The following is a 57671-nucleotide window of genomic DNA, read 5'->3' as shown; positions in this document are numbered from 1 at the left end:
GTTTTTCCCAAATGGGTGCGTATTTTTTGTTATAGCTTTGCACTTCTTGATTGTATTCACCTAGTTGGGAATAGGCATTAAGCGGATAGCCCAAAAAGATATACCAAAAACCCCAAATAATCACACCCAAAAAGCATGCAGCCCAGCCTACAGGGACATTATTTGTCTGCTCGCCAATACCGTCCCAACTTTCACCCACAGCTTCACCCACAGCCTTGCTATCTCTAATCTTTTTAAGATACACTCCCATCACAACAATGGTAAGTATCAAGATAACAAAAGCACCTAGTAACCCTAGCGTAGTTATATTATCTGACCAATTCATCTTAGTTCCCCTTTATTGAATTTTGTTTTCGTGGCTCAACTAATTCATCATCAAGATTATCATCTAATGCCAACTTAGCATATTTCTCATAGTCTTTAACCCCCTTGCGCTGCGAGGAGTAAAGATGATAGACATATCCATACAAAAACGCCACAAGCAAGAGCGTAACGATAAGATATATCTCCTTTTGATAGGCTGTGATGATTTTTAAGAGTTCGGCAGTCATTTTATTGCGCCTGCGATGGAGTTGCGCCCACACGCCGTGATTGCCCTAGACTATTCATATAAGCAATAAGTGCTACAATCTGCTTAACCTCACCTTTTTCAAATGCTTCTTTGACATCTTGGCTTACCATATCATCAACAACAACTTTTGCTTCTTGCATAAAGATTTCCTTTGCTTTAGCAAGCGAGCTTAAATCGCCTTTTTTATAAGATTCTGCGCCAATTTGCACGCCATTTTCAGTATCATAAGGCACACCAAATACCACCTTTTGCGTATAGGCTTCTGCAAATGCGGTTTCAAAATCAGTATTTTTTGTATAAAGATGCTCATAGGCTGGCATAATCGAGCCAGGCACACGCGATTTTGGGTCTCTCATATGTCCATCGTGCCAATCCACAGATTTTAATCTATCTCCTACCCTGTGTAAATCAGGTCCTGTACGCTTTGAACCCCATAAAAATGGTCTATCATAAGCATATTCGCCACTTAGGCTGTATGCGCCATATCTGTCTGTTTCTGCTTTAAACGGACGGATAAGCTGTGAGTGGCAGTTGTAGCAGCCCTCTGCGATATACACTTGTCGTCCCGCAGTCTCAAGCAGTGAATAAGGCTTTAAACCTTCAATAGGTTGAGCTTTCTTCGCAAAACCGGGCAAAACCTCCACAAGTCCAGCAATAGAGAAAACTAACAAAAAAGCAACCGTGAAAAAGAATGGATTTTTTTCTAAAAAACTAAACATCTCAATCCTCCTTAATTATGCTGCCATTGGTGTAGCATTTTGGGGTTCTTTTTCAAGCACCCTGCCTGATGTAATCGTCATAAGGACATTATAAATAAGGATTATAAAACCTATGAGATACATTAAGCCCCCAATTGCACGGATAATATGATATGGAATAATGCGCTCAACGATATGAATAAAGCTATACACTAAGCTACCATTGCTATCAACATCTCTCCACATCATACCTTGCGTAATACCTGAAATCCACATGCTCGAGAAGTAAAGGATAATACCTGTTGTCATAATCCAAAATTGTGCGTCTACAAGTTTTTTAGAGTAAAGCTCTCTTTTAAAGATACGAGGCACCATATGCAAACAAGCAGCAATAATCATAAATCCAACCCAGCCAAGTGCCGCATCATGCACATGCCCGATAATCCAATCCGTGAAGTGCGCTAACCCATTTACAGAGCGAATAGATTGAATAGGTCCTTCAAGCGTGGTAAGCATATACCAAGTTGAAGCAAGAATTAAGAATTTAATCATAGGAGATTCTTTGATTTGATGCCACTGTCCGCGCATGGTAAGGAGCATATTAATCGCTGTCCCCCAAGAAGGTAAAATTAAGATAACAGAGAATACAGAGCCAAGCGTCTGAATCCAGTCGGGCGTAGTTGAGTAAATAAGGTGATGCCCACCCGCCCAGATATAAATAAACATAAGTCCCCAGAATGAAAATAGAGTAAGTTTGTATGAAAATATAGGCTGTCCTGATTCTTTAGGAAGGAAGTAATAGATTAACCCGATAATACCTGCTGTAAATACGAATGCAACGGCATTATGCCCCCACCACCATTGCACCATCGCATCGTTTGTTCCGCCATAAAATGAAATTGAATGCAGCACGCTCCCTATGCCAGCAACGAAATAAGTTGGAACGGAGAGATTATTGAAAATATACAGAGCAGAAATCCCCACAAATGTGGCGATAAAATACCATAACGAAATATAAATTGTCTGCTCACGCCTTACGCCCATACTCCCAAAGAGGCTCACACCCCACAATACCCACACTACTACCACTGCAATATCAAGTGGCCAAATGAGTTCGGAGTATTCTTTAGATTGCGTAAAGCCCCCTAGAAGCGAGATAACCGCCAAAGCCATAAGCGCAATATAAATCCAAAAGTGCGCCAAGCCCACAGCACGCAAGAAAGGGTGTTCTTTATAAGTAATCTTAAGCACCCTTTGCCCTAAATAATACCACGAAGCCCAAATCCCACTCAGTGTGAATCCATAAATAATTCCATTTGTGTGAAGAGGTCGAAGCCGTCCAAAAGTCCCATACTCCGAAGCTAGATAGTTTAAGTCTGGAAATGCCATTTGAAAGGCGATGACTACACCAACGAGCAGCCCCACAAATCCAAATGCCATTGCAGAAAAAACAAATAACTTAGCAATTGAGTAATCATACTCGAGCGTGTTTGTCTGCATACATTCTCCTTCGTTTTGTTTTGAAATGCACGAGTTAGATTTTAATGCCTTTGAAGTTATAGCTACCTTAAAAAGTTAATAAAAAAACAACAAAGCTTTTTTAGAGTGTGAAAAAATGAGCTATTTTCATTGCAAAATCATTGTAAAGTGCCTTGATGTGCTCTTGCACCTCTTTGTCATTTGCGCTCTTATGCGTATTTTGTGTAGATTCTGTATAAGTGCAAAATTCCGCCCAAAACAGCGCGCGCAACTTTTGCGGGATATGATTATTCCTGCATAGTGCCTTGAATGCCTTTGACATCGGCTTTTGTGCTACGATTTGATACAAATTTATAGAATCTACTGCCACAAACACATAATCATCATTGCGCGCAAAAATAATATAATGAATTTTACACGCAAAATTGCTCTTACATATCTCTTTTCGTTGCGCCGCACTTAGCACATAGCCGCATTTTTTAGCTATTTTATCACACTGCATAAGTAACAAATGCTCGCTTTCACCCCTTAAAGCATATACACCAAAATATGCCGTATTTATTTGAGGGCTTTGGCGTGTGATGTTTTGGCGCGTGCCTTTAGGATTTTGCTGCGTGCTTTGGGCGTATTTTTGCGCCAGAGATGACAGATGTAAAATTTTAGGCGCTAGATTCTGTAATAATGCATTTCTATCCTCTCGCAAATACTGAATGCTTTGTGCGATGCCCGGGGCAAATTCCCTCAACAGTGGCGCGCAAAAATGATGACGAAAATAATTGCGCTTAAAAGATATATTTTGATTGCTTGTATCCTCAAAATAGCGTAATTTGCGCCTTTTACAGAATCTATACAATTCATCTTTGCTTATAGATTCTAAAGGGCGCACGATAGGATAATGTGTGCGCTGCTCATCAAATCCTAGCAGATTGCTAAGCCCGCTACCACGCGTAAATTGCATCATAATCCATTCAAAATAATCATTGAGCTGATGGGCTAATATGAGGCATTTGTAGCCCTGTGCGCTTATAATTTCATCAAAAAACTTAAAGCGAAATGACCGCGCATTATGCTCAAAATTAGAGGCAAAATGCGGCGCATAAGCAATGAAGCATTCTTTATTGTGCGCGGCTGCTAAATCTTTGGCGTATTGCACTTCCTCGTTTGCTTGAATGCGCGTGCCATAATGCACAATGGCTATGTCAAAATGAATCTTAAGCTCTGTGAGGATAAAAAATAACGCTACAGAATCTACGCCGCCAGAAAACCCTAGCAAATGTTTTGAGTGCGATAAAAGCTGCGTGGCAGGAGAGAGCTTAGCATAAAGTTCTAGCGACATTTTTAACCTTAAATTTTTTTAGGATTATAAGGCGTAAATCTTAAAATATCGCCTAGAGTTTATTTTGAAGTATTTGCTGCAAATATTCCTTAATAAATTAACCTCTGCTAATTTGTATTAATTATTTTTCATTTACAATCCGCGCCACTTGTAAATTTCACATAAAGGATTGCAAATGTTTAAGTCATTGTATTTGCGAATGCGGATTACGCATATTATCGGTATGGTCGTGCTGGTGGGGAATGCGATTTTTTTTACGCAGGATTTGCTTAGCCAAATCGTGCAGTATGCCCTTGCGGCGGCGTTATTTTTCCACGATTTAGACGAGAAGGTGTGGGGTGTGAATCTCACGCGCATTATCACGCGCGAGCTAGAGGCTATGACGCTAGATTCTAAGCTGAAAGTGGATACTTCATTTAGCCTTGAAAATGGGAAAATTCTGCGGCTAATCGAAATTTTTAAAGAAAAAATAAAAAACATCGCCCATATTATCAAGCAAAAAACACACAGCAATTACGAGACGATTAAGGGTTTGGAGCGCATTTCACATTTTCTTGAATCTTGCTCTAGCGATATGAGCAGGGTCGCCCACTCGACAAATGCCCAGACACGCGCGATTGAAAGCCTTTTGCTTGACTTTATCGCTCAAGTGGAGCGCACGCAAAAAAGCGGCAAAAATATGCTAGAAATTGTTAGCGAGCTAAGCGCGCTTTTAAATAGCATTCAGGCGATAATTAGCCGCATTTCAGGGCAAAATGAGCAGCTAAGTGCGTGTTTCACTTCGCTTGAAAATAACACAAATCAAATCACAAATATTGTCATTGCGGTGCGAAAAATTGCTGAGCAAACAAATCTTTTGGCGTTAAATGCCGCTATTGAGGCAGCGCGCGCTGGCGAGCATGGGCGAGGCTTTGCTGTCGTGGCTGATGAAATAAAAAAACTAGCCGAATCTACGCAAGATGAGCTAAAAGAAATTAGCAATAATGTCAAAATGATGAGTGAGAGTGTGCTTCATTCGCGCAATTCTTTGAATCTAAGTGGTGAGAATATCGCGAGTTTAATGCGCGAAAATGAGAGTGCTAATGGTAAAATTGCGAGGTTTGAGAGCATTTTTGATGATAGTTTTACTAGCATTCAAAATATCGCACAAAATTCGCAAAAAGTTAAAGAAAATCTAACTATCATCGTAGATGACATTCAACAAATCGTAACTTTTTCGAATAATAATTTAAATCATTCAAAGAATATTTCCGCCATTTCGCAAGATATAAAGCAGGATTTTAGCAAGCTTGAAAATGAGATTTCAAGTCTAGGCAAGGTTGGATTTTAAGACTAGATTCTATATCGCAGCCTTGTGTAGCCGTAATTATAAAATAAAATTATATTTATATCTTTAAAGTTGCTCCCATGCAATGCCTTGCGCGTAATGCGCCGCCAAATACGCATTTGCCTCCACAAATACGCCACTCCCCACAAATCCCCTTGCCAAAGGGCTAGGGTGGGGAGCAGTGATAATTTTATGCTTGCTAGCATCAATAAGAGCAGCTTTTTTCTTAGCATAATTCCCCCACAGCATAAATACGATATGTTCCTTATGCGCAGATAATGCCTTAATCACGCCATCGGTGAAAGTTTCCCAACCAAAATGCTTGTGTGAAGCAGGCGATTGCGCGCGCACGCTCAAAATAGCATTAAGCAGCAGCACACCCTGCCGCGCCCAACTGCTTAAATCTCCATGTTGTGGGGGAGTAATATGCAGGCTTTGGGCAAGCTCTTTATAAATATTTTGCAAAGATGGAGGGATAGGCACGCCATGAGGCACACTAAAGCTTAAGCCCATAGCTTGTGGGATATGTCGCCCTTGAACAAACGCGCTGCCATGATAAGGGTCCTGCCCCAAAATCACTACTTTTACAGAATCTACAGGCGTAAGCCAAAAGGCAGCAAAAGTATCGCTCCCTTTGGGATAAATAACCTCTTTCTTATGCAGGGCATTTATATAATGAGCCTTAATGTCTGCAAAATACGCGCTTGTAAGCTCATCTTTAAGCAGCACTTTCCAGTCATTGGGCATTTTTATCGTTTGAAGATTAATACTCATTCAATGATTTTAGGCACGATAAAAAAGTTGTCTTCAGCCTGTGGCGCGTGGGCTAGCACATCTTTCCCCACACAAGAGCCTACCACTACATCAGCGCGAAGCGGCGTGCCAAGCGCATAATCACTTGTATCTTTTTTATCTAATCTATCTGTGATAGAGGCGATATTTTCCACAAATCCTAGTATTTCACTTAGCTGCTCTTGCGTAGCTACGCGCTTTGTCTCATCAATATGCAGCATACTTAATCGCTCAAGTTTGTTTAAGAGTGTGTCATCAATACGCATTATCTCTCCTTGTAATTTATGCTTTTTATAGAATCTAGCCTAAAATATGGACTTTGCCCATTTGGGTAAAACCGCACGGCTTTTTATAAAAAAGCAACCAGCGCGGAGATTATAGAATCTAAGAGCGCGTGAGAATGTCCCAACGCGGTTTTAGCTTGCCATCTACCTCATCAGTGGCGCACATTCCCATAATATTATAGCCCGCATCGACATAATGCACCTCACCTGTTACACCGCTTGATAGCTCGCTTAAAAGATACATAGCAGAGTTGCCCACTTGCTCAATGCTCACATTCTCGCGCAATGGTGCATTTGCCTCATTCCATTTAAGCATAATATTAAAATCACTAATGCCACTAGCCGCGAGCGTTTTAATAGGACCTGCGGATATGGCATTCACGCGTATGCCCTTTTTACCCAAATCATAAGCCAGATATCGCACGCTAGATTCTAAAGCCGCCTTTGCTACGCCCATAATATTATAATTAGTAACATATTTCACGCTGCCAAGGTAAGTGAGTGTGAGGATTGAAGCATTTTTATTAAGCAGCGGCAGCACAGCGCGTGAAAGCTCAATAAGCGAATATACAGAAATTTCCATTGCAGTATTAAAGGCTTCTTTACTCGTTTGGACAAAGTCCCCTTCAAGCGCGTCTTTTGGAGCAAACGCCACAGAATGCACCACAAAATCAAGTGAGCCAAAATCTGCTTTTAGCGCGTTTGTGAGATGTTCAAAATGCTCTTTTTTACTCACATCAAGTTCATACACATACTTTTCCGCGCCAAGTTCTTGCGCAATAGGACGCACACGCTTCTCCAAAGCCTCATTAAGAAATGTAAAGGCTAAAGACGCGCCCTGCTCCTTGCACGCTTTGGCAATGCCATAGGCTATGGAGCGGTTATTTGCCACGCCTACGATTAAGCCCTTTTTTCCTGCTAAAATCCCTGCCATGCAAACTCCTTGTAAAATAATGCGCCATTATATCTAAGCTTCATTTATGCCCGCTTTAATAATCTCCACAAAGCTTTGTAGCTCCAAGCTTGCCGAGCCTACAAGCACGCCGCTTACAAATTTAAGCGATAGAATCTCGCGCGCATTTACCTCATTCACGCTGCCGCCATAAATTAAAGGTGCATCAGTGAGCTGTGTGAGCGTTTCCATAGTAGATTCTATCTGCTCTATCTTTGCGCTCACACCAGTGCCAATCGCCCAAATAGGCTCATACGCAACAATAAGCTTAGGATAAGTAGTATTAATACCTTTTAATTGCGCGCTTAAAAAATCTTTCAAATGCTGCTCACCCTTTTGTCGCGTGCCTAAATCCTCTCCAATGCAGTAAAATATCTCAAATCCCGCCTCTGCATAGAATCTAAACTTTTGCGCGATGAATTCATCACTTTCGCCAAAAAGTGTGCGCCGCTCGCTATGCCCAATAATTAGGCGATTAATGCCAAACTCTTGCAATTGCAATAAGCCTATTTCGCCTGTGAAACTGCCATTTGGAGCAAAATAAGCATTCTGTGCGCCAATGTGAAAATGGGTAAATTTATCATCAAGCAGCGCGCTATTTGAGGGGAAAATATCAATTTGTGGCAAATCTGCGTGCATAGAGTGCAATATAGAATCTAGTTTTTTTGCATAATCTAACACTTGCGCGCGCGTGAGATTTGCTTTAAAATTAGCCGCGATAATACTCATTGCAAGTCCTTTCTTAAGTGGAATAAAAGTGAGATTCTATCCTAAAAGTCGCAATCATTCAAATTTATTATTTTAAGTTAGAATCTTAAGCAGAGCGCAAGGCTTTATCCCTAGCAAGCGAGTTATTATGAATACTTTAAGCATTATTGATACTTTTGGATTTTTTTTTCGTAGCTTTTACGCGCTGCCACCGCTTAAAAACGCGCAGGGCTTCCCTACAGGGCTACTCGTAGGATTCTGTAATTTACTACAATCACTCTATAAAGACCCTTCCTGCACTTATGTGATATTTGCTTTAGAGGGCGGGGGCGAGAATAAAAGGCGCGAGATTTATGAAGCCTATAAGCGCAACCGCCAATCTCCTCCGCAAGAGCTTATCATGCAGCTGCCTGTGGCGATTGAGTGGATTGAGAAAATGGATTTTTTAAATATCAGCGTAGAGGGCTATGAGGCTGATGATGTAATTGCTTCTATCAATAAACTCGCAAATGCGCAAAATATCGCAGTTAGAATTATAAGCCATGATAAAGACCTCTATCAACTTATCGATGGCGATACTTACATTTATGACCCCATTGGTAAAAAGGACATTAGAGAGGCTGAATGCCTCTACAAATACGGCGTTTATCCTAAGCAATTTGTGGATTATCAAGCGCTAGTGGGCGATGCGAGTGATAATGTTACAGGCGTGAAAGGCATAGGCGCTAAAAGCGCGCAAAAACTCATACAGCACTTTGGAAATATAGAATCTTTATACGCGCGCGCTAGTGAGATTGAGCGCATAAGCACCCCGCGTATTGCTAAGCTTGTGCTTGAGGGGAGAGATGATGCGTTTTTGAGTAAAAAGTTAGTAACGCTTAATGATAATTTGCTCACCCATATCGATTTAAGCAAATGCCTTATGCCAGAATCTAATCCTATGCTTAAAATTCTAGATGAGCTTAAAAAGTATGATTTAAAAAATATTATCTCCAAAGTCCAATCCCCCTATGAGCGCTATCAGCAAAAAAGGAGTGCGCAAAAGAGTGTAGGCTCGCCATTTAGGCAAACAGAAAATGTGCAGAAAGATTTTAGCTTTAAAGCACATTTGCTTGATAATTTTGCAGATGTAAAAGCGCTTTTAGATTCTATACCCAAAGGCACAAAAGTAGGCTTTGACTGCGAGAGCGATAGCCTTGATATACAAGAGGCAAATTTGGTGGGATTTTCACTTTGCTTTGATGGGGAAAATGCCTACTATGTGCCTGTTGGGCATCATTACTTAGGCGTGGGCAATCAGCTAAGTAAAGATGAGGCAAAAGCTGCTATCGCGCAGATTTTTACTCACCCGCTCATTGGGCATAATCTTAAGTTTGATTTGAGTCTTATTTGTCGCACACTAGGCTTAGAGCATACGGGGGAAATTTATGATAGTATGATTTTAAGCTGGCTGTATGATAGCATTTCGCCTGTGGGGCTTGATAAGCAAATGCTTAAGTGGTTTAATCACACTATGATTAGCTTTGATAGCGTAGTGCCAAAGGGTGAAAATTTCTCGCAAGTAAATATCGCCACAGCCACGCAATACGCCGCTGAAGACGCCGCAGCGACTTTAGCACTCTACCATCGCTTAGAAGAAGAGTTTATCGCGCGCGAGTGGGGCGGGATTTTAGAGCTTGCAAGAAGCCTCGAATATCCCTTTATAAAGGTGCTTATGGCAATGGAGCTAGAGGGCATTAAAGTGGATATTGCTCTTTTAGAAACTTTATATGAAAAAGCAACAGAAACCATAACGCAACTCACCGCGCAGATTTTTGAGCTTTGCGGTGAGACTTTTAATCTTAACTCCCCCCAGCAGCTAGCCAATGTGCTTTTCAATCATCTAGGCTTAAAAGCCGGACGCAGTGTGAAAGGGGGCTTAAGCACAGATGAGAAAACCCTGCTTGCCATTGCTGATGCGCACCCTGTGATAAATCTCATCTTAGATTATCGCGAGATTAATAAACTACGCAGCACCTACATCGAGCCACTTTTGCGCTTTGGCAAGGCAAATGCGCAGCATAGAATCTACACTTCATTTTTACAAAATGGCACTGCTACTGGGCGCTTAAGCTCTAAATCACCTAACTTGCAAAATATCCCCGTGCGCCGCGAGGAAGGGCGCAAAATTCGTCAAGCCTTTATCAGCAAAGAAGGGCATAGCCTCATTAGCATTGATTATTCACAGATTGAATTACGCCTTTTAGCGCATTTTTGCAAAGATAAATCCTTAATCGATGCGTTTGTGCAGGATAAAGATATTCACTTTGAGACTGCTGCACGCCTCTTTGGGATAGAATCTGCAGCGCAAAAACGCTCCATAGCAAAGTCCATTAACTTTGGGCTTATCTATGGTATGGGCAGCAGGAAACTCTCACAAACGCTGCACATTTCGCTTAAAGAAGCAAAAAGTTATATTGAGAGCTATTTTGCGCTTTTCCCAACGATTAAAGACTTTCTTAGCTCGCAAGAAGAATTTTTGCTTGAAAATGGCTATTCACAAACACTGCTAGGGCATAGGCGATATTTTGATTTTAAAAGGGCAACAGATTTTATGAAGGCTAATTTTTTGCGCGAGGGGATAAATTCTATTTTTCAAGGCAGTGCGGCGGATTTAATCAAACTTTCTATGAATGAAATTTACAAACGCTACGCTAAGAGTAATTTAAAAATGCTTTTGCAAGTGCATGATGAGCTTATTTTTGAAGCGCCAAATGAGAAAGCACAAGCCTATGCCAGCGAGGTGGCGGACATTATGAATCACATCTATAAGCTTGAAGTGCCGCTTAAATGCGGTATCACCATAGGGACAAATTGGTCGGAGCTAAAGTAGATTCTATTATGTCGCACTTGTTGCGCTTACGCGCTGTGCGGTCTTACAATTTCACAGCAGAGCCGCTCATTAGCCCTCAAAGAATAAAATTATAGCTAATCTATCAACTTAGTTTTTAAGGTTAGATTCTATAATTCCGCGCTATTGCTTTTTATAAAAAGCCGCGCGGTCTTGTCTGCGGGCAAGTGAATTGCCCTACACCGCCTAAAGTATAAAGTTATAGCTTAAGCTTTAGCTAATCTATCAACTTAGTTTTTAAGGTTAGATTCTATAATTTCGGATTGCGCCTTGTTGCAGATATATTTTGCGCAATAATTGCATATATTTTAAATTATTTTACATTTTCTTAACTTTATCAAATATGGTAAAATAGGCTTGATAGCGTTCTTATGGCTGTTATGCTTGACTTATTTTTTTTTTTTTTGTAAAAATCTCCCCCGCAGTTTCTGCATAAAATTTTACATTTGGAGGATTGGTTATGAAAAAATTATTTCTCATAGCAATGGGTATTGTATTTGGCGCATCTGTAGCAATGGCTTTTGATATAAAGGGACAAGCTTTGGGCGCAGCAAGCGATTTAGCAAGTGGCAAAAGTGCGAAAGAAATTGCTGATGCAAAGAAAAAAGAGGCTGAAGAAGCAGCTAAAAAAGAGCTTGACAAAAAGCAACAAGAAGCTATAGACAAGGCTGATAGCAAAACAGGTGGTGCAGCATCTGCTGTTGGTGGCTTGCTTAAAAAATAGCTTTTATAGAATCTGCGCTTGCAGATTCTATATATTAAGACAATCTCCCTTTCCCCCTTGAGAGCAAATCACACAGACTATACAACAAGTGCTTACCAAATCTCCCGCATAAGCTTAGCTACGCGCTCACTTTTTATATCCTTATCATCGCAGAAAAGCGCAAAAGCAAGCGCGGCTTGATTAATAAGCATTTGCCCGCCATCAGCGCAGATAAGCCCGCATTGTTTGGCTATGTGTAAAAATGGCGTTTGCTTGCCATAAATAAGCTCAAAAGCATACAAAGCCCCTTTGCATAAATGTCGCAGCAAAGCCTCGCTACATGGCAAAAGATGATTATTAAGCCCCGCACTAGTGGTATTAATGATAATATCATAGTTTTGAGTAGGACTAAAATCACTGCTCACAAAGCATTCAAAGCCCTTTTGTCGAAAAAAATGCAATTTTTCTATCGAGCGATTAAGCAATGTAGTGCGAATATTATGCGCTTTAAGTATCATTGCTACAGCCTTTGCAGAGCCACCCGCACCAAGAATGAGCGCATTTGTAATCTTATAATCCTTAATGCAGTCATAAAATCCCTGCGCATCGGTGTTGTAGCCAATGATTTGCCCTCCTTCGCGCACCCAAGTATTGCACGCGCCAATATCTTTGGCTATACCGCGCACCTCATCACTTTGCCTAAAAGCCTCCTCTTTAAAAGGCACGGTGATATTTGCTCCACTCAAATGATGCGCCTTAAAATTTTCATAAAGCTGCGTGCCATTGTGCAATAAAATGCGCCCATAAAGCGCATCTATACCCAACTGCCTAAAGGCGTAATTATGCAAAAGTGGCGAAAGGGAGTGCGCCACAGGATTGCCATAAAGGGCGAAAAATTGAAGCATTTATTGAGATTCTTTAGTGAGGTAATTAAGCGAAATATAGCCATATTGCTTATTTGGGAGCTGTATTTTGCCCCATTCGCCCTGTGTCTCAAGCACAAACACACGCATATTGTAGCTTAATCGTCCAATGACTGCAGATTGCGCATCTGCGCTTAGTCGGACATTAAGCGCATTTGATTTAACGATATACGCTTCTCCCACGCTTTGAGCTTTTTCAAGCAAATACGACGCCACATAGCCCTCCACCCCAAAGCGACTTCTTACCTTGCTCCACTCATCTTGCACTTCAAGCACCTCAAGGGCTTCGCCTGCGCCTGCGCGTGAAATGATACTTGACTGCATAGAGGGAGTTTGACGAATGTTAAGGCGATATTTTGCATAATATACATTATGCGTTTGTGCGGTGTTTGTGGGTGCTGTAGTTGTAGGAATTATAGAATCTACAGAATCCGCACGCCGTGTAGATTCTATCATGTTAGTTTCATTTGTGCTTTGTGTGTGTTGTGCGAGCGTATTTTGAGATGTATTTGGCGCAGATTCTATAGGGAGCGGATTTGCATTATTTTCATCTGGCTTTGGCTCTAGCGTGTTATAAGGCTCATTTGTATTGGGCGCACTATCTGCGGTATTTTTATCTTTAATCAAATCTGTCCCGATACTATTTACTGGATTTGCTGGGCTTAGTGGCGCATTTGTGGAAGTATTTGCGCTATTTGTGTGGGTAGTAGCAGTATTTGTCGAGGGCTTTGGATTTAGAGCCGCTATTTCTAAATTATTTTCAGATTCTAAAGAAAAATTGCGCTTTGACATAAGAAAATTTTTCTTATCCATAAAAATGACCACTCCCGCATACACGCCAAGCCCTAGGAGGATAATCAAAAATGGAAGCGAATAAAGTTTAAAAAAAGTTCGTGTATTCAATACAAGCCTTTAGTATAAATTAGATAAGTTCCACGCCGCTGCCCTCACACACTTCACCGATGATATAGCCCCCAAAAGTGTGACTTAAACGCAGTATGTCATCTACCTTGTATTTATTTACAGCAAGAATCATACCAACTCCCATATTAAAAGTGCGAAACATCTCATCTTTATAGACATATTTGCCTAATAAATCAAAAATAGGTGGAATCTGTATAGAATCTAGATGGATTTTTGCCCCCAAATGCGCGGGGAAAATACGCGGTAGATTTTCTACAATGCCGCCTCCTGTAATATGGGCTAATGCATGCAAAGCCTCATAATGCGATGAATGATAAATCTCTCTAAAAAGCGGCACATAAATGCGTGTGGGTGCTAAAAGCACATCAATAAGCGCTTGATTTTCAAATGTTGTTTGATAGTCCATTTTTAGATTCTCAAACAGCACCTTGCGCACCAATGAATAGCCATTACTATGAATCCCACTACTCTTTAGCGCGATTAATACATCGCCTGCCTGCACTTTTTGCAGCTGCACATCTTCTCTTTCAGCAATGCCCACCGCAAAGCCAGCCAAATCAAAATCATTTTGCGCATACATACCGGGCATCTCCGCACTCTCTCCACCTATAAGCGCGCATTGGGCTATCTTGCACCCCTGCGCAATACCCTCAATCACGCGCAAAGCCACATCTTTATCAAGCTTGCCCGTAGCATAATAATCCAAAAAAAATAAAGGCAAACCAAAATTACAAATTAAATCATTCACGCACATAGCGACTAAATCAATGCCAATGCTCTCAAATTGTTGCGCCTCAATGGCAAGCCTTAGCTTTGTGCCAACGCCATCAGTAGCTGCTAACATCACAGGATTTTTATACCCGCTAGGCAGCGCATACGCGCCTGCAAAAGAGCCAACCCCACCAATGACATTATGATTAAAAGTTGATTTGACAAGCGGCTTTAGCCCTTCTACTAGGGCATTTCCCGCGTCAATATCTACTCCAGAATCTTTATAGCTTATCATCGCGCAATCCTTGTTTTGCCTTTAAATTTGCCTTAAAAAGTGCGCGATTATACTATAAATACAATTTAGATTCTATGTGTGTTGGGGTTTTTGTATCTTTAATTGCTGGTGCGATAGCGGAACTGCCCATTTTTAAAGACTAGTTTTGCCCCACCTATACCAAAAAGCCATTTGTTTTCGATAAAGTTTTTCAAAAATGCCGCAAACTCCCCACTAATGCCTTTTTTATAAATAATGCCAACGCCATCAGTATGCCCGATAGAACACACCGTGCCGCGATGTTTAAATCTAAAAATCTGCTTTTGTGGCTTATTGTGCAAAATTTTAATAAGGCTTTTTGCCACATAATCACCCATTTGTGCAGCTAGCTGTGCTGTAGGTGCGTGAATAGCGTCTCTTGAAGCATATAGCGCGCAATCTCCCACCACATAAATATTTTTATACTGCGGACATCGCAAATATTCATCAACTTTAATGCGCCCTTTTGTCGTGTGCAGGCTAGATTCTTCTAGCTTGTCATTCCCGCGCACACCCGCGCTCCATAAAATTGTATTACCCTCAATAAATGCTAGCTTGCCATTATGTTTAATCACCACACCATCTTTTCTGCACTCCTGCACATCGCCATTACAGATGACTTTTACGCCAAAGGCTTCAAGCTTTTTTTGCGCTTTAGCACTTGCTTTTTTGCTAAACATGGGCAAGATTCTATCGCTGCGCCCTATGCAAGTAACCTTTGGCACATCGCGCGGAATGCCGCTAATCAAACACAGCTCATCAAGCCTAGAGCCTAGCTCTGCGGCAAATTCAATGCCTGTAAAGCCAGTCCCGCACACGATAATACTTAAATCATTTGCATTTTTGGTATGGCAATATTCCTTAAATTTATACTCAATATTTTTATCAAGCTTTAGCGCAGCGTTAAGCGAAGAAATTTTATACGCGTATTTATCCACGCCTTTAATGCCAAAATCATCGGGCTTAAAGCCTAGCGCAATAACTAAATAATCATACTCATACACGCCGCCATTGCCCTTTACGCGGTTATGCTCTGGCTCAAAGGTATGAATTTTATCCTTAATAAAGCGCACTTTACTTAAATCTAAAATTTTGCGAAAGTAGATTCTAGCCTTGCGCGCGCTTAATGTGCCAATGGCAACTTTATGCAAAAGCGTGGTTTGATAGTGATAGTCGTGCTTGCTAATAAGCGTAATGTCTGCATTCAGGCAAGTAGCATTTTGCAAAGTGATAGCTGTGCGTAAGCCCCCATATCCGCCGCCAATAATGAGAATTTTGGGTTTCATTAGTTGTCCTCTTGTTGTTTGATTGGCGCATCTTATCTTATGTGTCCTTTTAGTATGCTAAAAAGTTAAATAATATTTTATCTTTTGAGCTTTTTACTCATTTTAGGCATACTTTGAATATGGAAAACGCACAGCACAAGGCTCAAATTATCGCCCCACAATGGCGCACGCAAATTTTGCAATGGTATGACAAACATGGGCGGAAGCACCTGCCATGGCGTAATCTCACAGGGCAAAGTGCCGCTTATGGCGTGTATATTAGTGAGATTATGCTGCAGCAAACGCAAGTAAAGCGCGTTTTGCAATCTTTCTACACGCCCTTTATGCAGGCTTTCCCCACTTTGCAAGCTCTAGCGCAAGCGCCTTTAGAATCTGTGTTAAAAATGTGGGAGGGATTAGGATATTACACGCGCGCAAGGCACTTGCATAAAGCTGCGCAAACTTGTGTGGTAAAATATAATGGCGCGCTGCCTTGTGATTATGCGCTTTTGCGTGAGCTAAGCGGTATTGGCGCATATACTGCGGGCGCGATTTTGTGCTTTGGATTTGGGCAGAGCGTGGCTTTTGTCGATGGGAATATAAAGCGGCTTTTGTGTCGCATTTTTGCCCTACAAACGCCTAAAGATAGTGAATTGCAACTTTTGGCTAATTTGCTTTTAGATACAGAATCTAGCTTTAATTATAATCAAGCCTTGCTTGATATAGGCGCGCTGCTCTGCACGCCAAAGTCACCTGCCTGCCTACTTTGCCCACTGCAAGCGCTATGTGGCGGCAAGCATAATCCTACACTTTATCCGCGCAAGCAAAAGCGCATTTTGCAGAATCTAGACTTGCATTTAGCCCTATGCACGCGTGCGCAGTCTATCGCGCTTGTGAAAAGTGAGCAGGCACTCTATCATGGGCTTTACAATTTGCCCTATATGATAGAATCTAAGCGCGATAGTGAGATTTTAGGGCATTTTAAGCACCACTACACCAAATATAAAATCACCGCCTTTGTGTATCGCGCGCGTGAAGATGATATAGAGCCTGCTCAAGGGCTATGCTTTATCCCGCTATCGCAGCTAGATTCTATCCCTCTAAGCGCGCTATGCAAAAAGGCTCTCACCCTAGCAAATCAAAAACAAAGCTTTAACAAGATACAATACGCGCTTAAGTGATATTGGCAATGAAAGGGCGAAGTGAGAGTTTTATATTTATTTTTGGCGTGTGTGCTAGGCTGCTATGGGGATTCTATCCTTGATATTACAGAATCTAAGCCTATTATAGAATCTAGCCCACCATTTAACTTGCAATCAAATTTGTCCGCTCAAAGCACGCCTCACCCTATTTTACAGGGCTTAAATAAAGTATTTTCTAATTTGCATAATGATAATTTTATCTCGCTAGAAAGCCCAAAAAATACAGAATCTAGCCCAGATTCTAAGCTAGATTCTATCCCGCCACAACCCAAAGTGCCAGCATCAAATAATGCAAATAATACTAAACCACCGCACAAGCCAAAAAATCCTAGCAATAAACCAAAAGTGCTTATCATCATGGACGATTTATCCACGCTAGAGCAGATTAAAAGCCTAGAGAAGCTCCCGCTTAATATCACGCCTTCACTTTTCCCGCGCACTGCCTACAGCCCGCATACGCCAAAGCTTGCGCAGCGCTTATCACAGCAGCACAAAAGCTTTATGATACATCTACCCCTTGAGGCGCAAAACTTTGCACAAAAGGGATTAGAGCCTATTAAAAGCGGCGCAGATACGCAATCTATCAAGCAAATACTCATAGCCATTAAGCAGGATTTCCCTAGTCTTATGTATCTTAATAACCACACCGGCAGCAAATTCACCCAAAATAAACAAGATATGCGCCACTTGCTCTCCGCGCTTGATGAGCTAGGGCTTAAATTTATCGATAGCGTTACTACTTCGCACCCAGCGAGTGAAGCGCTAGCCTTAGAGCAAAATCGCCTCATTATGTCGCGCGATATTTTTTTAGATAATACAAGCGATGTCGCCTATACTAAGGCGCAGATTAAATCCCTCATTAAAAAAGCGCAGAAAAAGGGTTATGCCATTGCGATTTGCCACCCTCACGCTAGCACATTTAAAGCCCTAGAGCAAAGCAGCGATGAGATTAATGCTAATCTTGAGTTGCTCTCCCCTAGTGATTTAGAATCTTACCTCTTGCAAAATGCCACTTCGCGCTACATACGCGCGCGCTTTGAGCCATAGAGCAGCAAATAGGACAAATATGAAGCGCGACACATTACCACCGCCAAAACGCCTCCCTACAATCCCACAATCCTTAAAAAATCTGCCTAATCCCCCGCAGCAGCTCTTTTATTGCGGGCAAGATTCTATATTAGACACATTCCTAAACTCTACGCCTGCAATTGTGCCAAAAACCAAAGATACCACGCCAAAAACTCCTCCCACAATTGCACCAAAAATCGCCATAGTAGGAACGCGCAAGCCAAATCCCTACACAAAATCATTTGTCGCGCACATCGCACATAAAATTGCACGCCATAATGGCATTGTGGTAAGCGGCGGGGCTTTGGGCGTGGATATTATCGCGCATATTAATGCTATGCCGCGCACGATTATGTTTTCTCCTGCTAGCTTAGATATACTCTATCCTAAAAGTAACGCGCTAGCTATTAAGCAAATAATGGAAAAAGCAGTAGTTTTAAGCGAATATGAGAAAGATTATATGCCTCATCGCTATAGCTTTTTGGAGCGCAATCGCTTGGTGATTGGCTTAAGCGATTATGTCATTATCCCTCAAGCAGATAAACTAAGCGGCTCTATGCAAAGCGCGCGCATAGCCCTTGAGCTAGATAAGCCCCTCTTTGTGCTGCCTCATCGCATAGGAGAGAGCGAGGGGACAAATAGCCTGCTAGCTAGTGGCAGGGCAAAAGGTATCTATAATGTGGCAGATTTTATAGAATCTATCTTTGGCGCGGTGCATGAGGAGGAGGAAAATGATGAGATTCTATCTTTTTGCGCGCATAATCCAAGTTTTGAGGAAGCCTATAAACGCTTTGGAGATAGAATCTATGAATATGAACTAGCAGGTAAAATCATAAGGGAAGCGAGCTCTATTCGGCTTGTATAAAGCGCGCAAAAGTGCATTATAAAATATATAAAAAAATATGTAAAATAAGTTTTATGCTCAAATTTGCAAAATATCATCTAAAAATGCTACAATCCCAACCTTAAATCTTAGAGACAAGGAGTCTATGATGGCTGATATGGATTTACAAAATAAACTTGAAGAAAATGCTAAAAAGCTTGATGCCGCGTTTGAGCAAAATGCCTCAATTATCGCATATATTTTTGCGTTCTTTGCTACTTTTGTGCCTTTGATTGGCACTTATATCGTGCGCAAGGACTTTGCAAAGCAACACATTAATAAAGCTTCTGGGGTGGCGCTGCTGCAAGCTCTTTTTGTGTTATTAGGCACGCTTATTCCATTCTTTGGCTGGTTTGTCATTCTGCCTTTGACTTACATTATTTTCATCGTGCTAAACATCATCGCCGTGATTAAAGCCTACCAACCTGCTGCCCTACCAGAGAAAAAATGAATGTGCTTGCCTGCGATGTGGGGCTTAAGCGCATAGGCTTAAGCACACTCACGCAAGGCATTATCCTCCCTCTCCCTCCCATTATCCGCATTAATCGTAATCAAGCCGCGAGTGCATTAGATAAGATTCTCCATGAGCGAGATATTGCTATCTTAGTCATTGGCTTGCCTAGTGGAGATACGCCAAAGTATCTGCAAATGCAAGCGCGCATTAGGCATTTTATCGCACTACTTTGCTTTAAGGGTGAAAAACATTTTGTAAATGAGGATTGCACCTCGCTTGAGGCTTTAGATTCTATACAGCATATGAAAAAGCAAAATAAGCATAAAGCCCAAAAAGATGGGCGATTAGATTCTATAAGCGCGTGTATGATTTTAGAGCGATATATACAAAGCCTAAAAGAGCCTGTATAAAGTATCTAGGAGTATTATTACATACTTTTGTTTGTTTTAAGTATGTAGAATGAGGCATATGTTTTGACAAAGGATAATTATGCCACGCACCAAATCACCCCAAAAAACTATCAATAAAATTCTCTATATCGCCTCCAAACTCTTTAGTCAAAAGGGCTTTGAGCAAGTAAAAATGCAAGATATTATCGATAAACTCACCACACTTGGCTTTACTAAGGGCGCGATTTATCATCATTTTAAAAATAAAGAGGATATTTTGCAAGCCATTTTAGCCCAATATGAAGAGCAAATAGAATCTATATGGCGTATTCAGCGCTCCCAAATTAACGCACGCGACAAGCTTAAAAACATTATGCTAGCCCACATCGCGCATACATTTGCGCACAAATCACTTATACGCTCCTCGCTTAAAATCCTAAATTCCCCCTACGCGCTTGCAAATCGTATGCAAATCGCGCATAACAACCTATCGCCCATTATAGAATCTATCATCGAGCAAGGCAATATCGATGGCTCTTTGAGCGTGGCATATCCAAAGCCAGCAAGCCAAATGCTCGCGTGGGCGGTCTATGTGTGGCTTGATAATGCCTTTTATCCGCTAAGTCAAAGTGAATACACGCACAAAATACGGCATTTGCGCATTATGTTTGAGGGCGTGGGCTTAAGTGTGATTGATGAGGAGGTGAGCAGCGAGTTTTTACGCCTATGGCGTGAGATAATCGCGGATTAGATTCTATATTTGCATAATTACAGAATCTAGCATTGTTAGCGCAAGATATATGAGTATTTTGCAGGATAGATTCTAAGCGTTTAAAGGAGATTGTAAGCAAAAGTGCCGATGCACGCACCGACACTTTAAAAGAAATTATTTTTGCGCAGCCTCAAGCTCGATTTTTACATTCACATTATCGCTTACCATCGCATTTGCAGTGTCTGCACCGACATTGAAATCCTTGCGATTAAGTTTGCCCTCAAGTGAAAGCGCGATAACATCTTTGCCTGTTTTTGGGTGCTTTACAGGACCATTAAGCTCTACATCAAAAGTTACTTTCTTAGTAATACCCCTAATTGTTACATTCGCTTCAAGCTTCTTGCCGCTGTGCTTTACAAGGCTTAGCGTGGCTTTATCAAATTTCTTAGCGTCAAAAAAATCTGGCGCATTCAAGTGCTTATCGCGCGCTTCGGAATTGGTATTAATCGAAGCGATTTGCACTTCGCCATCAAGCTTTGTAATTGTCTTGCCATCAAGCTCAACGCTTCCGCTAAACTTATCAAAGCTCCCTTTTACATTGCTCACGCTCATATGCTTTACGCCAAATTCAACTGATGAGTGAGAGGCATCAACCACATAAGACTCCGCCATTAATCCTGCACTGCACGCAATGCTAAGTGCTGCACACAACATAACTTTTTTCATATTTGCTCCTTTTGAGAAATGAATTCGCTTAATCGCGATGTTTTATTTTACTCTACAAAATTAACATATAAACAAATATTAACAAAATTCTATTAATAAACTTGGTAGATTCTATCATATAGGGCTTATGATGACTTTTTACATTCATAAATCCCTATTTTGCTCTAAAAAATTATTTTATGATAGAATCTAGCCCATTACCTAACTCTTACACCAAAGGAAAGCTATGAATCCGCTGCTCTATGCGAGTAATCTCGCCCACAGCTTTGAAACTACCCTCTATGAAAATCTCACACTTAAAGCCAATGAGGGCGAAAGTATAGCCATTTTGGGCGTGAGTGGGAGTGGGAAATCAAGCATTTTAAATAATCTCTCCACCCTACTTCCGCCCAAAAGTGGGCGCGTGAGCCTCTTTGGCATAGAAGATGTGTATAAACTGCCTGCAAAGGAGCAGCTTTTATTGCGGCGGCTGCGTATAGGGATTGTATTTCAGGCGCATTATTTGTTTCGTGGATTTAGCGGATTAGAAAATCTCAAAGTCGCCTCAATCCTTTCAAATCAACCCATTGATGAGCAGTTATTAGAATCTTTTGACATTGCAAAAGTTATCCATAAACCCATAGGCGAGCTTAGCGGCGGGCAGCAGCAGCGGCTATCTATCGCGCGCGTGCTTACCAAAAAGCCAAAAATTATCTTTGCCGATGAGCCAACGGGCAATTTAGACAAACAAACAGCCCTGCGCGTTATGGAGATTATCTTTGATTATGTCCGCGTGCAAAAAGCCGCGCTAATCCTTGCCACACACGACCAAAGCATAGCCAAAGCATGCAATAAAATCTATCATCTCTATGACAAAGCCCTGCACGAAGTGCATTGAGGCGTATTAAAGCGGTGCGCCAAAAGCGCTCATATAGGTATTTATATAAGATTTATTATCATTATGATAGAATCCACAGAATCTGCAGCATTCTCAAAGGAGTAAAATGGAAGATACGATGAGCTCACTTGAGCAATGGGGGTATGTGCTGTTATTGCTATATAGCTTTGGCGGGGGGTATGTGGGGCTTGTTACAGCGGGTGTGATGAGTGCGCTTGGGAAAATGGATTTGTGGCTAGCCATTGTGGTGGCTTGCGCTGGAAATATGCTCGGCAGCTCACTTCTAGCCTTTCTTGCTCGCTATCAAAAAAAAGAGCTTATCACCTTTCTCTCTAAGCATAAACGCAAAATCGCCCTTTCACAAATTTGGCTCAAGCGCTATGGCTCGTGGCTCATTGTCTTTAGCAAATATATTTATGGTGTAAAAACTATCGTGCCGCTTGCCATTGGCTTTAGCCGCTTTAATCTCAAAACATTTCTGCTCATTAACGCATTCTCCTGCGTAGTGTGGGCGGTGATTGTGGGATTATGCGGATATTATGCAAGCCATTGGGTAATTATACTGCTTGAAAAGATTGATGCGCACTCCTATATCGTGCCTTTTGTGCTGCTTGGCATAGGTATATGCGTATATTTACTTATCGCGCAAGCCTCCAAAAAAGTGAAAAAAAGTTTATAGAATCTATTTAAGTTTATGCAACTCATAAAAAATCTTATCAGCTATAAGCCTATAGCCTAGTGGAAGCAAATGCACATCGGGCTTTGCGAGATTAGCCTGCTCCCATTTTTTCTTTCCCCCACTTTCATTGATGAAATCCTCCATATCAAAAAGGAGCGTTTGCTTTTGTTTGGCTAGCTTGTGGATAGCGCTTTTAACCGCTTTAGCATTTTTTGTAAGTTTATAGACTGCTTTTCTGCGCTTTGTTGCATTGGCTACTTTTTTTACCACAGGCGGTGGGGCTAAGAGTAGAATCTGCGCCTTAGGATTAGCCGCCCTAATTGTATCAATCAAATCGCTATAGTTTTTTAAAAACACACTTTCATTAAAAGTATCATATAGCGCGTCATTTGAGCCATAGCACAAAATAAATAAATCCGCAGGCAAAAGCCCTAGCTCCTCTTGAATGAGCCTTTTATCCCACTTAAGCCAAATATCTGCGCGTGCGCCATTAATGCCTAGATTCTCAACAATATTGTTTCCCCCCTCATCATAGATGAAAAATCCGCCCAAAAGCACCTTTTCATTGAGCGCGCGCAAGGTAATGGGATACTGGAGTTTGAGGGTTAGAATCTGCCACACAAAAGGATTTTTCGCGCTAATAATAAATCTTTGCTGCGCGGCGTCTTCTATGATAATCACGCCTTCTTTATTGGGCGATTTAAAAATAATTTTACTAAGCAATTTATCACTTTTTATATTGGGTGTGAGGCTAATGTGTGCGGGTAGCTCCGTAGGTCTTGCCACTATGCCCCCTAGCGGATAATCATCTAGCGCATCAGTGCGCGAATTTAAAATCTCAAAATTGCTACTTTCATATTTTAGGGCAATATTTTGGTGATATGCCGGATAGAGCGGATAAACAAAGCCTAGCGAATAATCTTTAAAAAGCAATTGCCGCAAACGATGTGAGAAAAAATCCCCCGCAATGTGTGAATCGCCCAAGATTCTCACCACAAGCGGCGTTTTTTGCGCTATCTTTTGGGCAAGCTCGCTTGATGTGGGCGAAAAATTAATAATGCCGCGGCTAGATTGTAAAAGCGGCTTGCTCTGCGCGGGTATGGTAGATTCTGTATTTAAGGCTTTAGCAATGGCGCTTAGCGAGTAAGATGGCGCGGCTTTGGCGCAGCAGCACAAGGCACATATTATAAAAACCCTAAAAAGCATTATTCTGCCCTATTTAGCGCAAAACGCATAAGCGCATAATCTTTGCCTTGCATTTTTCCTTGCGCGCGCGATTGTATGGCTGTGCCTTGTGTAGATTCTATGGCAGATTCTGTGTTTATAGAATCTACGCTCTTAGATTCTGTATTCATAGAATCTATAGGCGCAGAATCTGTGCTAGCAGGCTCTATCACAAGCGCGTTTAAAAAGATATTTGCCATAATTTGATAGCCGCGCGCTGTGAAATGCACACCATCATCAATACGCACTTGCACGCTTTTATTTTTTGCATTTTTGATAAAGGCTGAATATTTCCCACCCTGCGTGATTATGCCATTAGTTTGCAAGAAATATTCGCCATTATTTTTAAGTGTATGCTCATAGAGGCTATTAAGATATAAAATTTTATCATTTAGGCTTTTTTCGCGCACTGATGGCACTTCATACCACACCACGCGCGCATTATGCGCTTTAGCAACGGCTATAATCTCACTAATGCGCTGTGTGTAAATCTCCTCCCAACGCGCGCTTTTAAAGGCGATATGCTTTTTCATAGTCCATGGGTCATTTGCGCCTAGAAGCACCACAACAAGGGCAATTTGAGGATTATTCATAAAGGCATCTTTGGTGGCTGCCTCCCAATCAAAATAATGCTTATAAGTTAAGCCTGTGCTGTGTTTGCTAAGGTTTATACCTGTGAGATTAAGTTTCTTAAAGCCTTTAAGAATATAGGGCGCGACGCCTTGCATCATAGAATCTCCTATGAGTAGCACAGATGAACCCTCCATAATGCTAATGCGTGGATTGTTGATTGCTCTTAAAGGTGTGTAACTCTCCTCAATAGGCTTTTGCGGAGGATTTTCTGGGGATTTTTCTGCGGGCTTTTGTGCATTGGCTGGCTCTGGCGTGTCTTTAGATTCTATAGGCTTAGATTCTATGCGGGGGGATTGCGCGGCGCTAGATTCTGTAGCATTAGAATCTGTGGGATTTAATGGTTTAGATTCTGTGGTGGATTCTACAATAGTGGGCTGCGGAATAGTAGGCTCTGGCATAGTTTGGGGTGCTTGCGCGATAGCAGGTATTGTGGGCGTTTTAGAATCTGGCAAATTATTTGTTAGCGTAGATTCTATATCCTCATCATCTAATGGCAAAGGAGCGCTATCAAAAGCATTATTGAAAGTAAAAATACGCGCTCTTTGTTGCTCTAAATCACGCATAACCTCATCGCTTAAAGCAAAAATCGCATAAGGCTTCAAAAAGCTTGCCTGATAGACATCGCCCAATGTGCGCGCAAAAAGGCTATGAGATTCTGTAAAGTTATGGTATTGCTGCTCGATGTAGGTTACAATGGAGCTGTGCAGGGTTATTGTAAGGCTAAGAAGTGTAAAAAATGCGATGAAAACAAACTTTGCCTGCTGCATTAAAAACTCGCATAAATAAAATTAGGTATGCCAGAGGGCATAAACCCAATGATGAGCGTAAAAATCACACAAAGCACAAAGGGCTTAATCACAAATGGGATAAAGCTTAGCACCTTTGCGCACGCCTCCATACTACCGCGCATAAGCGGGTAGCACAAAAAGATAATAAAATACGCTCCAAGCAGCCACCACACATAAAGTGGCGCGCTTTTAGCAAAGCCTTGAGCAAAGGCTACAAAAAAGCTGCCCACCTCATCAAGCGAATGATAATAAAAGAAAATCCAGCAAAAACTCACGAATAAAAATGTGCAAAGCGCACCAACAAAAGGCAAAGCGCTAAAATCTATCTCAAGGGCTTTTAAGCAGTTAAGCCACACTAAGCCAAGCCCATGCAAAAGCCCCCAAAGCAGAAATGTCCAAGTATTCCCATGCCATAAGCCTGATAAACCAAAGGCGATAAGCACAAAGATTTGCGTATTAATAAAGCCCTTTCTATTACCACCTAGCGGGATATAGATAAAATCGCGAATAAAGGTAGATAGGCTAATATGCCACCTGCTCCAAAAGTCTTTAATATTTTTTGCCATATAGGGCATATTAAAATTTGGTGGTAGATGAAAGCCTAGCATAAGCCCAAAGGCGCACATAAGATTTACATACCCGCTAAAATCACAATAAATCTGTATGCTGTATGCAAAAAGCGCGCACAAAAGCTCAAGGCTATGGTATTCAAAGGGTGCATTAAGTATAGGCGAGGCGTAAATCTCTAAATAATTAGCGATAAATGCCTTTTTAACGACGCCAAAAATAATAAGCGCGATTATAGAATCTATACTGCCAAAGGAGCGTTTGGCGTGATATTGTGAAAAGAAAAACCCACTGCGCATAATGGGTCCCGCCATAAATGTGGCAAAAAATGATAAATAAGTCGCAAGTGGGATAAAGCCCTCAATGGCTGGATTTCCCTCCTCATAATAACTATCTTGCATAAGATTTTTACTGCCCTCATACACCGCGCACAGGTAAGTAATAGACGCAAAAGTATAAAAACTAATGCCTAGCGGAAAGATAATATCTGCTTCTATGAAATCAAGCCCTAAAAGGGCTAAAAGCGCATCAAATTCATCTTTAATATTGGCATAATATTTAAAAAAGCACAAAAACAAAAGTGCCACGCACACGCAGCACAAAAACGCAAAACGCGAACGCATCGTATCGATAAAAAGGGCTAGAAAATACACCAAACAAGTATAAATGCACACAATAAGCGCGAAGTAGGGGTTAAACAAATAAATAACTATATAATTAAAACAAAGCAGGGCTAGATTCTGTAAAGTGAGTGATTGAAGTAGCCAATAGAGCATAAAAAATGCTAGCAGCAAAAGGCTAAATTCAATGGAGAAAAAACTCATTTATCTAATCCTATTTCAATCTTTGTTCTGTATCTTATCCCTTAAGCTTTGAATACTTTTATACTTATCAACTTCGTTTTTTTAAGTTAGATTCTATAAATTTAGCGTCCTAAAATCACAAAAGTGGGGATTATAGCATAATTGCGACAAATTCGCGCGCGCAAAATGATAAATTTAAAATTTACTTTTACTTTACTTGATATGTCATTTATTTTTAAATACAGAATCTAAAATTCGCACTTTGTAAGTGTGTGCGTGGCATAGACTTTAATTTTAATTTTAAGGAGTGAAAAATGAAAATCTTTCGTTTAGGCTTACTAGCGGCTTTGTGTATGTGCTTTTTGGAGGCTAAAACACAAATTATTGTGTCATATAGCTATACTTGGTTTAATGAATTGCATAATAAAATTAAGGCAGATTTTGAGCGTGAGAATCCTGATATTGAAGTGAAATTTACCGCCCCAACACAACATTATGAGGAGCAAACTGCAAAGCTCTTGCGTGAAAAGATTGTAAATAAGCTCCCTGATGTGGCTTTTGATAGCTTTAACTACTTGCCTACACTGCAAAGTAAAAATATCCCACAGCCTCTAGATTCTTATCTTACTGACAAAGAGGAGCGCGGCTACACAGATAAAATGCTAAAGCCAACCACACTTAATGGCAAAGTATATGCTATCCCTTTTGCAGCCTCTATGCCTGTGGCATATTACAATATGGACTTAGTAAAAAAAGCTGGCTGGAATAAACCGCTTCCTAAAACTTGGGACGAAGTATTTGAGCTTGCAAATATGATAAACAAGCTACCGGGCAAGCAAGGTGCGTATTTTGCAAACCTTACGCATGTATGGCTACAAATGGCGCTTGTAATGTCTCAAGGCGGTGAATTCATCAATAAAAAAGGCAAAATCGGCTTTGATAATGAAATTGGTGAGTGGGTATTTAAACTCCTAAGCGACTTCCACACTAAGGCTAAAATGCCAAATATTAAAGTGCCTGATGCGCTAAAGTCTTTCTATGCGGGCAATCTTGGTATGTATTTTGAAAGCTCTGCTGGACTTACTATGATGGAAAAAAGCGTGGGTAAAAACTTTGAACTTAAAGTATCTAAATGGCCAAGTGTGAAAAGTGGCGGGCAATTACCCGTTGGCGGTAGTGTGGTAATGCTTACCTCTACTAAAAACGCAGAAGCAGCTATGAAATACATTAAGTATGTAACAAGCACAGCAAATAAATATGTGCCACAATACACAGGCTATATGACTACTAATGCTAAATCTTTGCAAGAGCTTAAGAGTTTCTATGATAAGAATCCAAACTACACTGTTGCGCCTTCACAAATTGAGATTATGGGTATATGGCCTACATTCCCCGGCGATAATGCTCTAAAATGTGCAGAGCTTGTTTATACATATTCTGAACAACTCCTAACAGGTGAGCGCACAGACTATAAAAATGTGCTAAAAGAAATGACAAGAGATGTAAATAAACTCTTGCCTTAACATTTCCATGTGCGACTGTGCGTCCGGTAAAAATGAATGATATGCTTTGACTTTGATGGTGTGCTAGCTGATAGTTTGAGCGCGTGGGAGGAGGCTTGCTCTCACGCTGCAAGGCAAATGGGGGCTAGCGCGCCCTTACACCCTTATGCTAAACTAAATCCCCTCTCACACTATGAAGTAGGCAAATCTCTAGGCTTAGAGCCGCGCACTTTTGAACATCTAGCAAGCGAATTTTTTATCACACAAAAGCTAGATTCTATAATTCCCGCGCTGTTGCTTTTTATAAAAAGCCGCGCGCATCTTACAAATGTAAGCAAAGCTCACATTAGCCCTCAAAGTATAAAGTTATAGCTGCTTTAAGCATCTATCAACTTGTTTTTTGAGGCTAGATTCTATAATATTGGTTTTAAATTTAAATAATATCTATTCTTATATTTTATATTGACTATAATTGATATTTTATGATATAAAATCCGCTCACTTTGAATTAAGGCAAGTGAAAATTTTAGTAAAGGATTGTCCTATGAATATCATTTTTGATATAAAGTATAGTATCACCCCCCCCCCCCGTATAAACGCTATAAAGCTAAAATAAATTTTACCCTAGCGGGTGTATTTGCTTTTTTTCTCCTCCCCCTTTCCGTTCTTTATGGCGAAGATAGTAAAGATTTGCCACATACTCATAAGTTTGATAAGCTCATCACTACAGGTTCAGCATTGCAAAGCGATGTTTCACTTATACCGGGCAATGTAAGTGTGGTAGATTCTCAAACGATTTCCACTATGCCAAACACTAAAATCGCTGATGTGGTTAAAAAGCTCGCAGGTGTGCGCATACACGATGATTTTAGCTTTAATCCTAGACCGCAGATTAAAATTCGTGGCATTAATTATGGCACGCTTGTCATGCTTGATGGCGTGATTTTAAGTGACTTAGAGGGCGAGGCTAGAATCTTAAATCAAATTTCACTCTATGATGTTAAGCGCGTGGAGGTGGCACGCGGGAGTTTTGCTAGCCTTTATGGCACAAATGCTATGGGAGGTGTGATAAATTTCATTACCGATATGCCACAAGACTTTGAAGCGCAGGCTATTATGGGCTATGGACATGAGCTAAGTAAAAACACAGGAGATAATACTTTTAGATTCTATGGGAGTGTTGGCGATGTGTTTTTTGATAAAAAATTAAAGATTAAATTGAGCGCTGGCTACACAAGTAGCGATATAGAGGCTGGATTTCCCACATATTTGGCTAATAATGCCGTAAATACTGCTGCTCTAGCTGGTATGAGCGGGTATTATGTGGATAAAGCAGGCAAATATATACTTGGCACAGGTGGGCGCAGGCAGTTGGAGATTTATGATATTCGCTTTAAGGCGCGCCTTGATATGGGGGAGCGTGATAGTGTGGAAACTATGGTGAGTTTTTCTAATCATAACAATACCTTTGGCAAATGGCGCAGTTTTTTGAGCGATGCAAATGGGAATGCCACGCATCTGGTAAATGGCAGGGATTATTTTGTAGGCTCTGGCTTTGGGGGTATTGGGAGCTATTCGCATCTTTTGGGAAATCTCACCTATACTCATGCTTATGATAACGCATTTTTAAAAGTGGCGCTATCAAGTGTTAATCTTTTCAGCACTTGGCAAGATGCAAATGTGGCGAGTGGGGCGGATAGAAATGGTGGAGCAGGGACGACACAAGATATTAATTCAAGTAGTAATTATCTTGATATAATCTATCAAAACACTTATTTTAGCAATCACACCATATCTGCTGCAACGCAGTTTCGCTACTATAAGCTTACTCAAAAGCAGCGCAATATGACAAACTGGCTCATTAATAGTTCGCGCGGCGATACTTATCGTTCTTTTGGCAGTGAAGCTTTTGTCGCGAGTGGATATGTGAATGTAGATTCTCAATGGACTTCTTCAATAAGCAGCACTTTGGGCTTGCGGTATGATTTGTGGCAAAATTTTAATGGATATTTTTATAATCAAGCCAATACCACACAAAATAGCGACAATCAAAGCAATAGCCTATCTATTTTTAGTCCAAAATTGGGGATAAATTATAATCCTAGCTTGAATGATGCGCAAAATCTTATATTTAAAGCAAGTATAGGCACAGGCTTTAGAATGCCAACCATGCGTGATAAATACTTCACACCCGCGGGAATGATTTGGAGTATTAGCCCAAGCCTTAAGCATGAGCGAGCTATCAGTTTTGATGTAGGTGCGGAATATGCGCTAGATTCTCAAACTTTAAATGGTGTGCTAAATACGAGTTTGTATTATTTTCATATAGAGCTAGATGATATGATTTATCGTGCAGGCAATGGCAGTGCAGCTAATCCAACGCGCTATATGAATGCCGGTAAGGGACGCATTTTAGGCGTAGAGTATGCTTTTTCATTGCCACTTTTTGTGCATAGATTAAGCCTAGATGGAAACTATACGCTCACTCACGCTACTATTGTAGATAATCCCATAAATCCTGCCACAGAGGGTAAGCAGCTAGCCACTATCCCACGACATACGGCAAATTTATCACTTAATTATGCCCCGCGTATTACCCAAAATGCCAAGGGAGGAGGCATATATGGCTCATTGTGGGCATTTTATGTCGCGCCCTTTTATGTTGATGATTTAAATACCACGCCGCTTAAAAATACTTTTGGATATTATGAGGAGCAATTTAGCCTCAATGCTAAAGTGGGCTATGCGTTTAATAATGGGCTTGATGTGTCTTTGAGTGCGTATAATATTACAAACAACCGCTACTATGACTACTATCAAGTTTCAGGTACCAGCCTCTATGCGCAATTGGGCTATAAGTATTAATTATGTAAGAGTTTTTACTATATCGCGCACTTTTTGGGCATTAGCGCCGATGTGTAGATTCTGTGCGGCGTTGTGGGCATTAAGTTTGCGCTGCATAATTTCTTGCGCATTTAAAGCATTAAGCGCATGAGCAAGAGCGGGGATTGAAAAATCCTGCGCGATAATGCAGTGATGTGGTGCAAGATGTTGGATTTGCTTAATGGGTGGCATAAGTATGCTAAGGCATGATTGTGTGTATTCAAAAAGCTTATTAGGCAGTGTGGCGAGCAAATTTTTATTGTGCTTAGGGATATAGAGTAGCCCCACATCATAGGCATTGCCAAAGGGAATGATTTCCTCTAAGCTTACAGGGGGCAAAATCCTTATATGTTTGCCTTGAATGATGAGTTTTTGCACGCTAGATTCTATATATTGGCGAAATTTTGCCTCCCCGCCAGTAAAAATAAAATCTATATAAAAGCGCTCATCAAGGTATTTGCATAGATTGATGAGCTTATGAATATCACGATTTTGATTAAGTGCGCCGTGATAGAGAATCTTAATTTTTTGCGCATTAATGGGCGTGGGAGAGAGATTATAAGCATAGGGCAAGGACATAAGTAGCCGCGCTCTAAGCCCAAAATGCTGTCTATATAGCGCACAAAATGTGGGTGAGACACTAAGCATTATATCCGCTCTAGGCGCGTAACTCGCGCACAAATAAGTAAAAAAAGGCTGAAAAAGTATCCGCCAGCGCAGTGAGCTAGTGTTTTGCCATGGATAAAATTCACGCGCATCAAAAATAACTTTTGTAATGCCCAAGCGCCCACTTTGTGCTAATCCTTGAAATAAAACTGGTAAAAGCAGCACATCATGGCAAATAATCACATCATAATGATATTTTTGCAAATGATATAGAATCTGCATTCGATTATGAATAAAGCTTAGTTTATCCCACTGCTTGCTTAAGCAATGCCACCATAGCCGCATTTCACGCCACAAATTGCGCTTTTTATACACAGGATAGCTAAAGCTTTTGATATGCGCATATTTTTTAGATAAATCCTCTAGCTTTGGCATGGGCGCAGTATCGCTATCAATGCCCATTACGCTTACATCATAATCATCTTTTAATATCTCAACCATACGCATAGCGCGCGGGCATGTGGCAATGTTTGCTGCGGCTAAGATTAAGATGGACTTTTTCATTTAATGAGCTAGGGTAAGAAAAGATTGCGTAAAATCTAGCGCACTTTTTGGCAGCAGATGTATGCCATCAGAACTCACATATTGCGAATACTCTGGAGGGGGCATAAATGCTATGTGTCCAAAATACTGCTTTAAAAGTGCATGTTGTTGTGTTGGCAGTGCTTTGTGCGCTAGGCGCGCATCAATTGGCATTTGAAAAAATACAACTTTCACTCCATTATTTTCAAAAAATGCTACTAGATTCTGTAATTGTGTGAGTTGTGCAGTGTAGTTTGTGAGTGGCTCATCATATTGGCGCAAAAAATTTTGCATATTCATTTCATATACGCGCTCATCGCGCTGCTCGCTCCATTTTGACTTATTTTTTAAGCCAGAATACTCATAAAGCGCGGAATATATAAGATTAAGCGGTTGATATTTTTCAAGCAGTGAGGGGAGGTATTTGCGAAGTGTGTAAAGTGCGGGATTAAAAAGATTATCAATCATCTCTTTATTGTAATCGCGCATAAATAGCGTATTTTCCTCGATATAGATAGCTTTTGGGGCTTGCGCGCCTTTTTGCATACAAGATTTTATAATCATAAGCCCCGTTAATGGGCTATCTCCGCCCAGCGCTAGATTATAGAATCTATGCTCTTGTAATATATCTTTATCCATTCTTACCGCCAAAGAAGAGCCCACGATAATGCTTTGCGATAATGTGCTTGGGGGGGGGGCATAAATGTAATGTTGCGCGGCTACTATATTGTCTTGCCATTGGTGTTGCAAAAGGCTTACTTGCGGTTTAGCAATGGCTAAAAAAAGATTGTAGCCTGCAAATAATGCTAAAAATATGCCTATGATTTTTAAAATAGACTTAAAATTGGAAGTAAATAAAGGCATCGCTCCCTCCGCTGTTCGTGGCAATTAAAAATAATAATACACCATAAGTGAGATTGATATCTAAAAGATTTTTATGATATCTTAGGCTTAATAAGTGATTGGCATAGTATAGCCCAACAGGCAGCGCATAAAAGCAAATGCTTAAAATCACGCGCTTATTGGTGCCACCCTCTGTGTGGATAAAGATTTTATTTAAAAAGCTTAGCGCGTCGCTAAAATTATTAAGCTTAAAAAAGAGCCAGCCCAAAGATACGCACACAAACACAAAGCAAATTTTTAGAATATGTATGCCCAAATGCGCCTTTAGGGTAATAAATTGCTTTAAAAATCGCTCTATGGCTAATAATATGCCATGATACAATCCCCACACGATATATGAGAGCGCTGCACCATGCCATAAGCCCCCTAGAGCCATAACGATAATAAGATTGAGATAAGTGCGAAATGCGCCTTTCCTATTCCCACCTAGCGGGATATAGAGATATTCTTTGAGCCAAGTGGATAATGATATATGCCACCGCCTCCAAAAATCAGCAAAAGAATCCGCCAGATAGGGGAAATGAAAGTTTTTGGGCAGCTCATAGCCAAAGAGTTTTGCCACACCTATGGCAATAAGGCTATATCCTGCAAAATCTGCAAAAATTTGCATACTATATCCAAAGAGCAAAACGCATAATGTGAGTGCATTAAAGGCTTCAAAATATGGATAAGCTATCCAAAAAGTTTGGTCTTTAAGATTATCAGCAATCACCATTTTAAGAAAATAGCCAATGATTATAATTTTAAACGCGCTTAGCCAAGCGATGTTTTGGGCGTATTTGGGACAAATTTGTGGATAAAATTGATGCGCTTTAAGGATAGGACCTGCGACAAGTTGGGGAAAAAATGAAATAAAAAATATGGTGTTGCAATAATGGCGCAAAAAGCTGCGTGTAATTAAGTTTTGATGATTAGCATGGCTCCCATAGCGGTATAAATCAACAACTAGACTAATGCCTTGAAAAGTGTAAAAAGAAATCCCAATAGGCAGTGGAATAGCCACAAGAAACGCTCCTATGCCATCAAGCGAGGCGTAGTAGTTTATCACCTGCGCAAAAAGTGGGCTGTATTTAAAGCCTATCAAAATGGCTAGATTGATGCTCACACCGCAGAGCGCGTAAAACCACCTTTTGGTGAGTGAGGGGCTAAAATAAACTAGATAGCTCACTATGGCATTAAGTGAAGCTGAAATAAGCAGTAAAATAAGCAAACTCGCCTGTCCATACGCATAAAATACAAAGCTTGCAATAATGAGTATATACACCTGCATGGAGCGCAGCAAAGGCAAATAATACAAGCATAGCGTTACACACACAAGCGCAATAAAAGCAAAACTATTAAACAGCACAACAATCCTTATGGTATAGAATCTGGCAGCATAGGTGGCGTGCTGGGCGTAGATTCTGTAAATGTAGATAAAGCCATAATATCTTTAAAGGCTACTACGCCCTCACTTGATTTAATATCATCACCTATTTGTCTGCCCTTTGCTGCGGCATTTTTTAGAATCTGTATGCGCTGTGTGTCATGCGTTGCAAACAGCTCCACTAAAGCCTTGCCTTTAGTTATATAATCTGCTTCGCTAAAGGCAAGAAAATAAGGCGAGTATTCTGCTAAAAGCGCATAAGTTTCGTCATATTCCGTCTGCGTTTTGGGTGAGCCATCGCTATGTGGCAGGGCTTGCCATTTGTCTAAAGCATCTTTAAGATTGCCTAAGCGCAGCTCTTTTGGGGTTTTACTCATCATAAGGCTTAACCCTCCTTTAGCAGCGTATTCTATGCGGCTCTCTCCTTGCTCAAGCGGGAAACTATCTAGCCAAATATCAATAATATGCCCATAAACGCTACTATCCACATAGCCCATAAAATGCACACGCTCTAAAAATGCCTCCCCACTTGCTTTATCTGTAAAGCATTCCATAATGCAAGTGCTAATAAGCGTGCTATTACCCCCGCCACAAGCCACATATATACTTTGGGGATAATCTTGCATAATATCTATTACACACTTCCAATATGCATGTGAGTGTAGTTTCACTAAGCGCCCAATGCTGCCTATAATGATACACTCTTTACCAAAAGCCTTACGAGCCTGTGCTATACGCTCTTTTAGCACGCTATCAAGGGGAGGATTATAGAATCTGTCGAGCATTTTTACAGGCACGCCATAAAACTCATACCCCTCATGCATAATGCGCCGCTTGTTTTGGCAAATATGCGTCATTTTCACATCGATGCAAGATAAATCATACACAAAATTGCCATGCGAATAATAAATCTGCAAAGGTGCGCTGCGTGAGGCAAGGATAAAGTCGCTTATGCCATAGCCATTATTTGGGCTTATGAGAATGTGTATATTATCATTTTGTATAGCATTTTTGAGCGCGAGGGCTTTTTGCAAATGTGAATTATAAAAGCCTTTAGCATTAAATGGAGAGATCACATCAATAACCTTTACGCCTAAATCCTCATAAAGCTTAATAATATGCACATCATCAATACTTTTTTCAAGCAGTTTCATAGTGTAGATTCTCACCTCATACATTTGAGTAAAGGCTTCATCTTGCAAAAGATTGCTTAAAAGGCTGTATTCGACTTTATAGGGGGAATTTGCCACAAGTCTATCGCGTAAAATGGCTATACGCTTTTTTGTGCTTTTTGCCTCACTGCTAGGCATGGCGCAGCCATAAATATTTTGCTCTAGTGCAAAGCGCTCATAATATTCTGCCCCCACTTTATCAATCTCATTACAGAATCTAGCCCATTGCGCTTGGTGCTGGAAATTATTCCCGCACATGTGATACATAAAAAATTGCATATACATTGCTTCATCAATGCCCTCTACACCGCCATTTTCAAGCATTGTATAAAATAATGCGCGCCATATTTCATACAGCTCAAGCCACGCGTGATGATTAAAAAAATGCGAAACATTCCAAAAGCAATGCAGCTGCCAATTAAGTATGCTTCGCCTGCGCATAGCAGGATAGGCAAAATACACTTGCGCTTGAGATTGAGCCTTAATAGCCTCTAAAAGTGTGTGCATTTGCACGCCTAAAGCCTCAAATCGCTCTACAATAAAGCTTGTATGTTCCAATGCTTGGGGCAGATTAATATCTATAAGCATAATAAGCGAGATATATTCACGCATAAGTGCTTGCACATCACACATTTGCGCTAGTGCTTTAGCAAGGACATAAAGCTCAATAAAGAGCAGATTCTCAACATCACTCGCTTGGGGTGCAAAAAGCCCCTTTTGTGCCATATTTATAAACACACTAAAGCGCGTATCCTGCTTAGAATCTAGCGCAAAAAGCAAGATATTCAAATACTTTACATTACAAATATCGCCCTGTGAGAATAGATGAAAGATTTTATCCCGCACAAGGCAAATGATTTCTTGTACCAAATCCGCGCCCTCTTTACTTGCACATATAAGGGCTATGTCGCTATGCTTTATGGCATTTAGCTCATCTATGAGTGCATCGATTTGATACTTTTGTGTGGCTTGCTGCAGTGAGGCTACAAAAATATGCAAAAATTGCATAATCTTTTGTGTTTGCTCATGAGTATGCGCGCTGGAGTGTGTATGGCTTATTTTTGGCATTTAATCCTGCATGGTTTGGGAATTTAGATTTTCTAAAGTCTCTTTTGGTGCATTTTGAGAATCTGGCTGCAAATTTTGTGAATCTGTGGAAGTAAGTTGGGGAGATTCTCTATCAATAATCCACACATAAGAAAGCTCATTAAGGCTACCATAAGGCTTTACATCAGCACTCAAATAGCCATAATTTTCGCGCACATTTTCTACTACGCCCACAGGGATATTTTCCAAAAATATGCCATCAAGCCCGCTTGTAAAAACCTTATCGCCTTTATGAATCTCGATCCAATCAGGTATATAATCCACCACCAAATACCCTTTATTTGAGCCAGAGACAATGCCCATAGCTCTATTTTGTCCGATATAGACATCATAATGACAATTTTCATTGCCGTTTAAAAACCCCTCTAATCTGCCATTTTCTATCACAGCCACGCCAATAGCGACATTATCTTTAACAATGCCAAAAATTTTTTGCTCAGCCTTTTGACTATATGCGCTTAGATTAGATTCTAGCCAGATTCTATCACGCTCACCTAGTGTAGCAAATGAAATCACACGCCCTAAGTGAATGCTCTCGTCCTCATGCGTGATACCGCCCTTGCCAATGAGGTTTGAGAGCTTTAAAATCTCGCTTTTAAGCATTTGTATTTCAAGTGTAAGTTTGTCGTAATCTGCGACTTTTTGTTTGAGGGTTTGTATTTGTTCGGCTTGGTCAAAATGCCTTTCATACGCATTTGCAATGCCTTCTTTAGAATCTAGAAAGAATATTTTTATGTAATCGCTTGCGTTTAGAATCTTGCTTTGAATGGATTTATCCACCTCCATTAAAACCAAAATACAAACAAAAAAAACAATCCCAAAAATAAGGATTTTATATCGCATAGCGGCTTTCTCAATCAAAAGCGAGTTGATTGAGTAAATCTAAATCTTCCATCGCCTTGCCTGTGCCTTTTGCCACGCAAAGTAGGGGTTCTTCACCCACATAAACAGGCAGGCGCACAATATCGGAGAGATATTTATCAAGTCCGCGTATCAACGCCCCACCACCTGTAAGCACGATACCATTTTCCACAATATCGCCTGCTAAATCTGGTGGCATTGATTCAAGCACGCTTTTTAGTGCATTGCTAATCTCGCGTAGCTGGTCTTTCATCGCTTCTCTTACATCTTCGCTCGTAAGCTCAATAGTATTAAGTAGCCCGCTCACTTGGTCGCGCCCACGCACTTGCATAACAAGGGGCTTTTCCATAGGTGAGGCAGAGCCGATTTGAATTTTAATCTCTTCTCCTGTGCGCTCACCGATGAGGAGGTTAAATTTCTTGCGCACATAGTCCATAACTGCCACATCAAGCTTATCTCCAGCCACCTTAATGGATTTACTAATCACCAATCCACCCAAAGAAATCACACCAATTTCTGTCGTGCCTCCACCAATGTCAATAACCAAGCTTCCCTTAGATTCTTGAATCTGCAGTCCCGCGCCAATAGCTGCTGCCATAGGCTCTTCTATTAAAAATACCTCACGTGCGCCTGCACTCATGGCTGATTCTTTAACAGCTTTTTTTTCTACACCTGTCAAGCCATAAGGCACGCACACCATAATGCGCGGACGAATGAGAGTTTTGCGCTTATGGGCTTTCTCTATAAAATAGCGTATCATTCTTTCTGTCATATCAAAATCTGCTATTACGCCATCTTTCATCGGGCGAATGGCTTGAATACCATCGGGCGTTTTCCCTAGCATATCTTTTGCTTCTTTGCCCACAGCCAAAATCTTGCCAGTGCTGAATCTGTCTGCCTGCACCGCGACAACAGATGGCTCATTAATGATGATACCTTCTCCTTTCACTAACACCAAAGTATTTGCCGTGCCTAAGTCAATAGCAATATCTTTAGAGAAAGTCCCAATGAGTCTATCCATTAACATAAATACCCCTTAAAATTTTGCAAAATAATGTGGGAATTATACATTCTAATCCTTTGCTAAACTTTATATTTTATGTTAAATTAAGCTCTTTTTTGCGCATTCTTCTTTTTCTTAACTAAAAGCGGTTTTTGCTTTTTGGTAATGCATTCTCTTGATATAGTAATCTCACAGCCGCTAAGTTCTGGCAATTCATACATTAAATCAATCATGGCTTCTTCCATAATCGCCCTTAAACCTCTAGCGCCCGTATTTCTAGCAATGGCAAGCTCTGCAATGGCTTCAATCGCACCCTGCTCAAAATGCAATTTTGCACCATCAAGCTCAAAAATCTTTTGATATTGCTTAATAAGCGCATTTTTGGGCTGCGTGAGAATCTCAATCATCGCCTCTTTGCTAATAGGCGCAAGTGTGGTGAGCATATGTAATCGTCCAATGAGTTCAGGGATAAGCCCATAATTGATTAAATCATCAGGCTCTACATATTCTAGGAGCGTATTTTCCTCACTTTTGCCCTTTTTTTCGCCATGAAAGCCTAGCACATTCCCGCCCAAACGCCTTTTTATAATATCGCCTAATCCATCAAACGCCCCTCCGCATACAAATAAAATATTGCTTGTGTCAATGGGGATAAATTCTTGATTGGGGTGTTTGCGCCCACCTTTGGGAGGGATATTTACTACACTGCCCTCGATAATTTTAAGTAGCGCCTGCTGCACGCCCTCACCACTCACATCACGCGTAATGGAGCGATTTTCACTAAGGCGCGAGATTTTATCAATCTCATCGATAAATACAATGCCCTTTTCTGCCCTTTCTTTATTCCCATCAGCTGCTTGTAGGAGGCGAGTGAGGATATTCTCCACATCTTCACCCACATAGCCTGCTTCTGTAAGGCTTGTAGCATCAGAAATGGCGATAGGAATATCTAAAAATCTAGCTAAAGTCTGTGCCATAAGTGTTTTACCACTACCTGTTGGACCGATGAGCAAAATATTTGACTTTGAGAGTTCTACATCACTTAGAGCATCTTGCAAAGTGCTAATACGCTTGTAGTGATTATACACAGCCACAGCAAATACACGCTTTGCGCGCTCCTGTCCCACCACATATTCATCAAGCTTGGCTTTTAATTCTTTGGGTGAGGGTATGTTTAGATTCTCAACTTCATTATATTCATACTCTGTCATTTGGTTTTCGTAATCGACTACTTTTTCATACCCCGCGATGATACAATTTCTACAAATATAAATATCTTCTGGGCTATTTGCCTTAAGCAGCGGATTAGATAAACTCTCTTTTTTTCCGCAAAAACTGCATTTTTTACTCACTCTGTGCTCCTTTAAATGGGATACCGCGCGTATTTGATAAGATAAATTCACAAATATAAGCAATAGCCTCGCTTGGATTTTGATTAAGCTGTGCTTGAGCAAGCTCTTTGATAGGTGCGGTGCGAGAGAATAGAATCTTGTAAGCGTGGCTTATTTCATCAATTTCTTCACGCGAAAATAATTTGCGCATACGATGTTTATTTAGTCCCCTTATGTATGCTCTATTCCCTTCAGCTAAGCAATATGGCGGTAAGTCTTGCACTAGCACAGAGCCTCCAGCAAGCATAGAGCCACTGCCGATTTTTACAAATTGATGCACAGGGCTTAAACCCCCAATATTCACATAATCACCAAGCTCGACATGTCCGCCTAGCGTGGCATTATTGGCTAAAATACAATCATTGCCTATTATGCAATCATGTGCTACATGCACATATGCCATAAGCAAATTTCTATCACCAATGGTAGTTTTACCATGCCCACCGGTGGTGCCTGGATTAAGCGTAGTGAATTCGCGTATAAGATTTTCATCACCAATAATAAGCTCTGTTTTTTCCCCTGCGTATTTTAAATCCTGTGGAGGCACGCCAACAGCGGCATTATTATATACTTTATTGCCTCTACCCAAAGTTGTGTAGCCGCTAATATGCACATAATTGCCTATTATACAATCATCGCCAATCACAGCATGTTCATCAATAATGCAAAACTCACCAATTTGCACATTTTTACCAATCTGTGCGCCATCTTTGATAATGCTTGTTTTCCCTATCATAACGCCTCCTAGATTCTATTCTTTAGCATCGGCAATCATCGCTTTGAGTTCGGCTTCAGATACAAGCTTTTCATCGACAAAAGCCTTTGCGCCAAGCTGCCAGACATTGCCCTTATGTTTTAATACTTTTAGTTCATACATGAGCCTATCACCGGGCACCACAGGTATGCGAAATTTGACATTATCAATAGTCATAAAATATACAATTTTATTTTTAGCCTGCTCCACATCTAAGCCAAACATGCTCACAAATGCGAGCAAACCCCCCGCTTGTGCCATACCCTCAATCTGCATAACACCCGGATAAATAGGCTTGCTAGGGAAATGTCCCAAAAACACCTCTTCATTAATTGTTACATTTTTATATGCCTTAATGTAGCCATTGGGGTTGCTATCATCTGTATTCCTCACAAGCTCTAGCACTCTATCAACAAGTAGCATAGGATAACGATGCGGGAGAATCTCGCGGATTTTCTCTATATTCATACTAAACTCTGCATTCTGCATTACTCAACTCCTTAAACTTAGCAAATCCAGCATTTTACCAAAAAATATTTTCAAACAATCTTTGAATGCACAGCGATTGCAAAAATACTGCTTTCTTGAAAATGTGCCTGTATGAGAATCTTAAGGCTATGTTTAATGCGCCTATCAATGATAATGATAGGATTAATGCTATCCATTCCACACAAAGCCGCGCGCAAGGCAAACTCATCTTCATATTTGGGCGGGTGATAGAGCATATCTTGCGCATTTTTATAATGCGTGCCTAGCAGTTTATTTGCATCATGTATGTCAATAAACACGCTATCATCGCGCCTCGCATAGCCAATCTCAATATTTTGGGGTTTAGATTCTATATCCTTTATAGATTGAGGAATATAAGTGATAGTTGATGTTTTTATCATATCTTTGCTACGAGAATGTGTGATAATATATGATGAAATAACCTCCTCTCCGTCAATGCACACGCTGCGTAGATTTCGCCAAATGATTTTATTTTGCTTGTAGAGTGCGTATTCCCTGCTTTCCTGCTCGCATTTATCGCGCAATTCAAATATCGCCTTGCGTTGCTCATTGCTGCCGGGCGCGATTTGCTTGCCGATATTGCTCATAAGCTCTAAGGGCAGCTCTTTGCGAGTTTCTCTTTGTTTGCTAAGGGCAAATTGACAGCCGCAATAAGTCTGCTTATAGAGCCTATCTTTGTTTGCAAGCTCACTTTGGCGCTGTGTGCCGCCATTACTGCGCACATCAATTTTGAGAAAATCTAAGCCATAATGTCTAGCAATCGCATCGCCCTCCGCAAATAGAATCTGCTGTTCTTTGAGCGGACTAGAAAGCAAGGTAGAAGTAAAAATATCAATAGACATTTGGTGCGCGATTTGAGCTGTTTTTTCCAAACGCGAATCAAAGCATTTAATGCAACGCGCACCTTTTTCAGGCTCCTGCTCAAGTCCTTTGACCTCTGCAAACCATTTATTAGTCTCATACTCTCCTTCTATAAGCCTTACACCTAGCATTTTGCAGCTTCGCTCCACATCAAGCAATCGCAAGTCATATTCGCTTTTGGGGTGGATATTTGGATTATAAAAATATCCTATCATTTCTTTATCGGGATATAGTTTTTGTAATTCGCTTAAAAAATGATGACTATCCACAGAGCAGCATATATGCACAAGCATTTTTTGATGTTTTTGTATGTGTAGATTCTCACTCATTTTTCACCTTTCTCTTTTGCTAAATATCCAAAAGCAATAATGCCAATAGCCGCTACCACTGCCAAAAATATGCCCAAAATAATGTCTAAATTCATATCGCTCCTTGTGTTTTTTTGGATTCTATAATACGCTTAAGATTCTATAAATGTTTCTTGTGAAACATTTATAGAATCTACGCTTTTCATATCCACTCTGCTAGGTATTTTATAGCTTTGCGGCTGTTTTAAAGCCGTGCTAGATTCTATCTTTTCGCGTAATTGCCCACATGCCGCACTAATATCAAGCCCTTTAGATTCTCTAATAGTGCAAAGCAAGCCTTTTTTGATTAAAAAATCCGCAAATGCTTTTACATCACTCATCTGCGGACGCTCAAATGCGCTGCCCTTGTGTGGATTAAAAAGAATGAGATTGACCTTTGCCCTAATGCCATTGAGCAAAGAGAGCAGCTTTTTTGCGCTTGCTAAATCATCATTCACACCCTTAATCACCAAATATTCAAACATCACGCGTTTGCGCGTATCCACAGGGAATTTTCTCACTTCAGCAAGCACATCAGCGATATTATACGCGCGGTTAATGGGCATAAGCCTTGAGCGCAGATTATCATCTACTGCGTGCAGTGAAATGGCTAGCTGCACGCCTAGATTTAGCTCGCCTAGCGTCTTAATTTTAGGCGCAATGCCGCTTGTAGAAATTGTTTGCCTTCGTGCGGCGATGCTTAATCCCTCTAGTTCGGATAGAATCTTGATAGCTTGTGCAACATTACTAAGATTGTCTAGCGGCTCGCCCATACCCATAAAGACGATATTTACACGCTTATGCGGTGGAATCTGCGCATGCCTTTTCATTGCTACGACTTGTTCGACTATTTCAGCAGCGCTCAAATTCCGCACAAAGCCGCCTTTTGCTGTGAAGCAAAATGCACAGCCCACCTTGCAGCCAATTTGACTAGAGAGGCACATAGTCCATTTTTCACTTTTATGCTCTGTTTCTTGCCGCATTTGTATAAGCACTGATTCAAAGCTATGTCCATCGCGCGTTTGAAATAAATATTTTCTACTTCCATCGCGACTTTGCTCTATGCATATAGGCTCAATCTGCGAAATACTAAAATGTGTCTGTATAAAATCCTGCATATTTTTAGAAATATTATTCATACACAATACATCGCATTCATAGTGATGATACAGCCAATGATAAATCTGCTTTGCCCGAAATGAAGGCGAAAGCAAGGCTTTAAGCTCATTGAGCGTATAGCCATACAGGCTTGGTTTGCTCATGGCATATCCTTATGATTGTTATGTTTATGCGGTGCAATGGGCTTGTCATCACGCCTAGCAATGATAGCGGCGATATGGTGGATTAATGGGCTTTGCTCGATGAGTATTTGCTTTACGCGCGAATGGTTATTGATAAAGTCTGTATGCGCGTCTTTATGGCAATAATTACTCACGCAGAATATGCCCACACAAGGGATAGCAAAATACTGCGCCACGCTCATCACTGCAAAAAATTCCATATTTTCTAGCATAATGCCAGCAGCACTTAATCGTGCGGCTAAATGGGTATCTGTTGTGATGTAATTTGAGCTATTGATTACTGCTTTTGGGGGTAATGTTTTTAGTGTTTCATGTGAAACAAGCATATTTAAAGTGTCGCTTTGTATGTGATTATCTAGCGGTGTGTAAGCCTGCTCTTGCAAAAAGGCAAGCTCAATTTGTGTGGCACTATCAGCGATATATACATCAAATATATGCGTATTTTGGCTATACGCACCCGCACTGCCTATAAAGATTATAGAATCTACACTCTCCCTAGCGCATATTTGAGAAAGCCTCATTGCGCTTTCTACCAAACCCACGCCAATAGATTTAGCAAAGGCAAAATCCTCGCCATTTCCAGCACATACTATCATTTTTGCTCCATAGATTCTGTATTTAGATTCTTACCGAAATGCCTTCATCATGCAAATAGTGCTTTAGGTCATTGATACTTATTTCACCATAATGAAACACACTCGCAGCCAGTGCTGCGCTCGCTCCATACGAAAATGCATGAGCAAAATCCTGCTTGCTCCCTGCTCCTCCACTTGCAATAATTGGCACATTTACATAGGCATTTACAGATTCTATCATGGCTTTATCATAGCCGTCTTTTGTTCCATCTGTGTCAATGCTTGTCAAAAGTATCTCGCCAGCACCCCTATCGCACACCTCTTTTGCCCATTCAATCATATCTTTTTGGGTATCTATACGCCCGCCATTCATAAATACATGCCATTTATTTGTATCTATTTTTTTTGCGTCAATAGCCACTATAATACACTGCGAGCCAAACTGCTGCGCGCCCTCATTTATAAGTGCGGGATTTTTGAGTGCTGCACTATTTAGGCTAATTTTATCACACCCCGCATTGAGCAAATTAGACATATCTTCTACAGAGCTTATCCCACCACCTACACTAAATGGGATAAAAATTTCTTTGGCAATGTTTTCTACGACTTTAAGCATAGTTTTGCGCCCTTCATGGCTTGCTGTAATATCAAGCAGTACAAGCTCATCAGCCCCTTTGTCATTGTATTTTCTAGCAATCTCCACAGGATTACCCGCATCTTGCAAATCTGTGAAATTCACTCCCTTTACCACACGCCCATTATGCACATCAAGGCAGGGAATAATCCTCTTCGCAAAGCCCATTACTGCTCCTTAAGTGATAATTCTTATTTTATAAAATATTTATTATTTTTGAGAATCTAAAAAGATTGGTGCTCTAAAAACATCTGTGTCCATCTGTGTCAATGTGGGCTGCATAATATCTAAATCCTGCTTAATATAAAGAAAATATTTGCATACTTTAGGATATAATGCACCTCAAAATTTGGGGTTAGGAAGTGAAAGCACATCAGGCAAAAAAGCATTTTGGGCAGAATTTTTTGCAAGATGCTCACTTCATTTATAAAATTGTCCAATCCACTCCCACACTTCCCATTCAGTGCGTAGAAATTGGGGTTGGCTTGGGTGATTTGACACAAGAGCTATTAAAAATAGAATCCTTGATAGCCTATGAAGTCGATTTAGACTTATGTTCTTTACTTAGCAAAAAATTTTCTAGTGATATACAAAGTGGGCGATTAAATATTATATATAAAGATATTTTATCCCTGCACGCGCAGCAAGCGTGGCTTCACACACAAGCATACAAAGTAGTTTCTAATCTTCCCTATTATGTCGCAACGCATATTATCCTGCGACTTTTGCGCGATAGATTCTGTAAAGCCTTGCTTGTGATGACGCAAAAAGAGGTGGCTCAAAAGTTTTGCGCCATTAGCGGAGAGAGTGCCTTTTGTGCGCTTAGTGTGCTTACGCAAAGTTTGGGAGATGCACAGATGCTTTTTGATGTGCCAAATACCGCCTTTAGCCCTGTGCCAAAGGTATGCTCATCTGTTTTTGTTATACACAAGCACCAGATACCACGATTTGAGGGCTTCTCACTCTGCGATTTAGAATCTTTTTTGAAACTTGCCTTTTGCGCGCCGCGAAAAACATTATTAAAGAATCTCTCAAGTGCTTTTGATAAAGCCCTTTTAGCTCAAGCCTTAGAATCTGCTAATATAAAGCCTAACGCAAGGGCGCATGAAGTAAAGACAGAAAGTTTTCACCACATTTTAAAATTTCTTAAACAAAGGACATACGATGGAGGACAAACAAATGCAAGACCAGAGCAATCAAACAAGCAAATTTAAATCTTTCACAGACAGATTTAAGAAAAAAACACCAGAAGAACAAGCAAATGACATACTTAATGAATCTTCTTTTAAAGAAAGAGAGGCTGCTCCTATAGAATCTAGACAAGCGCACAAAGAGCATAAGCCAAAGCCACATTTTCCAAAAACAGATGATAACGCCCCAAATGCTCCTAAGCAAAAGCCATTTGAAAGGCGCAAATGGCAGGGCAAAAATCCAAATGCGCCGCATAATAAAACGCATAATGATGAGAGTAAAGATGGCATACGAGAAGTAAGAGATGTGAATGAAAAGGGTAATCTTGGTTTGCACAAGGATTTAAAGCGCGGTGTGGAGGCAAATAATAGAATCCAGCGCCAAAGTCTAAACCCCCATAACAAGCTTAATCTTAATACCAAAGCTAGCGTGCGCATCACGCCACTTGGCGGGCTAGGGGAGATTGGTGGCAATATTACTGTGATTGAGACGCCAGATTCTGCAATTGTGATTGATGTGGGTATGAGTTTCCCTAATGAAGATATGCATGGTGTGGATATTCTCGTGCCTGATTTTAGCTATCTGTTTGCTATTAAGGATAAAATCGCAGGCGTTATCATTACTCACGCGCATGAGGACCACATCGGTGCCGTGCCTTATTTATTTAAACTTTTGCAGTTCCCTATTTATGGCACGCCTCTACCGCTTGGTATGATAGGGAGTAAGTTTGATGAGCATGGTTTAAGCAAATATCGCTCGTTTTTTAAGATTGTAGAAAAGCGCAAGCCTATTAAAATCGGTGCATTTGAAGTAGAGTGGATTAATATTACGCATTCAGTCATTGATGCTTCTGCGCTTGCTATACGCACAGATGCGGGCGTGATTTTGCACACGGGCGATTTTAAAATCGACCACACGCCTATTGATAATCTCCCTACAGATTTACATCGTCTAGCGCATTATGGAGAAGAGGGCGTTATGCTTTTGCTAAGCGATTCTACAAACTCGCATCGCAGCGGCACGACACCTAGTGAAGCCAGTGTGGGACCTACATTTGAAGCCCTTTTCAAGCAGGCTCAAGGACGCGTGATTATGAGCACTTTTAGCTCAAATATTCATCGCGTGTATCAAGCCATACAATATGGGATTAAATATAATCGTAAAGTGGCTGTTATTGGGCGTTCTATGGAGAAAAATCTAGAGATTGCGCGCGAATTAGGCTATATTGATTTGCCACAAAATATTTTTATTGAAGCGCATGAGGTGGCAAAATATCCTGATGAAGAAGTGTTAATCGTCACTACAGGTTCGCAGGGCGAGACTATGAGCGCGCTTTATCGTATGGCAACAGATGAACATCGCCATATCAAAATTAAGCCAAGCGATATGGTGATTATTTCTGCTAAAGCTATTCCGGGTAATGAAGGCTCTGTCTCTGCGGTGCTTAATTTCCTTATGAAAGCAGGCGCGCGTGTGGCATACCAAGACTTTAGCGAAATCCATGTGAGTGGGCATGCCGCGCAAGAGGAGCAAAAGCTCATGCTAAGGCTTATTAAGCCTAAATTTTTCTTACCTGTGCATGGTGAATACAATCACATCGCCCGGCATAAGCAAACAGCCATAGCCTGCGGCGTGTTGGAGAAAAATATTTATCTTATGGAAGATGGCGACCAAATTGAGGTGAATCCAAACTATATGAAAAAGGTGCGCAGTGTCAAAAATGGCAAGACTTTTATTGATAATCAAATCAATCGCCAAATTGAAAATGATGTCGTGCTTGATAGGCAAGCGCTTGCAAGTGATGGTATTGTGGTAATTTCTGCGCGCATTAGCAAAGAGCGCAAAATTTTAGAATCTAAAATCTCTAGCTTTGGGCTTGTGGCGGATAAAGAGGATAAAGGCTTTGAAAAAGAAATGAATGAAACGCTTGAATTTGTGGTGAAAAACTTTAAGGCAGAGGGCTTTAATGCCAAAAATCTTGAGGCTGAAGTGCATAATGTCTTTAAGCGGCATATTTTTAAGAAAGTGAAAAAATATCCCACCATTGTGCCAATGATTTATGTGGTGTAGCGCGCAATGAAGCTTTGTTACACACAAATTGCCAAAGAAGTGCTTGAGATAGAATCTAAAAGCCTGCTAGATTCTATAAAAAACCTTGATGAGCAGGAATTGGCGCGGATTGTTGAGTGCATTATAGAATCTAAGGGCAAGCTTATTGTGTGCGGTGTGGGTAAAAGCGGGCTTGTTGGGCAGAAAATCTCTGCCACGCTCTCAAGCACAGGCACGCCTAGTGTATTTATGCACCCTACAGAGGCAATGCATGGGGATTTAGGCTTAGTACAGGCAAATGATGTGATTTTAGCCATTAGTTATAGCGGCAAGAGCGAAGAGCTGCTTAATATCCTACCTCACATTAAGCGTATGGGTAATCCTATCATCACAATGAGCAGAGATAGACATTCTCCACTTTCAGCAATGGGGGATTATTTTTTAGATATTAGCATTCATAAGGAGGCTTGTCCGCTTAATATCGCGCCTACAAGCTCTACTACGCTCACACTCGCGCTAGGCGATGTGTTAGCGGTGTGCTTAATGAAAAGGCGTGATTTTAAGGCAAATGATTTTGCTGCGTTTCACCCCGGTGGTGCGCTTGGCAAGCAACTCTTTGTTAAACTCACAGATTTAATGCAAACACAGAATCTGCCCATTATAGAGCCTACTATGCCGCTCTCTCAAGCTATTATTGTGATGAGCCAAAAGCGTTTGGGTAATGCTATTATCGCGCAAAATAATGAGTTATGGGGGATTTTGAGTGATGGGGATTTGCGCCGCGCGATGATGATGAGCGATTTTAATTTAAGCGCGCCTGTGAGCCTCTATGCCACACAGAATCCAAAGACTTGTCAAAACCCCAATATGCTTGCTTATGACGCGCTCAAATTTATGGAGGAAAACAAAATCCAGCTACTCATCATCACAAATAAGCAAAATCATATACAAGGTGTTATACACTTGCACACGCTCATAGCCGCAGGACTCAAATAGCCAAAGGAGAAGAAATGTTTGAGAAAATAGATGAGATTTTTAAAAATATCGAGGACATACGCGATGATATTAATATCTTGCTTAATATTGCTAAAATCTCGCTTATTGATTATATTATGATTAAGCGTGGCTCGCAGGATATGCCCGAACATTTAAGCTTTAGCGTGCTAGCCCAAATTGATGGCGAGGTTGAGAAGCTCAAAGCCCAAATTGATGCGCTCAATAAATTAAAGCGCGAATTGCTTGTGTTTTAATGCGTATATTGTGCACAGCTTTTATAAAAGCAAAACGCGGAAATTATAGAATCTAACCTTAAAAAACAAGTTGATAGATGCTTAAAGCAGCTATAACTTTATACTTTAGGCGCAACGAGCGGCTTTGCCGTGAAATTGTAAGATGCGCGCGGCTTTTTATAAAAAAGCAACAGCGCGGAAATTATAGAATCTAGGAGCTAGATTCTATCCGTATTTGTTGCGCTAAAAGATAGTGTAAAGTCCGTATGAAAGTGAATTATTTCTTGCTTTCATATATAAATGGCACGCTCTTAATGCCCGCCTCCATTACTTTTTGATTAATTTTCATCGTATCTTTGATATCAATATTCATATAGTCAGCTGGCACTTTAGAATTTGGCGTATAGACCTCTCTAAGGGTGGAAAGCTTTTGCTTATCATCTTTGACATCAAGTAATTTATCACGCAGCATACTGGATTTTATAGGTGAGTCTTGCCCTACAAATCCCACAAGCAGCATATACACATCACTATCCTTAAGCCGCTCTTCAATCTTGCCTAATTCCTTTTGGCAGCTAGGGCAATTGGGGTCGGATACGATATAGGTGATTTTTTTGGTATTTTTATTGGGCGAATGCAGGATAATATAATCTTTAGCAAGTTGCTTAAAAAGTTTATCAAGCACGGCATTATCTGGCTTGTCATCTTGTGTTTGTTTAATAAGAGAGCCAACCGCGCCCATATCCTCGCTATTATGAGCAAAAAACACATTTGAAACGCCCATAACCACCTTGCCATCTTTGCTCGCAAAAATAGGCACTTGCATATTACCCACAGCAATAAGCACAAGCTTCACATCAGGCGTAGATTGCAAATTTTGCACTTTTAGAATTTTTACATTTTGTTTGGTGTTAGTTTTAATGGTATTTTGCAGTGTATCCTCAAAGCTCGCGCCAAAGCAAAAGCTAGCCAACACACAAAGCAATGCATAAAAGCTTAAAGATTTCATTATCTGTCCTTTTTTAGAGAAATTTGGGTTAAGATTCTATAATGTTTTCACAATATTTTAATAAATACGACACAGGGAGCAAGTGTGAAAAATGCGCAGATTCTAAGCTCAAAGCATTATCCTTTTAGGGCGTTTACACAACATTTAGAGGCAAAAACGCAGGGGAGAAATATATTTGTGCTAGGGCTTGGCTCAAATATGGGCTATGGTGTGAAAAGTAGCATAGATATTTTAGAATCTGCATTTATGTGGCTAGATTCTGTATCTTACATTAAGATTTTGCGCACTTCACCCATTTGGCGTAATCCCGCCTTTGGCTTTAGGGCGCAAAATGATTTTTATAATGCGGTAATGATTTGCCAAAGTCATAAAAATATCCGCCACATATATGCGCTTATATTCTACATAGAGCGGCGATTTGCGCGTGGGCGCAAGAGGGCGTTTAAAAACGCGCCGCGCACGCTAGATATTGATATAATTTTTTTTAACACATTGCGCCTAAAGTATCCGCACCTGCATATCCCGCATAGATTCTATCATCAAAGGGCTTCTGTAATGCTGCCTTTGAGTTTTATAGAATCTAAGCCATTGCGGACATGATAGAATCTCACCTCAAAAAAACAAGTTGATAATTAGCTAAAGCTTAAGCTATAACTTTATACTTTAGGCGTAAATTCGCGGCTTCGCCGTGAAATTGTAAGATGCGCGCGGAGCTTTAGCTCAATAGCGCAGACATGATAGAATCTAAAACAAAGGCTTATCCATTTCTTTTGGAATATCTAACCCCATGGCTTTAAGCACGCTTGGAGCGATGTTGTTTAAGCCGCCATCATTTATTTTATCCACGCCATCAACAAGCCCAAAGCACCATACTTGCCCAACAGTGTGATTTGTGAGCGTATTGCCCTGCTCATCTTTCATCTCTTCGCAATTGCCATGGTCGCTTGTGATAAAAAGCGCGTAATGATGAGCCTTTGCCGCTTCTAAAATACGCCCAAGCTCTCTATCCACAGCCTCAACAGCCTCCACAGCTGCCTTAAAGTTCCCTGTATGCCCCACCATATCGCCATTAGCAAAATTTACTACAATAAAATCATAGCCCTGCTCTATGCCTTTTATCACCACATCGCCCACTTCTTTAGCGCACATTTGGGGTTGTAAATCATAAGTTTTGACATTAGGAGAGGGGATAAGCACGCGTTCTTCGCCCTCATAAGCCTCCTCGCGCCCACCATTTAGAAAAAATGTCACATGCGCGTATTTTTCTGTTTCAGCCGTGTGCAGCTGTTTTAAGCCATGTTGTGAAATCACTTGCGCTAGCGTATGCTCTACTTTTTGCTTTGGGAAAAGCACAGGATAGGGGAAAAGCGCGTCATATTCTGTCATCGTAGCTATATGTAAAGGGATAAATCGCTGCCTTTCAAAGCCTTTAAATTGGGGATTTCCCAGCGCTTCTACAATCTCTCTAGCCCTATCGGAGCGGAAATTCACAAATATAAAACCCTCATTATCATGCATGCCTTGAAAGTCATTAAAACTCGCAGGCACGATAAATTCATCATAAATTTGCGCATCATATTGGGATTGTATGTAGTCTTTAGGGCTTTTGCGTGCGGGATTTGCGCCAAAGGCTATGCTTTCATAAGCTTTTTGCACCCTATCCCATCGCTTATCTCTATCCATGGCATAAAATCTCCCTGCAATGCTTGCAATGCTTACTTTATCATTGCATATAGATTCTATATCTGCTAAATATGTCAATGCACTTTGTGGCAGCACATCGCGCCCATCGGTGATGAGGTGTAAATATACCCTTTTATTTTGCGCGTATAGAATCTGCGCTAATGCCTTAAGGTGTGCAATATGCGCATGCACCCCACCATCACTTAGTAATCCGCATAAATGCACTACAGAGGCGTTATTTGCCACTTGCAAAAAGGCAGGATTGCTCTTAATCTCATCTTGTTCAATGGCGCGCGAAATCCTCACTAAATCTTGATACAGCACGCGCCCAGAGCCTATGCACATATGTCCCACTTCTGAATTGCCCATTTGCCCGCTAGGCAGCCCCACACTTAAACCAAAAGTATCAATCATACCATAAGGCACATGTTTGAATAAGTAATCATAAGTAGGCTTTTTGGCTTGATAAAAGGCATTATGCGCTGTTTTCTCGCTATATCCAATGCCATCAGTAATCACAAGAATAGTTTTCATATATACCCCTTAAATGTGCGTATTTTTGCATTAACTAATTGTAGCTAAAATCCAAAACCTTTCACCAACTAACCTCCCCAAAGGATTTATATGCTTTACTGGTTTTATCAGCATTTTGATGTGAATATTTTTTCATATATCACTTTTCGTGCAGGGGTGGCGTTTTTTTTGGCTTTTATCTCTAGCGTGTTGTGTATGCCCTATTTTATTAAATGGGCAAAGCTCAAAAAAGCAAATCAGCCCATTTCAGGCTATGTAGCCGCGCATGAAGGGAAGAAAAACACTCCCACTATGGGCGGTATAGTATTCATTGCTAGTATGCTTTTTGCCTCTTTAATGTGCGCGAATTTATTCAATCCTTATGTATTGCTTGGGCTTTTTTGCGTTGTAAGTTTTGGGCTTATTGGGGCAAAAGATGATTATATGAAAATTGCTGCTAAAAGTAATGCAGGTATGCGCGCTAGAGTAAAATTTTTCTTGCTTTTTGTTATCTCTTTTATCATTGCTAGTATTCTTTTATACATCGGGCATAACACTAATCTCTATATCCCTTTTATGAAACACCCACTTTTTGATATGGGTGTGGTAAAAATAGCTGGAGTGCCATTTATTGCGCTTTTATTTTGGATTTTGGTATTTCTTGCCACAAGTAATGCAGTAAATATCACCGATGGGTTAGATGGGCTAGCCACTGTGCCTAGCATTTGCGCGCTTTTTTCACTCTCTATTTTTGTCTATGTAGCCGGGCATGCAGGATTTTCTGGCTATTTGCTTTGGCCTAAAGTCGTAGATAGCGGGGAGCTTGCTATTTTATCAGTAGCGCTCATTGGCGCGCTTATTGGCTTTTTGTGGTATAACTGCCACCCCGCGCAAGTGTTTATGGGCGATAGCGGGAGTTTGGCTATTGGAGGCTTTATCGCCTTTATGGCTATTGTGTCAAATAATGAAATTTTACTTTTACTCATTGGGATTATTTTTGTGATAGAAGCCCTCTCTGTGATTTTGCAAATAGGCAGCTACAAATACCGCCAAAAGCGCATTTTTGCTATGGCGCCTATACATCATCATTTTGAAGTGCGCGGCTGGGCAGAAAATAAAATCATTGTGAGATTCTGGATTATTGCGATTTTGGCAAATCTTATTGCGATTTTGAGCCTTAAAATCCGCTAGCACGATAAAGGAAGCGTATGCACATAAGTATTTTTGGCTATGGAGTTACGACAAAGCCTTTGGTGAAATTTCTTAACGCACAGGGTCAAAAGCTCTATATTTATGATGATAAGTTTGAAAAAATTGCTTATGATGAGCAGGGTAATGCTTTGCTCCCACCTAGTGAGTTTAATGCGCATAATAGTGATATGGAGATTCTAAGTCCGGGCATTCCACCTTTTCACGCACTTGTGCAGAAAGCTAGGCATTTAGTGAGCGAATATGATTATTTTATGAATCTCTTGCATGAGCAGAGCAAAGATTTGCCATTTCACATTTGGATTAGCGGCACTAATGGTAAAACCACCACCACGCAAATGACTACTTTACTGCTAGAGCCTTTTGGGGCAAAAAGTGGCGGCAATATCGGCACACCGCTCTCTACGCTCTATGAGCAAAAGCCTAAGATTTGGGTGCTAGAGACAAGCTCATTTAGTCTGCATTATACGCATTATGCCTATCCTAGAATCTACGCACTTTTGCCCGTGAGGGAGGACCACATTAGCTGGCATGGGAGCTTTAAAAATTATATTGATGATAAATTAAGCGTGCTATTGCGTATGGATAGCCGCACTTTTGCCATTATCCCTAGAGAGCTTAAAGAGCATACTTTTGTGAGAAAATATAAAGGCGAGCTTATCACTTACGAAACAAGCCTTGATTTGGCTAAAGCATGCGGCTTTGATATGGAGACAATTATTTTTAAAGAGCCATTTTTGCTTGATGCGTGCATTGCACTAAGTATTGCTAAGCTTGGCTTTCGTGCAGACAATGTGCAGCGGCTTAATACCTTTCATATCGGCGCGCATAGGATTGCGGAATTTTATGATAAATATAATCGCTTATGGGTTGATGATAGCAAAGGCACGAATGTTGATGCCACCATTCAGGCTATTTTGCGCTATGCTAATAGGCATATTTGCATTATTTTAGGCGGCGATGATAAGGGAGCAAATCTCACCCCACTTTTTGAATGTATGCGCGATAAAGATATTGAGATTTTTAGCATTGGCGCAAATGAGGAGCGATTACTTGAGTTTGCAAGGCGCTATCATATACATATTTTGCCTTGCGGCACTTTGCAAAATGCTATGCGTATAATCCACAAAAAGCGCGCTAAAGATGCACAAGATGTCGTGCTTTTATCGCCTGCTGCAGCAAGCCTAGACCAATTTAGCTCCTATAAACAAAGGGGCGAGCTTTTCACTAAGCTTGCCTTGCAAGATGAAAGCTAGATTCTATATTCCGCTCTATTGCTTTTACTTAACTTATCGCTTTAAGCCATTTACGGTTTGAAGCATAGAATCTGCAGTTTGGATACTCTTTGAGTTTGCCTCATAGGCGCGCTGCCCAGTGATTAGGTCTGTCATTTCTTCTACTAATTTCACATTACTTAACTCCAAAAAGCCCTGTCGTAGCTGCCCAAATCCATCAATGCCCGGCACACCCGCCACCGGGTCGCCCGAAGCGTTAGTGTTAATAAATAAATTATCGCCCAAAGAGTGCAAGCCTGCAGGATTAATAAAATTAACAATCTCAATTTGTCCTAGCACATTCACTTCAGTTTGATTACCCTCAATCACACTCACTGTGCCATCTGTGCCGATATTAATTTGTGTCGCGCCCTCTGGTATGGTAAGCTCTGGGATAAGCCTATATCCCTCTGCATTCACCACATTGCCATTATTGTCAAGTTTAAAGCTCCCTGCGCGCGTATAGGCGATATTTCCATCAGGAAGCTCAATTTGAAAAAAGCCATTGCCCGTAATGGCAACATCAAGATTATTTTCTGTTTCTTTGGGGTGTCCTTGAGAAAACATCTTTTGCACCGCTACAGGGCGCACGCCAAGCCCTACTTCAATGCCTGTAGGCGATATAGTCGTTTCACTCGTGCTTGTGCCTGCATACTGCAATACTTGATAGAATAAATCCGCAAACTCCGCGCGCTGCTTTTTGTAGCCTGTGGTATTGACATTGGCGATGTTATTTGAAGTATTATCAATTTGTAATTGCTGTCCTAGCATACCTGTGGTAGCGGTGTAAAGAGACCTCATCATAGGCGTATCCTTTAGTATATTTATAGAATCTAGAGGCTTTTAAAAGCATCGTATCTTAAGCCAAAGCAAAAATAATTCCATAAATATCCACGCTGCTGCACAGCTTTTATAAAGCACGCTAACTAGATTCTATAATTAGCTAAAAATCTCAAGACTAGGATTTTGTAATTCTAAAAAGTGATTGACAATAAGCGGTGTGTGCGGATTTTCGTCAATAAACACAACGCCATATTGCGCGTTTTTAAAATCTAGCCTAATCTCCTCGCATTCAAAATCAAGCAGCACTTGATGACTAACGCCACGCAATGTAGAAAATGATATATCCCCCCATTTGCCTGTGATATCGCTATGATAATGCCCAAAAAACAAATGCCTAATATTTTTATGCTCATTTAAAATCTCATACAATGCCTTAGCGTGCGAGGGGTCTAGCCCGATTTTATCCATAGATTTTATGCCGGTGTTAAAGGGTGCGTGGTGCATGCAAATATATACATTATGCGCGTGGTATTTGTGAAGCTGCTCTTTTAGCCATGCTTGCCTAATCTCACAATACACGCCACTATCACTGCCCTCATTAAGCGTATCAAGCATAAGAAACACACTTTTGTTAGATTCTGTATCTATTTCAAACGCGTATTGCATAAAGCCATTTGCTAGAGGGTCAATAGTATAGGGCGCATGGGTGAAAATCTCCCTAAAAGCCCCGCGTCTATCGTGATTGCCCAAAATTAAATAATAAGGGATTTCAAGCGTATCCAAATCATGCTTTAAATACCTATACGCCTCCAAATCGCCATAGTGGGCTAAATCCCCTGTGATAAAGCATAATTTTGCATCAGCATGCAGGGCATTGACCTCTGCGATGATTTTGCGCATATTTGCCGCTGGCTCACGCGAGTAAATGGCTTCCTTTGGCTTACCATAATGTGTGTCTGTGATGTGAATGAGTTTCATAAGTCTTTCTTTGTGTGGATTTAGAATCTAGATTCTATATTTTGTAAAAACGCGCGGCATAGAATCTAAAAATAGCCTCTAATAATTGCGCGTGATTTTCCACAAGCACGCTAGATTCTATAAGCATATCTTTATCCTGCCAGCCCCATAGCACGCCAATGCCATAAACTTGAGCGATTTTTGCTGCTTGCATATCGCTTATGCCATCGCCTATCATTATGCTATCTTTATCCGCATATTTTTTTAAAGTCTCGCTTTTTGGCGTATTGCCGCAGTATAAGTGCGCAAAGTATGTAAGCGCATTATGTTTTTGCAAAATGCTTTTAACAATTTGCTCTTCGCTTGCGCTAATAATGCATAGCCTAAACTGCTCATTAAGCCTTTTTAGCATATCTATGCTGCCAGCAAAAAGATTTATAGAATCCACGGGGAATAAAAAAATGAGATTATAACTTCATTTTTATAAATACTCCTAAAAGTGCGCAAAAAAGGCTTATAGAGCTTGCAAATTCTG

At 40.7% G+C, this 57671-nt stretch carries 56 protein-coding genes (1 of these 56 running past the window's edge); 21 read left to right on the top strand and 35 right to left on the bottom strand.

Annotated features, from left to right (window positions below; genetic code table 11):
- From ccoP to tilS, 5 genes are all read right to left on the bottom strand, one after another.
- On the bottom strand, positions 1-325 hold the 5' portion of the coding sequence (gene ccoP / locus LS71_RS00280; RefSeq protein WP_034352629.1) for a cytochrome-c oxidase, cbb3-type subunit III. The gene continues 545 nt to the left of window position 1, outside the view; 325 of the gene's 870 nt are visible here — the first part of the coding sequence; the start codon lies at positions 323-325; its stop codon lies beyond the left edge, outside the window.
- Between the two features lies 1 nt (position 326).
- Positions 327-551 (bottom strand): cytochrome c oxidase, cbb3-type, CcoQ subunit, encoded by a 225-nt coding sequence (locus LS71_RS00275; protein WP_034352631.1) that lies wholly within the window; start codon positions 549-551, stop codon positions 327-329.
- A 1-nt stretch (position 552) separates the two neighbouring features.
- Entirely contained in the window at positions 553-1290 is a 738-nt protein-coding gene (gene ccoO / locus LS71_RS00270) for a cytochrome-c oxidase, cbb3-type subunit II (RefSeq protein WP_034352634.1), read from the bottom strand.
- 15 nt (positions 1291-1305) lie between these two features.
- A complete protein-coding gene (gene ccoN / locus LS71_RS00265) occupies positions 1306-2769 on the bottom strand; it encodes a cytochrome-c oxidase, cbb3-type subunit I (RefSeq protein ID WP_034352635.1) in 1464 nt (487 codons plus the stop codon).
- Positions 2770-2869: 100 nt separating this feature from the next.
- Positions 2870-4084, bottom strand: a complete 1215-nt coding sequence (gene tilS / locus LS71_RS00260) for a tRNA lysidine(34) synthetase TilS (protein ID WP_034352637.1) — start codon at positions 4082-4084, stop codon at positions 2870-2872.
- A 175-nt stretch (positions 4085-4259) separates the two neighbouring features.
- On the opposite strand from tilS, the gene LS71_RS00255 reads away from it, so the two are divergent.
- Positions 4260-5414: a methyl-accepting chemotaxis protein gene (locus tag LS71_RS00255; protein ID WP_034352639.1), complete on the top strand. Its 1155-nt coding sequence runs from the start codon at positions 4260-4262 to the stop codon at positions 5412-5414.
- Between the two features lie 63 nt (positions 5415-5477).
- Here the strand turns inward: LS71_RS00255 and ung are convergent, their stop codons facing one another.
- The 4 genes from ung to LS71_RS00235 all read right to left on the bottom strand — a co-directional run bounded on the left by ung (position 5478) and on the right by LS71_RS00235 (position 8168).
- The gene (ung, locus tag LS71_RS00250; RefSeq protein ID WP_034352640.1) at positions 5478-6185 is read right to left on the bottom strand and encodes a uracil-DNA glycosylase; all 708 of its coding nucleotides are present in this window, start codon (positions 6183-6185) and stop codon (positions 5478-5480) included.
- On the bottom strand, positions 6182-6469 hold the full coding sequence (gene gatC, locus LS71_RS00245) for an Asp-tRNA(Asn)/Glu-tRNA(Gln) amidotransferase subunit GatC (protein WP_034352642.1): 288 nt from the start codon (positions 6467-6469) through the stop codon (positions 6182-6184). The genes ung and gatC overlap by 4 nt, the downstream gene beginning before the upstream one ends.
- Positions 6470-6587: 118 nt before the next feature.
- Complete coding sequence (fabI, locus tag LS71_RS00240; RefSeq protein WP_034352644.1) at positions 6588-7421, bottom strand: enoyl-ACP reductase FabI; 834 nt, start codon at positions 7419-7421, stop codon at positions 6588-6590.
- A gap of 33 nt (positions 7422-7454) precedes the next feature.
- Positions 7455-8168 (bottom strand): triose-phosphate isomerase, encoded by a 714-nt coding sequence (locus LS71_RS00235; RefSeq protein WP_034352646.1) that lies wholly within the window; start codon positions 8166-8168, stop codon positions 7455-7457.
- Positions 8169-8295: 127 nt separating this feature from the next.
- Between LS71_RS00235 and polA the strand changes: the two genes are divergently transcribed.
- The gene (gene polA / locus LS71_RS00230; protein WP_034352649.1) at positions 8296-11019 is read left to right on the top strand and encodes a DNA polymerase I; all 2724 of its coding nucleotides are present in this window, start codon (positions 8296-8298) and stop codon (positions 11017-11019) included.
- 478 nt (positions 11020-11497) lie between these two features.
- Positions 11498-11761 carry a hypothetical protein gene (locus LS71_RS00225; protein WP_034352652.1) on the top strand — a complete coding sequence of 88 codons (264 nt, stop codon included), beginning with the start codon at positions 11498-11500 and terminating at the stop codon, positions 11759-11761.
- A gap of 92 nt (positions 11762-11853) precedes the next feature.
- Here LS71_RS00225 and LS71_RS00220 read toward each other — a convergent pair whose 3' ends face one another.
- From LS71_RS00220 to LS71_RS00205, 4 genes are all read right to left on the bottom strand, one after another.
- Positions 11854-12645, bottom strand: coding sequence for a shikimate dehydrogenase (locus tag LS71_RS00220; protein WP_034352655.1), 792 nt, complete (start codon positions 12643-12645; stop codon positions 11854-11856).
- Positions 12646-13566: an SH3 domain-containing protein gene (locus LS71_RS00215; RefSeq protein ID WP_034352657.1), complete on the bottom strand. Its 921-nt coding sequence runs from the start codon at positions 13564-13566 to the stop codon at positions 12646-12648.
- A gap of 19 nt (positions 13567-13585) precedes the next feature.
- Entirely contained in the window at positions 13586-14593 is a 1008-nt protein-coding gene (purM, locus tag LS71_RS00210) for a phosphoribosylformylglycinamidine cyclo-ligase (RefSeq protein WP_034352660.1), read from the bottom strand.
- A gap of 98 nt (positions 14594-14691) precedes the next feature.
- Positions 14692-15897, bottom strand: a complete 1206-nt coding sequence (locus LS71_RS00205; protein ID WP_034352662.1) for an NAD(P)/FAD-dependent oxidoreductase — start codon at positions 15895-15897, stop codon at positions 14692-14694.
- Positions 15898-16016: 119 nt separating this feature from the next.
- Here LS71_RS00205 and mutY point away from each other — a divergent pair, with 119 nt between their 5' ends.
- The 6 genes from mutY (at position 16017) to LS71_RS00175 (ending at position 20623) form a co-directional block, all read left to right on the top strand.
- Positions 16017-17057 carry an A/G-specific adenine glycosylase gene (gene mutY / locus LS71_RS00200; protein WP_034352738.1) on the top strand — a complete coding sequence of 347 codons (1041 nt, stop codon included), beginning with the start codon at positions 16017-16019 and terminating at the stop codon, positions 17055-17057.
- A 21-nt stretch (positions 17058-17078) separates the two neighbouring features.
- On the top strand, positions 17079-18125 hold the full coding sequence (locus tag LS71_RS00195; RefSeq protein ID WP_081946223.1) for a divergent polysaccharide deacetylase family protein: 1047 nt from the start codon (positions 17079-17081) through the stop codon (positions 18123-18125).
- 19 nt (positions 18126-18144) lie between these two features.
- Positions 18145-19011, top strand: a complete 867-nt coding sequence (locus tag LS71_RS00190; RefSeq protein ID WP_034352665.1) for a DNA-processing protein DprA — start codon at positions 18145-18147, stop codon at positions 19009-19011.
- Between the two features lie 127 nt (positions 19012-19138).
- A complete protein-coding gene (locus LS71_RS00185) occupies positions 19139-19480 on the top strand; it encodes a hypothetical protein (protein WP_034352667.1) in 342 nt (113 codons plus the stop codon).
- Positions 19477-19893, top strand: coding sequence for a Holliday junction resolvase RuvX (gene ruvX, locus LS71_RS00180; RefSeq protein WP_034352670.1), 417 nt, complete (start codon positions 19477-19479; stop codon positions 19891-19893). Before LS71_RS00185 ends, ruvX begins: the two co-directional genes overlap by 4 nt.
- A 79-nt stretch (positions 19894-19972) precedes the next feature.
- Entirely contained in the window at positions 19973-20623 is a 651-nt protein-coding gene (locus tag LS71_RS00175) for a TetR/AcrR family transcriptional regulator (protein WP_034352673.1), read from the top strand.
- A gap of 135 nt (positions 20624-20758) precedes the next feature.
- On the opposite strand, the gene LS71_RS00170 is transcribed toward LS71_RS00175, so the two are convergent.
- Entirely contained in the window at positions 20759-21310 is a 552-nt protein-coding gene (locus LS71_RS00170) for a YceI family protein (protein WP_034352675.1), read from the bottom strand.
- 226 nt (positions 21311-21536) lie between these two features.
- On the opposite strand from LS71_RS00170, the gene LS71_RS00165 reads away from it, so the two are divergent.
- Together LS71_RS00165 and LS71_RS00160 are read left to right on the top strand one after the other, a co-directional pair.
- Entirely contained in the window at positions 21537-22187 is a 651-nt protein-coding gene (locus tag LS71_RS00165) for an ABC transporter ATP-binding protein (RefSeq protein WP_034352677.1), read from the top strand.
- A gap of 106 nt (positions 22188-22293) precedes the next feature.
- Entirely contained in the window at positions 22294-22866 is a 573-nt protein-coding gene (locus LS71_RS00160) for a DedA family protein (protein WP_034352680.1), read from the top strand.
- Positions 22867-22869: 3 nt separating this feature from the next.
- Here LS71_RS00160 and LS71_RS00155 read toward each other — a convergent pair whose 3' ends face one another.
- The 3 genes from LS71_RS00155 to LS71_RS00145 are packed head-to-tail and all read right to left on the bottom strand — an operon-like array spanning position 22870 to position 26902.
- Positions 22870-24072: a GDSL-type esterase/lipase family protein gene (locus LS71_RS00155; protein ID WP_052057807.1), complete on the bottom strand. Its 1203-nt coding sequence runs from the start codon at positions 24070-24072 to the stop codon at positions 22870-22872.
- Positions 24072-25490, bottom strand: coding sequence for an SGNH/GDSL hydrolase family protein (locus tag LS71_RS00150; protein WP_069723495.1), 1419 nt, complete (start codon positions 25488-25490; stop codon positions 24072-24074). The genes LS71_RS00155 and LS71_RS00150 overlap by 1 nt, the downstream gene beginning before the upstream one ends.
- Complete coding sequence (locus LS71_RS00145) at positions 25490-26902, bottom strand: MBOAT family O-acyltransferase (RefSeq protein WP_034352686.1); 1413 nt, start codon at positions 26900-26902, stop codon at positions 25490-25492. Before LS71_RS00145 ends, LS71_RS00150 begins: the two co-directional genes overlap by 1 nt.
- 293 nt (positions 26903-27195) lie before the next feature.
- On the opposite strand from LS71_RS00145, the gene LS71_RS00140 reads away from it, so the two are divergent.
- From LS71_RS00140 to LS71_RS00130, 3 genes are all read left to right on the top strand, one after another.
- A complete protein-coding gene (locus LS71_RS00140; protein ID WP_194145634.1) occupies positions 27196-28404 on the top strand; it encodes an extracellular solute-binding protein in 1209 nt (402 codons plus the stop codon).
- Between the two features lie 36 nt (positions 28405-28440).
- Positions 28441-28755, top strand: a complete 315-nt coding sequence (locus LS71_RS00135) for an HAD family hydrolase (RefSeq protein ID WP_138109770.1) — start codon at positions 28441-28443, stop codon at positions 28753-28755.
- Between the two features lie 318 nt (positions 28756-29073).
- Complete coding sequence (locus tag LS71_RS00130) at positions 29074-31248, top strand: TonB-dependent receptor (RefSeq protein WP_138109769.1); 2175 nt, start codon at positions 29074-29076, stop codon at positions 31246-31248.
- On the opposite strand, the gene LS71_RS00125 is transcribed toward LS71_RS00130, so the two are convergent.
- The 13 genes from LS71_RS00125 to hisF form a co-directional block, all read right to left on the bottom strand.
- Positions 31249-32436: a glycosyltransferase family protein gene (locus LS71_RS00125; RefSeq protein ID WP_034356924.1), complete on the bottom strand. Its 1188-nt coding sequence runs from the start codon at positions 32434-32436 to the stop codon at positions 31249-31251.
- Entirely contained in the window at positions 32437-33318 is an 882-nt protein-coding gene (locus LS71_RS00120) for a hypothetical protein (RefSeq protein ID WP_138109768.1), read from the bottom strand. It abuts the gene before it with no gap.
- Positions 33293-34705 (bottom strand): MBOAT family O-acyltransferase, encoded by a 1413-nt coding sequence (locus tag LS71_RS00115; RefSeq protein ID WP_034355341.1) that lies wholly within the window; start codon positions 34703-34705, stop codon positions 33293-33295. Before LS71_RS00115 ends, LS71_RS00120 begins: the two co-directional genes overlap by 26 nt.
- Before the next feature lie 8 nt (positions 34706-34713).
- Positions 34714-36963: a hypothetical protein gene (locus LS71_RS00110; RefSeq protein WP_238700248.1), complete on the bottom strand. Its 2250-nt coding sequence runs from the start codon at positions 36961-36963 to the stop codon at positions 34714-34716.
- Complete coding sequence (mreC, locus tag LS71_RS00105; RefSeq protein ID WP_034355355.1) at positions 36964-37845, bottom strand: rod shape-determining protein MreC; 882 nt, start codon at positions 37843-37845, stop codon at positions 36964-36966.
- A gap of 10 nt (positions 37846-37855) precedes the next feature.
- Complete coding sequence (locus LS71_RS00100) at positions 37856-38890, bottom strand: rod shape-determining protein (protein ID WP_034355338.1); 1035 nt, start codon at positions 38888-38890, stop codon at positions 37856-37858.
- 80 nt (positions 38891-38970) lie between these two features.
- Positions 38971-40218 (bottom strand): ATP-dependent protease ATP-binding subunit ClpX, encoded by a 1248-nt coding sequence (gene clpX / locus LS71_RS00095; RefSeq protein ID WP_034355336.1) that lies wholly within the window; start codon positions 40216-40218, stop codon positions 38971-38973.
- A complete protein-coding gene (lpxA, locus tag LS71_RS00090; protein ID WP_034355334.1) occupies positions 40211-40993 on the bottom strand; it encodes an acyl-ACP--UDP-N-acetylglucosamine O-acyltransferase in 783 nt (260 codons plus the stop codon). Before lpxA ends, clpX begins: the two co-directional genes overlap by 8 nt.
- Positions 40994-41008: 15 nt before the next feature.
- The gene (gene fabZ / locus LS71_RS00085) at positions 41009-41500 is read right to left on the bottom strand and encodes a 3-hydroxyacyl-ACP dehydratase FabZ (RefSeq protein WP_034355332.1); all 492 of its coding nucleotides are present in this window, start codon (positions 41498-41500) and stop codon (positions 41009-41011) included.
- A gap of 50 nt (positions 41501-41550) precedes the next feature.
- Positions 41551-42711, bottom strand: coding sequence for an epoxyqueuosine reductase QueH (locus tag LS71_RS00080; RefSeq protein WP_238700246.1), 1161 nt, complete (start codon positions 42709-42711; stop codon positions 41551-41553).
- A gap of 131 nt (positions 42712-42842) precedes the next feature.
- Positions 42843-43991 (bottom strand): dual-specificity RNA methyltransferase RlmN, encoded by a 1149-nt coding sequence (rlmN, locus tag LS71_RS00075; protein ID WP_081946277.1) that lies wholly within the window; start codon positions 43989-43991, stop codon positions 42843-42845.
- A complete protein-coding gene (locus LS71_RS00070) occupies positions 43988-44626 on the bottom strand; it encodes a 5'-methylthioadenosine/S-adenosylhomocysteine nucleosidase family protein (RefSeq protein ID WP_052058068.1) in 639 nt (212 codons plus the stop codon). The genes rlmN and LS71_RS00070 overlap by 4 nt, the downstream gene beginning before the upstream one ends.
- Positions 44627-44648: 22 nt before the next feature.
- Entirely contained in the window at positions 44649-45407 is a 759-nt protein-coding gene (hisF, locus tag LS71_RS00065; protein ID WP_034355330.1) for an imidazole glycerol phosphate synthase subunit HisF, read from the bottom strand.
- Between the two features lie 194 nt (positions 45408-45601).
- Here hisF and rsmA point away from each other — a divergent pair, with 194 nt between their 5' ends.
- From rsmA to LS71_RS00045, 4 genes are read left to right on the top strand one after another with little or no spacing between them, the layout of a single operon-like run.
- Positions 45602-46453 (top strand): 16S rRNA (adenine(1518)-N(6)/adenine(1519)-N(6))-dimethyltransferase RsmA, encoded by an 852-nt coding sequence (gene rsmA, locus LS71_RS00060; RefSeq protein WP_034355327.1) that lies wholly within the window; start codon positions 45602-45604, stop codon positions 46451-46453.
- Positions 46404-48500, top strand: a complete 2097-nt coding sequence (locus LS71_RS00055; protein WP_034355324.1) for a ribonuclease J — start codon at positions 46404-46406, stop codon at positions 48498-48500. Before rsmA ends, LS71_RS00055 begins: the two co-directional genes overlap by 50 nt.
- A 6-nt stretch (positions 48501-48506) precedes the next feature.
- Complete coding sequence (locus LS71_RS00050) at positions 48507-49475, top strand: KpsF/GutQ family sugar-phosphate isomerase (protein WP_034355321.1); 969 nt, start codon at positions 48507-48509, stop codon at positions 49473-49475.
- Positions 49476-49489: 14 nt separating this feature from the next.
- Positions 49490-49729 (top strand): DUF2443 domain-containing protein, encoded by a 240-nt coding sequence (locus LS71_RS00045; RefSeq protein WP_034355318.1) that lies wholly within the window; start codon positions 49490-49492, stop codon positions 49727-49729.
- A 256-nt stretch (positions 49730-49985) separates the two neighbouring features.
- Here LS71_RS00045 and LS71_RS00040 read toward each other — a convergent pair whose 3' ends face one another.
- A complete protein-coding gene (locus LS71_RS00040; RefSeq protein ID WP_034355315.1) occupies positions 49986-50717 on the bottom strand; it encodes a protein disulfide-isomerase in 732 nt (243 codons plus the stop codon).
- 84 nt (positions 50718-50801) lie between these two features.
- On the opposite strand from LS71_RS00040, the gene folK reads away from it, so the two are divergent.
- Positions 50802-51317 (top strand): 2-amino-4-hydroxy-6-hydroxymethyldihydropteridine diphosphokinase, encoded by a 516-nt coding sequence (folK, locus tag LS71_RS00035; RefSeq protein ID WP_034355312.1) that lies wholly within the window; start codon positions 50802-50804, stop codon positions 51315-51317.
- 144 nt (positions 51318-51461) lie between these two features.
- Here the strand turns inward: folK and gpmI are convergent, their stop codons facing one another.
- Entirely contained in the window at positions 51462-52934 is a 1473-nt protein-coding gene (gpmI, locus tag LS71_RS00030) for a 2,3-bisphosphoglycerate-independent phosphoglycerate mutase (RefSeq protein ID WP_034355309.1), read from the bottom strand.
- A gap of 90 nt (positions 52935-53024) precedes the next feature.
- On the opposite strand from gpmI, the gene mraY reads away from it, so the two are divergent.
- Both mraY and murD read left to right on the top strand, forming a co-directional pair.
- On the top strand, positions 53025-54104 hold the full coding sequence (gene mraY, locus LS71_RS00025; protein ID WP_034355306.1) for a phospho-N-acetylmuramoyl-pentapeptide-transferase: 1080 nt from the start codon (positions 53025-53027) through the stop codon (positions 54102-54104).
- A gap of 17 nt (positions 54105-54121) precedes the next feature.
- Positions 54122-55378: a UDP-N-acetylmuramoyl-L-alanine--D-glutamate ligase gene (gene murD, locus LS71_RS00020; RefSeq protein ID WP_034355303.1), complete on the top strand. Its 1257-nt coding sequence runs from the start codon at positions 54122-54124 to the stop codon at positions 55376-55378.
- A 33-nt stretch (positions 55379-55411) separates the two neighbouring features.
- Here murD and flgG read toward each other — a convergent pair whose 3' ends face one another.
- The 3 genes from flgG to LS71_RS00005 all read right to left on the bottom strand — a co-directional run bounded on the left by flgG (position 55412) and on the right by LS71_RS00005 (position 57584).
- Positions 55412-56200, bottom strand: coding sequence for a flagellar basal-body rod protein FlgG (gene flgG, locus LS71_RS00015; RefSeq protein WP_034355300.1), 789 nt, complete (start codon positions 56198-56200; stop codon positions 55412-55414).
- A gap of 135 nt (positions 56201-56335) precedes the next feature.
- A complete protein-coding gene (locus tag LS71_RS00010) occupies positions 56336-57157 on the bottom strand; it encodes a phosphodiesterase (protein WP_034355298.1) in 822 nt (273 codons plus the stop codon).
- Positions 57158-57191: 34 nt separating this feature from the next.
- Positions 57192-57584, bottom strand: a complete 393-nt coding sequence (locus tag LS71_RS00005) for an HAD family hydrolase (protein ID WP_052058066.1) — start codon at positions 57582-57584, stop codon at positions 57192-57194.
- Positions 57585-57671 lie beyond the last annotated feature (87 nt).

The organism is Helicobacter jaachi (assembly GCF_000763135.2).
In the GTDB taxonomy this organism is placed as follows: domain Bacteria; phylum Campylobacterota; class Campylobacteria; order Campylobacterales; family Helicobacteraceae; genus Helicobacter_C; species Helicobacter_C jaachi.
Note: the sequence above shows the minus strand (reverse complement) of the source record. Positions and strands in the feature narration are given on the sequence as shown.

What these genes read in the sequence shown, in the direction of transcription:
- LS71_RS00275 (WP_034352631.1), bottom strand. Translation starts at nt 551, where the DNA reads ATGACTGCCGAACTCTTAAAAATCATCACAGCCTATCAAAAGGAGATA.
- ccoO (WP_034352634.1), bottom strand. Translation starts at nt 1,290, where the DNA reads ATGTTTAGTTTTTTAGAAAAAAATCCATTCTTTTTCACGGTTGCTTTT.
- ccoN (WP_034352635.1), bottom strand. Translation starts at nt 2,769, where the DNA reads ATGCAGACAAACACGCTCGAGTATGATTACTCAATTGCTAAGTTATTT.
- tilS (WP_034352637.1), bottom strand. Translation starts at nt 4,084, where the DNA reads ATGTCGCTAGAACTTTATGCTAAGCTCTCTCCTGCCACGCAGCTTTTA.
- LS71_RS00255 (WP_034352639.1), top strand. Translation starts at nt 4,260, where the DNA reads ATGTTTAAGTCATTGTATTTGCGAATGCGGATTACGCATATTATCGGT.
- ung (WP_034352640.1), bottom strand. Translation starts at nt 6,185, where the DNA reads ATGAGTATTAATCTTCAAACGATAAAAATGCCCAATGACTGGAAAGTG.
- gatC (WP_034352642.1), bottom strand. Translation starts at nt 6,469, where the DNA reads ATGCGTATTGATGACACACTCTTAAACAAACTTGAGCGATTAAGTATG.
- fabI (WP_034352644.1), bottom strand. Translation starts at nt 7,421, where the DNA reads ATGGCAGGGATTTTAGCAGGAAAAAAGGGCTTAATCGTAGGCGTGGCA.
- LS71_RS00235 (WP_034352646.1), bottom strand. Translation starts at nt 8,168, where the DNA reads ATGAGTATTATCGCGGCTAATTTTAAAGCAAATCTCACGCGCGCGCAA.
- polA (WP_034352649.1), top strand. Translation starts at nt 8,296, where the DNA reads ATGAATACTTTAAGCATTATTGATACTTTTGGATTTTTTTTTCGTAGC.
- LS71_RS00225 (WP_034352652.1), top strand. Translation starts at nt 11,498, where the DNA reads ATGAAAAAATTATTTCTCATAGCAATGGGTATTGTATTTGGCGCATCT.
- LS71_RS00220 (WP_034352655.1), bottom strand. Translation starts at nt 12,645, where the DNA reads ATGCTTCAATTTTTCGCCCTTTATGGCAATCCTGTGGCGCACTCCCTT.
- purM (WP_034352660.1), bottom strand. Translation starts at nt 14,593, where the DNA reads ATGATAAGCTATAAAGATTCTGGAGTAGATATTGACGCGGGAAATGCC.
- LS71_RS00205 (WP_034352662.1), bottom strand. Translation starts at nt 15,897, where the DNA reads ATGAAACCCAAAATTCTCATTATTGGCGGCGGATATGGGGGCTTACGC.
- mutY (WP_034352738.1), top strand. Translation starts at nt 16,017, where the DNA reads ATGGAAAACGCACAGCACAAGGCTCAAATTATCGCCCCACAATGGCGC.
- LS71_RS00190 (WP_034352665.1), top strand. Translation starts at nt 18,145, where the DNA reads ATGAAGCGCGACACATTACCACCGCCAAAACGCCTCCCTACAATCCCA.
- LS71_RS00185 (WP_034352667.1), top strand. Translation starts at nt 19,139, where the DNA reads ATGGCTGATATGGATTTACAAAATAAACTTGAAGAAAATGCTAAAAAG.
- ruvX (WP_034352670.1), top strand. Translation starts at nt 19,477, where the DNA reads ATGAATGTGCTTGCCTGCGATGTGGGGCTTAAGCGCATAGGCTTAAGC.
- LS71_RS00175 (WP_034352673.1), top strand. Translation starts at nt 19,973, where the DNA reads ATGCCACGCACCAAATCACCCCAAAAAACTATCAATAAAATTCTCTAT.
- LS71_RS00170 (WP_034352675.1), bottom strand. Translation starts at nt 21,310, where the DNA reads ATGAAAAAAGTTATGTTGTGTGCAGCACTTAGCATTGCGTGCAGTGCA.
- LS71_RS00165 (WP_034352677.1), top strand. Translation starts at nt 21,537, where the DNA reads ATGAATCCGCTGCTCTATGCGAGTAATCTCGCCCACAGCTTTGAAACT.
- LS71_RS00160 (WP_034352680.1), top strand. Translation starts at nt 22,294, where the DNA reads ATGGAAGATACGATGAGCTCACTTGAGCAATGGGGGTATGTGCTGTTA.
- LS71_RS00155 (WP_052057807.1), bottom strand. Translation starts at nt 24,072, where the DNA reads ATGCTTTTTAGGGTTTTTATAATATGTGCCTTGTGCTGCTGCGCCAAA.
- LS71_RS00150 (WP_069723495.1), bottom strand. Translation starts at nt 25,490, where the DNA reads ATGCAGCAGGCAAAGTTTGTTTTCATCGCATTTTTTACACTTCTTAGC.
- LS71_RS00145 (WP_034352686.1), bottom strand. Translation starts at nt 26,902, where the DNA reads ATGAGTTTTTTCTCCATTGAATTTAGCCTTTTGCTGCTAGCATTTTTT.
- LS71_RS00140 (WP_194145634.1), top strand. Translation starts at nt 27,196, where the DNA reads ATGAAAATCTTTCGTTTAGGCTTACTAGCGGCTTTGTGTATGTGCTTT.
- LS71_RS00135 (WP_138109770.1), top strand. Translation starts at nt 28,441, where the DNA reads ATGATATGCTTTGACTTTGATGGTGTGCTAGCTGATAGTTTGAGCGCG.
- LS71_RS00125 (WP_034356924.1), bottom strand. Translation starts at nt 32,436, where the DNA reads ATGAAAAAGTCCATCTTAATCTTAGCCGCAGCAAACATTGCCACATGC.
- LS71_RS00120 (WP_138109768.1), bottom strand. Translation starts at nt 33,318, where the DNA reads ATGCCTTTATTTACTTCCAATTTTAAGTCTATTTTAAAAATCATAGGC.
- LS71_RS00110 (WP_238700248.1), bottom strand. Translation starts at nt 36,963, where the DNA reads ATGCCAAAAATAAGCCATACACACTCCAGCGCGCATACTCATGAGCAA.
- mreC (WP_034355355.1), bottom strand. Translation starts at nt 37,845, where the DNA reads ATGCGATATAAAATCCTTATTTTTGGGATTGTTTTTTTTGTTTGTATT.
- LS71_RS00100 (WP_034355338.1), bottom strand. Translation starts at nt 38,890, where the DNA reads ATGTTAATGGATAGACTCATTGGGACTTTCTCTAAAGATATTGCTATT.
- lpxA (WP_034355334.1), bottom strand. Translation starts at nt 40,993, where the DNA reads ATGATAGGGAAAACAAGCATTATCAAAGATGGCGCACAGATTGGTAAA.
- fabZ (WP_034355332.1), bottom strand. Translation starts at nt 41,500, where the DNA reads ATGCAGAATGCAGAGTTTAGTATGAATATAGAGAAAATCCGCGAGATT.
- LS71_RS00080 (WP_238700246.1), bottom strand. Translation starts at nt 42,711, where the DNA reads ATGAGTGAGAATCTACACATACAAAAACATCAAAAAATGCTTGTGCAT.
- rlmN (WP_081946277.1), bottom strand. Translation starts at nt 43,991, where the DNA reads ATGAGCAAACCAAGCCTGTATGGCTATACGCTCAATGAGCTTAAAGCC.
- LS71_RS00070 (WP_052058068.1), bottom strand. Translation starts at nt 44,626, where the DNA reads ATGATAGTATGTGCTGGAAATGGCGAGGATTTTGCCTTTGCTAAATCT.
- hisF (WP_034355330.1), bottom strand. Translation starts at nt 45,407, where the DNA reads ATGGGCTTTGCGAAGAGGATTATTCCCTGCCTTGATGTGCATAATGGG.
- LS71_RS00055 (WP_034355324.1), top strand. Translation starts at nt 46,404, where the DNA reads ATGGAGGACAAACAAATGCAAGACCAGAGCAATCAAACAAGCAAATTT.
- LS71_RS00050 (WP_034355321.1), top strand. Translation starts at nt 48,507, where the DNA reads ATGAAGCTTTGTTACACACAAATTGCCAAAGAAGTGCTTGAGATAGAA.
- LS71_RS00045 (WP_034355318.1), top strand. Translation starts at nt 49,490, where the DNA reads ATGTTTGAGAAAATAGATGAGATTTTTAAAAATATCGAGGACATACGC.
- LS71_RS00040 (WP_034355315.1), bottom strand. Translation starts at nt 50,717, where the DNA reads ATGAAATCTTTAAGCTTTTATGCATTGCTTTGTGTGTTGGCTAGCTTT.
- gpmI (WP_034355309.1), bottom strand. Translation starts at nt 52,934, where the DNA reads ATGAAAACTATTCTTGTGATTACTGATGGCATTGGATATAGCGAGAAA.
- mraY (WP_034355306.1), top strand. Translation starts at nt 53,025, where the DNA reads ATGCTTTACTGGTTTTATCAGCATTTTGATGTGAATATTTTTTCATAT.
- murD (WP_034355303.1), top strand. Translation starts at nt 54,122, where the DNA reads ATGCACATAAGTATTTTTGGCTATGGAGTTACGACAAAGCCTTTGGTG.
- flgG (WP_034355300.1), bottom strand. Translation starts at nt 56,200, where the DNA reads ATGATGAGGTCTCTTTACACCGCTACCACAGGTATGCTAGGACAGCAA.
- LS71_RS00010 (WP_034355298.1), bottom strand. Translation starts at nt 57,157, where the DNA reads ATGAAACTCATTCACATCACAGACACACATTATGGTAAGCCAAAGGAA.